56 protein-coding genes, 1 tRNA gene and 1 pseudogene (2 of these 58 cut by a window edge) are annotated in these 56,029 nt (G+C 57.6%); 30 read left to right on the top strand and 28 right to left on the bottom strand.

The features are described 5' to 3' along the window. The 5 genes in view from D8B20_RS02075 to D8B20_RS02055 are tightly spaced (at most 16 nt apart) and all read left to right on the top strand, a layout consistent with a single transcriptional unit that may run on beyond the window. Positions 1-385, top strand: partial view of an isochorismate synthase gene (locus tag D8B20_RS02075; protein WP_145886686.1) — the 3' portion only. Its footprint begins 797 nt before the window's first position; 385 of the gene's 1,182 nt are visible here — the last part of the coding sequence; the start codon falls outside the window, past its left edge; the stop codon is at positions 383-385. A gap of 10 nt (positions 386-395) precedes the next feature. Beyond that, the gene (locus D8B20_RS02070; protein WP_145886684.1) at positions 396-2,012 is read left to right on the top strand and encodes a (2,3-dihydroxybenzoyl)adenylate synthase; all 1,617 of its coding nucleotides are present in this window, start codon (positions 396-398) and stop codon (positions 2,010-2,012) included. Between the two features lie 16 nt (positions 2,013-2,028). Continuing rightward, on the top strand, positions 2,029-2,883 hold the full coding sequence (locus D8B20_RS02065) for an isochorismatase family protein (RefSeq protein WP_145886682.1): 855 nt from the start codon (positions 2,029-2,031) through the stop codon (positions 2,881-2,883). Beyond that, complete coding sequence (dhbA, locus tag D8B20_RS02060) at positions 2,880-3,638, top strand: 2,3-dihydro-2,3-dihydroxybenzoate dehydrogenase (RefSeq protein WP_145886680.1); 759 nt, start codon at positions 2,880-2,882, stop codon at positions 3,636-3,638. Before D8B20_RS02065 ends, dhbA begins: the two co-directional genes overlap by 4 nt. Before the next feature lie 3 nt (positions 3,639-3,641). Next, positions 3,642-4,058 carry a hotdog fold thioesterase gene (locus tag D8B20_RS02055; protein ID WP_145886678.1) on the top strand — a complete coding sequence of 139 codons (417 nt, stop codon included), beginning with the start codon at positions 3,642-3,644 and terminating at the stop codon, positions 4,056-4,058. 155 nt (positions 4,059-4,213) lie between these two features. Here D8B20_RS02055 and cgtA read toward each other — a convergent pair whose 3' ends face one another. From cgtA to rplU, 3 genes are all read right to left on the bottom strand, one after another. After that, positions 4,214-5,389, bottom strand: coding sequence for an Obg family GTPase CgtA (gene cgtA / locus D8B20_RS02050; RefSeq protein WP_145886676.1), 1,176 nt, complete (start codon positions 5,387-5,389; stop codon positions 4,214-4,216). 249 nt (positions 5,390-5,638) lie between these two features. After that, positions 5,639-5,896, bottom strand: coding sequence for a 50S ribosomal protein L27 (rpmA, locus tag D8B20_RS02045; RefSeq protein ID WP_006121751.1), 258 nt, complete (start codon positions 5,894-5,896; stop codon positions 5,639-5,641). A 15-nt stretch (positions 5,897-5,911) separates the two neighbouring features. After that, positions 5,912-6,223: a 50S ribosomal protein L21 gene (gene rplU / locus D8B20_RS02040; protein ID WP_145886674.1), complete on the bottom strand. Its 312-nt coding sequence runs from the start codon at positions 6,221-6,223 to the stop codon at positions 5,912-5,914. Positions 6,224-6,477: 254 nt separating this feature from the next. On the opposite strand from rplU, the gene ispB reads away from it, so the two are divergent. Both ispB and D8B20_RS02030 read left to right on the top strand, forming a co-directional pair. After that, positions 6,478-7,449, top strand: a complete 972-nt coding sequence (gene ispB, locus D8B20_RS02035; RefSeq protein WP_145886672.1) for an octaprenyl diphosphate synthase — start codon at positions 6,478-6,480, stop codon at positions 7,447-7,449. A 245-nt stretch (positions 7,450-7,694) separates the two neighbouring features. Then, complete coding sequence (locus D8B20_RS02030) at positions 7,695-7,988, top strand: helix-turn-helix domain-containing protein (protein ID WP_145886670.1); 294 nt, start codon at positions 7,695-7,697, stop codon at positions 7,986-7,988. Between the two features lie 61 nt (positions 7,989-8,049). Here the strand turns inward: D8B20_RS02030 and murA are convergent, their stop codons facing one another. The 7 genes from murA to mlaF form a co-directional block, all read right to left on the bottom strand. Then, positions 8,050-9,309, bottom strand: coding sequence for a UDP-N-acetylglucosamine 1-carboxyvinyltransferase (gene murA, locus D8B20_RS02025; protein WP_145886668.1), 1,260 nt, complete (start codon positions 9,307-9,309; stop codon positions 8,050-8,052). Positions 9,310-9,355: 46 nt separating this feature from the next. Beyond that, on the bottom strand, positions 9,356-9,613 hold the full coding sequence (gene ibaG / locus D8B20_RS02020) for a BolA family iron metabolism protein IbaG (RefSeq protein WP_007886637.1): 258 nt from the start codon (positions 9,611-9,613) through the stop codon (positions 9,356-9,358). A 114-nt stretch (positions 9,614-9,727) separates the two neighbouring features. Further along, on the bottom strand, positions 9,728-10,033 hold the full coding sequence (gene mlaB, locus D8B20_RS02015) for a lipid asymmetry maintenance protein MlaB (protein WP_145886666.1): 306 nt from the start codon (positions 10,031-10,033) through the stop codon (positions 9,728-9,730). Then, positions 10,033-10,671, bottom strand: a complete 639-nt coding sequence (gene mlaC / locus D8B20_RS02010; protein WP_145886664.1) for a phospholipid-binding protein MlaC — start codon at positions 10,669-10,671, stop codon at positions 10,033-10,035. Before mlaC ends, mlaB begins: the two co-directional genes overlap by 1 nt. A gap of 19 nt (positions 10,672-10,690) precedes the next feature. Further along, complete coding sequence (mlaD, locus tag D8B20_RS02005) at positions 10,691-11,233, bottom strand: outer membrane lipid asymmetry maintenance protein MlaD (protein WP_145886662.1); 543 nt, start codon at positions 11,231-11,233, stop codon at positions 10,691-10,693. A gap of 4 nt (positions 11,234-11,237) precedes the next feature. Next, complete coding sequence (gene mlaE, locus D8B20_RS02000; protein ID WP_145886660.1) at positions 11,238-12,020, bottom strand: lipid asymmetry maintenance ABC transporter permease subunit MlaE; 783 nt, start codon at positions 12,018-12,020, stop codon at positions 11,238-11,240. A 4-nt stretch (positions 12,021-12,024) separates the two neighbouring features. After that, the gene (gene mlaF, locus D8B20_RS01995; RefSeq protein ID WP_145890342.1) at positions 12,025-12,840 is read right to left on the bottom strand and encodes a phospholipid ABC transporter ATP-binding protein MlaF; all 816 of its coding nucleotides are present in this window, start codon (positions 12,838-12,840) and stop codon (positions 12,025-12,027) included. A 227-nt stretch (positions 12,841-13,067) separates the two neighbouring features. On the opposite strand from mlaF, the gene D8B20_RS01990 reads away from it, so the two are divergent. The 11 genes from D8B20_RS01990 to npr all read left to right on the top strand — a co-directional run bounded on the left by D8B20_RS01990 (position 13,068) and on the right by npr (position 21,070). Beyond that, positions 13,068-14,051, top strand: coding sequence for a calcium/sodium antiporter (locus tag D8B20_RS01990; RefSeq protein WP_145886658.1), 984 nt, complete (start codon positions 13,068-13,070; stop codon positions 14,049-14,051). A gap of 13 nt (positions 14,052-14,064) precedes the next feature. Further along, complete coding sequence (gene kdsD, locus D8B20_RS01985; protein WP_145886656.1) at positions 14,065-15,045, top strand: arabinose-5-phosphate isomerase KdsD; 981 nt, start codon at positions 14,065-14,067, stop codon at positions 15,043-15,045. Between the two features lie 11 nt (positions 15,046-15,056). Beyond that, entirely contained in the window at positions 15,057-15,623 is a 567-nt protein-coding gene (kdsC, locus tag D8B20_RS01980) for a 3-deoxy-manno-octulosonate-8-phosphatase KdsC (protein ID WP_145886654.1), read from the top strand. Continuing rightward, entirely contained in the window at positions 15,620-16,198 is a 579-nt protein-coding gene (lptC, locus tag D8B20_RS01975) for an LPS export ABC transporter periplasmic protein LptC (protein ID WP_145886652.1), read from the top strand. Before kdsC ends, lptC begins: the two co-directional genes overlap by 4 nt. Beyond that, positions 16,167-16,721, top strand: a complete 555-nt coding sequence (gene lptA / locus D8B20_RS01970) for a lipopolysaccharide ABC transporter substrate-binding protein LptA (protein ID WP_145886650.1) — start codon at positions 16,167-16,169, stop codon at positions 16,719-16,721. The genes lptC and lptA overlap by 32 nt, the downstream gene beginning before the upstream one ends. Before the next feature lie 5 nt (positions 16,722-16,726). Beyond that, on the top strand, positions 16,727-17,452 hold the full coding sequence (gene lptB, locus D8B20_RS01965; RefSeq protein ID WP_145886648.1) for an LPS export ABC transporter ATP-binding protein: 726 nt from the start codon (positions 16,727-16,729) through the stop codon (positions 17,450-17,452). A 48-nt stretch (positions 17,453-17,500) separates the two neighbouring features. Then, complete coding sequence (gene rpoN / locus D8B20_RS01960; RefSeq protein ID WP_145886646.1) at positions 17,501-18,934, top strand: RNA polymerase factor sigma-54; 1,434 nt, start codon at positions 17,501-17,503, stop codon at positions 18,932-18,934. Between the two features lie 21 nt (positions 18,935-18,955). Further along, entirely contained in the window at positions 18,956-19,243 is a 288-nt protein-coding gene (gene hpf / locus D8B20_RS01955) for a ribosome hibernation promoting factor (RefSeq protein ID WP_145886644.1), read from the top strand. Positions 19,244-19,410: 167 nt separating this feature from the next. Then, entirely contained in the window at positions 19,411-19,893 is a 483-nt protein-coding gene (ptsN, locus tag D8B20_RS01950; protein WP_186454419.1) for a PTS IIA-like nitrogen regulatory protein PtsN, read from the top strand. A gap of 53 nt (positions 19,894-19,946) precedes the next feature. After that, the gene (gene rapZ, locus D8B20_RS01945) at positions 19,947-20,801 is read left to right on the top strand and encodes an RNase adapter RapZ (RefSeq protein ID WP_145886640.1); all 855 of its coding nucleotides are present in this window, start codon (positions 19,947-19,949) and stop codon (positions 20,799-20,801) included. Further along, positions 20,798-21,070 carry a PTS phosphocarrier protein NPr gene (gene npr, locus D8B20_RS01940; RefSeq protein ID WP_145886638.1) on the top strand — a complete coding sequence of 91 codons (273 nt, stop codon included), beginning with the start codon at positions 20,798-20,800 and terminating at the stop codon, positions 21,068-21,070. The genes rapZ and npr overlap by 4 nt, the downstream gene beginning before the upstream one ends. A gap of 6 nt (positions 21,071-21,076) precedes the next feature. On the opposite strand, the gene mtgA is transcribed toward npr, so the two are convergent. The 3 genes from mtgA to arcB all read right to left on the bottom strand — a co-directional run bounded on the left by mtgA (position 21,077) and on the right by arcB (position 25,032). Beyond that, positions 21,077-21,799 (bottom strand): monofunctional biosynthetic peptidoglycan transglycosylase, encoded by a 723-nt coding sequence (gene mtgA, locus D8B20_RS01935; protein WP_145886636.1) that lies wholly within the window; start codon positions 21,797-21,799, stop codon positions 21,077-21,079. A 510-nt stretch (positions 21,800-22,309) separates the two neighbouring features. Beyond that, positions 22,310-22,516 carry a hypothetical protein gene (locus D8B20_RS01930; protein WP_145886634.1) on the bottom strand — a complete coding sequence of 69 codons (207 nt, stop codon included), beginning with the start codon at positions 22,514-22,516 and terminating at the stop codon, positions 22,310-22,312. Positions 22,517-22,677: 161 nt separating this feature from the next. After that, a complete protein-coding gene (arcB, locus tag D8B20_RS01925) occupies positions 22,678-25,032 on the bottom strand; it encodes an aerobic respiration two-component sensor histidine kinase ArcB (RefSeq protein WP_145886632.1) in 2,355 nt (784 codons plus the stop codon). 885 nt (positions 25,033-25,917) lie between these two features. On the opposite strand from arcB, the gene D8B20_RS01915 reads away from it, so the two are divergent. Continuing rightward, positions 25,918-31,449, top strand: a complete 5,532-nt coding sequence (locus D8B20_RS01915; protein WP_145886630.1) for a glutamate synthase-related protein — start codon at positions 25,918-25,920, stop codon at positions 31,447-31,449. Positions 31,450-31,502: 53 nt separating this feature from the next. Continuing rightward, positions 31,503-33,257, top strand: coding sequence for a sulfite reductase subunit alpha (locus D8B20_RS01910; RefSeq protein ID WP_145886628.1), 1,755 nt, complete (start codon positions 31,503-31,505; stop codon positions 33,255-33,257). A gap of 129 nt (positions 33,258-33,386) precedes the next feature. Here D8B20_RS01910 and sspB read toward each other — a convergent pair whose 3' ends face one another. From sspB to zapE, 5 genes are all read right to left on the bottom strand, one after another. Then, the gene (sspB, locus tag D8B20_RS01905; RefSeq protein WP_145886626.1) at positions 33,387-33,872 is read right to left on the bottom strand and encodes a ClpXP protease specificity-enhancing factor; all 486 of its coding nucleotides are present in this window, start codon (positions 33,870-33,872) and stop codon (positions 33,387-33,389) included. Between the two features lie 3 nt (positions 33,873-33,875). After that, positions 33,876-34,517 carry a stringent starvation protein SspA gene (gene sspA / locus D8B20_RS01900; RefSeq protein ID WP_145886624.1) on the bottom strand — a complete coding sequence of 214 codons (642 nt, stop codon included), beginning with the start codon at positions 34,515-34,517 and terminating at the stop codon, positions 33,876-33,878. Between the two features lie 329 nt (positions 34,518-34,846). Continuing rightward, positions 34,847-35,239 carry a 30S ribosomal protein S9 gene (gene rpsI, locus D8B20_RS01895; protein ID WP_145886622.1) on the bottom strand — a complete coding sequence of 131 codons (393 nt, stop codon included), beginning with the start codon at positions 35,237-35,239 and terminating at the stop codon, positions 34,847-34,849. A 15-nt stretch (positions 35,240-35,254) separates the two neighbouring features. Then, on the bottom strand, positions 35,255-35,683 hold the full coding sequence (gene rplM / locus D8B20_RS01890; RefSeq protein ID WP_039327446.1) for a 50S ribosomal protein L13: 429 nt from the start codon (positions 35,681-35,683) through the stop codon (positions 35,255-35,257). Between the two features lie 225 nt (positions 35,684-35,908). Further along, a complete protein-coding gene (gene zapE / locus D8B20_RS01885; RefSeq protein WP_145886620.1) occupies positions 35,909-37,036 on the bottom strand; it encodes a cell division protein ZapE in 1,128 nt (375 codons plus the stop codon). A 184-nt stretch (positions 37,037-37,220) separates the two neighbouring features. Here zapE and zapG point away from each other — a divergent pair, with 184 nt between their 5' ends. The 3 genes from zapG (at position 37,221) to degS (ending at position 40,268) form a co-directional block, all read left to right on the top strand. Then, positions 37,221-37,625 carry a Z-ring associated protein ZapG gene (gene zapG / locus D8B20_RS01880; protein ID WP_145886618.1) on the top strand — a complete coding sequence of 135 codons (405 nt, stop codon included), beginning with the start codon at positions 37,221-37,223 and terminating at the stop codon, positions 37,623-37,625. A gap of 106 nt (positions 37,626-37,731) precedes the next feature. Beyond that, positions 37,732-39,102, top strand: a complete 1,371-nt coding sequence (gene degQ, locus D8B20_RS01875; protein WP_145886616.1) for a serine endoprotease DegQ — start codon at positions 37,732-37,734, stop codon at positions 39,100-39,102. A gap of 86 nt (positions 39,103-39,188) precedes the next feature. Then, on the top strand, positions 39,189-40,268 hold the full coding sequence (gene degS, locus D8B20_RS01870; protein ID WP_145886614.1) for an outer membrane-stress sensor serine endopeptidase DegS: 1,080 nt from the start codon (positions 39,189-39,191) through the stop codon (positions 40,266-40,268). A gap of 53 nt (positions 40,269-40,321) precedes the next feature. Here the strand turns inward: degS and epmA are convergent, their stop codons facing one another. From epmA to efp, 3 genes are all read right to left on the bottom strand, one after another. Beyond that, positions 40,322-41,299, bottom strand: coding sequence for an elongation factor P--(R)-beta-lysine ligase (gene epmA, locus D8B20_RS01865; RefSeq protein ID WP_145886612.1), 978 nt, complete (start codon positions 41,297-41,299; stop codon positions 40,322-40,324). Positions 41,300-41,458: 159 nt separating this feature from the next. Continuing rightward, positions 41,459-41,593, bottom strand: coding sequence for an entericidin A/B family lipoprotein (locus tag D8B20_RS01860; RefSeq protein WP_145886610.1), 135 nt, complete (start codon positions 41,591-41,593; stop codon positions 41,459-41,461). Between the two features lie 147 nt (positions 41,594-41,740). Further along, positions 41,741-42,307: an elongation factor P gene (gene efp, locus D8B20_RS01855; RefSeq protein WP_021507762.1), complete on the bottom strand. Its 567-nt coding sequence runs from the start codon at positions 42,305-42,307 to the stop codon at positions 41,741-41,743. 40 nt (positions 42,308-42,347) lie between these two features. Between efp and epmB the strand changes: the two genes are divergently transcribed. Continuing rightward, positions 42,348-43,376: an EF-P beta-lysylation protein EpmB gene (epmB, locus tag D8B20_RS01850; RefSeq protein WP_145886608.1), complete on the top strand. Its 1,029-nt coding sequence runs from the start codon at positions 42,348-42,350 to the stop codon at positions 43,374-43,376. Positions 43,377-43,529: 153 nt separating this feature from the next. Here the strand turns inward: epmB and D8B20_RS01845 are convergent, their stop codons facing one another. The 4 genes from D8B20_RS01845 to D8B20_RS01830 form a co-directional block, all read right to left on the bottom strand. Next, complete coding sequence (locus D8B20_RS01845; protein WP_145886606.1) at positions 43,530-43,877, bottom strand: DUF4156 domain-containing protein; 348 nt, start codon at positions 43,875-43,877, stop codon at positions 43,530-43,532. Between the two features lie 195 nt (positions 43,878-44,072). Continuing rightward, a complete protein-coding gene (gene groL / locus D8B20_RS01840) occupies positions 44,073-45,728 on the bottom strand; it encodes a chaperonin GroEL (protein WP_145886605.1) in 1,656 nt (551 codons plus the stop codon). Positions 45,729-45,774: 46 nt separating this feature from the next. Beyond that, complete coding sequence (locus D8B20_RS01835; protein ID WP_145886603.1) at positions 45,775-46,068, bottom strand: co-chaperone GroES; 294 nt, start codon at positions 46,066-46,068, stop codon at positions 45,775-45,777. A gap of 237 nt (positions 46,069-46,305) precedes the next feature. Further along, positions 46,306-46,758 carry an FxsA family protein gene (locus tag D8B20_RS01830; RefSeq protein ID WP_145886601.1) on the bottom strand — a complete coding sequence of 151 codons (453 nt, stop codon included), beginning with the start codon at positions 46,756-46,758 and terminating at the stop codon, positions 46,306-46,308. 378 nt (positions 46,759-47,136) lie between these two features. Between D8B20_RS01830 and aspA the strand changes: the two genes are divergently transcribed. The 6 genes and pseudogenes from aspA to D8B20_RS01800 form a co-directional block, all read left to right on the top strand. Further along, positions 47,137-48,573, top strand: a complete 1,437-nt coding sequence (gene aspA / locus D8B20_RS01825) for an aspartate ammonia-lyase (RefSeq protein ID WP_145886599.1) — start codon at positions 47,137-47,139, stop codon at positions 48,571-48,573. Positions 48,574-48,688: 115 nt separating this feature from the next. Beyond that, entirely contained in the window at positions 48,689-49,990 is a 1,302-nt protein-coding gene (locus D8B20_RS01820; protein ID WP_145886597.1) for an anaerobic C4-dicarboxylate transporter, read from the top strand. An 84-nt stretch (positions 49,991-50,074) separates the two neighbouring features. Beyond that, a complete protein-coding gene (locus D8B20_RS01815; RefSeq protein WP_145886595.1) occupies positions 50,075-51,775 on the top strand; it encodes a protein-disulfide reductase DsbD in 1,701 nt (566 codons plus the stop codon). Positions 51,776-51,841: 66 nt separating this feature from the next. After that, positions 51,842-52,420, top strand: a complete 579-nt coding sequence (gene dicD, locus D8B20_RS01810; RefSeq protein ID WP_145886593.1) for a division control transcriptional repressor DicD — start codon at positions 51,842-51,844, stop codon at positions 52,418-52,420. Between the two features lie 108 nt (positions 52,421-52,528). Next, positions 52,529-52,604, top strand: a tRNA-Phe gene (locus D8B20_RS01805). Between the two features lie 256 nt (positions 52,605-52,860). Then, positions 52,861-53,115 (top strand): annotated as a pseudogene (locus D8B20_RS01800) (LysR family transcriptional regulator); the annotation flags it as partial. Between the two features lie 35 nt (positions 53,116-53,150). On the opposite strand, the gene D8B20_RS01795 reads toward D8B20_RS01800, so the two are convergent. From D8B20_RS01795 to D8B20_RS01785, 3 genes are all read right to left on the bottom strand, one after another. Beyond that, a complete protein-coding gene (locus D8B20_RS01795; RefSeq protein ID WP_145886591.1) occupies positions 53,151-54,320 on the bottom strand; it encodes a Gfo/Idh/MocA family protein in 1,170 nt (389 codons plus the stop codon). Between the two features lie 10 nt (positions 54,321-54,330). After that, a complete protein-coding gene (locus D8B20_RS01790; protein WP_145886589.1) occupies positions 54,331-55,254 on the bottom strand; it encodes a TIM barrel protein in 924 nt (307 codons plus the stop codon). 177 nt (positions 55,255-55,431) lie between these two features. Next, positions 55,432-56,029: the 3' portion of a LacI family DNA-binding transcriptional regulator gene (locus D8B20_RS01785; RefSeq protein WP_145886587.1), read on the bottom strand. 431 nt of this gene lie beyond the right edge of the window; only the last 598 of its 1,029 coding nucleotides appear in the window; its start codon lies beyond the right edge, outside the window; it ends in the stop codon at positions 55,432-55,434.

Here is a 56,029-nt window from a genome sequence, read left to right as displayed (position 1 = left end):
GCCGTCGCTGCTCACCACCGCCACGCTGTGGCATCTGGCAACGCAGATTCAGGGAGACGTGCTGGATGCGCGGGAAAATGCCCTGTCGCTGGCCTGCCTGCTGCATCCGACCCCGGCGCTGAGCGGCTTCCCGCACGCCCGCGCCTGCCAGCTGATTCAGCAGCTGGAACCTTTCGATCGCCGGCTGTTTGGCGGCATCGTCGGCTGGTGCGACAGCGAAGGCAATGGTGAATGGGTCGTGACGATCCGCTGCGGCACCGTACAGGGCAACCGGGTACGGCTGTTTGCCGGCGCGGGTATCGTTGCCGATTCCCACCCCGAATCAGAATGGCGCGAAACCGGCGTAAAGCTGGACACCATGTTGCGCGCTTTTGGACTGCAATAAAGGAACAGGCATGAGCATTCCCTATACCCGCTGGCCGGACGCGCTGGCCACACGCTACCGGGCAAAAGGCTACTGGACTGATGTCCCGATGACCGTGATTATTGACCGGCAGCGTAATAATGACGCTATTGCCGTCATTGAAGGCGATCTGCAGCTAAGCTACCGCCAGCTGGCGCAGCGCAGCGACAACCTGGCTGCGGCCCTGCAACGCCGCGGCCTGCGCAACGGCGATACCGCGCTGGTGCAGCTGGGCAACGTGGCCGATTTTTATATCACGCTGTTTGCGCTGTTTAAGCTGGGCGTGGTGCCGGTCAACGCCCTTTTCAGCCATCAGCGCAGCGAATTACAGGCGTATGCGCAGCAGATTGCACCGGCGCTGCTGATTGCCGATCGCCGCCATGGGCTGTTTGCCAGCGATACGTTTATCGATGAACTGCGCACCGCGCAGCCCGCGCTGCGACAGGTTGTGTTGCGCCATGGCAAGGCACCGGACACGACGCTGGAGGCGCTGCAGGCGGAAGACGCCGGCGCGTTTCAGGCGACGCCCACGGCGGCCGATGAAGTGGCTTTTTTCCAGCTCTCCGGCGGCAGTACCGGCACGCCAAAACTGATCCCCCGCACGCACAATGATTACTACTACAGCGTGCGCGCCAGTGACGACATCTGCCACATCAGCGCCGCGACACGTTATCTGATCGCCCTGCCCGCACCGCACAACTTCGCCATGAGCTCACCCGGTGCGCTTGGCGTGTTTCATGCCGGCGGTCAGGTGATTCTGGCAGATGACCCCAGCGCCACGCGGTGTTTTCCGCTCATTGAAAAGCACCAGGTAACGGATACCGGCCTGGTGCCGCCGGCGGTCAGTCTCTGGCTGCAGGCGCTTGACGCAGAAGGCAATCATCAGCAACTGGCCTCGCTGCAGCGTATGCAGGTTGGTGGTGCAAAGCTGGGCGAAACCCTTGCCGCACGCCTTCAGCAGACCCTCGGCTGCCGCTTGCAGCAGGTCTTCGGCATGGCAGAAGGCCTGGTGAACTACACCCGTTTTGATGATGACGCGCGCACCATTCTTACCACACAGGGTCGGCCAATCTCTGACGATGATGAGGTGTGGGTCGCTGACGCCCAGGGTAATCCGCTGCCCGCCGGCGCGGTCGGCCGTCTGATGACGCGCGGCCCTTATACCTTTCGCGGTTACTACAACAGCCCGGCGCATAACGCCGCCAGTTTTGATGCTGCCGGCTTTTACTGCTCCGGCGATCTGGTGTCGATTGACGCGCGTGGCTATATCACCGTGCAGGGCCGCGAGAAAGATCAGATCAACCGCGGCGGGGAGAAGATCGCCGCGGAAGAGATCGAAAACCTGCTGCTGCGCCACCCGGATGTGATTCATGCCGCGCTGGTGTCGATGGATGATCCCTTACTGGGCGAGAAAAGCTGCGCCTTTATTGTTGCCCGCCAGCCGGTGAAGCCTGCGCTGCTGCGCCGTCACCTGCGTGAGCTGGGCATTGCTGAATTTAAATTACCTGATCGTATTACCTGCGCCGACGCACTGCCGCTCACCCCGGTGGGTAAGGTGGATAAAAAACGTTTGCGCCAGCAGCTTGCCGGTTCCCCCGCGCAGGCCTGATTTACCGGAGATAAGAATGGCTATTCCCAGACTGAATGCTTATACGCTGCCTGCTGCCAGCGACCTGCCCGTCAGCAAAGTGCAATGGCGCGTAGTACCGCAGCGTGCCGCGCTGCTGATTCATGATATGCAAACCTACTTCCTGAATTTCTGGGGCGAAAACAGCCCGCTGATCAATCAGGTAGTGGAGAACATCGCGCGCCTGCGCGCGTACTGCAAAACGCAGGGCATACCGGTGTTCTATACCGCCCAGCCTGCTCAGCAGAGCGAGGCCGATCGGGCACTGCTGAATGACATGTGGGGTCCGGGACTGAATAAACACCCGGAACAGCAAAAGATTATCGCGGCGCTGGCACCGGATGAGGCCGATCAGGTACTGACCAAATGGCGCTACAGTGCCTTTGTGCGTTCGCCGCTGGAGGCCATCCTGCAGGAGATGGGCCGCGATCAGCTGATCATTACCGGGGTCTATGCGCATATTGGTTGCCTGACCACCGCCACGGATGCCTTTATGCGTGACATTCAGCCGTTTATGGTGGCCGATGCGCTGGCTGATTTTACCCGTGAAGAGCACATGATGGCCCTGACCTATACCGCCGGTCGCAGCGGCAAAGTGGTGATGACCGATGACATCATGCCGCTGCCGCTCAGCAAAGACGCGCTGCGGGCGCTGATTTTGCCGCTGCTGGAAGATGACGACGTGCCGGAAGATGATGAGAACCTGATCGACTACGGCCTTGATTCTGTGCGCGTCATGGCGCTGGCGGCGCGCTGGCGTCAGGTACACGGCGATATTGATTTTGTCAGCCTGGCGAAAAATCCCAGCATCAATGGCTGGTGGTCACTGCTGTCACGGACGCCAGCCCGATGAGTGCCGTGTTTGATTTTCAGGGTAAAACGGTGTGGGTGACAGGCGCAGGCAAAGGAATTGGTTACCACACGGCCTGCGCATTCCAGCAGGCGGGCGCGCAGGTGATTGGGTTCGATCGCTGTTTTGATCAGGCAGCCTACCCGTTTGTGACGGAAACGCTCGACGTGGCTGACCCCGACGCGGTACAGCGCGTGTGTCAGCGCCTGCTGGCTGCACAGCCACGTCTTGATGTGCTGGTGAATGCCGCCGGTATTCTGCGAACCGGCAGCACCGAGACGCTGTCGTTTGCTGACTGGCAGGCCTGCCTGGCGGTCAATGCGGGCGGCGCGTTTAACCTGTTCCAGCAGACGCTGCCGCGCTTTCGTCAGCAGCGCGCCGGGGCAATCGTGACCGTCGCCTCCAACGCGGCCCATGCGCCGCGTCTGGGAATGTCAGCCTACGGCGCGTCCAAAGCGGCTCTGCGCAGCCTGTGCCAGACGGTAGGGCTGGAAATGGCACCCTGTGGCGTGCGCTGTAATCTGGTCTCGCCGGGTTCAACGGACACGGATATGCAGCGCAGCCTGTGGCACACCGCGGACGCCGAGCAGGCGACGATCAATGGCTTTCCGGATCAATATAAGCTGGGCATTCCGCTGCGCAAGATCGCGCAGCCGCAGGAGATCGTGAACACGATCCTGTTTCTCGCCTCGGATCTCGCCAGCCACGTGGTATTGCAGGATATTGTGGTAGACGGTGGCGCAACGCTGGGAGCCTGACGCATGACAATCTGGAAACGCACGCTCGATCCTGACGCGCTGAATGCGCTGAGCGAACATTCGCTGGTCTCCCATCTTGGGATCCGGTTTACGCATGTTGGCGATGAGTCGCTTGAAGCCACTATGCCGGTGGATGCACGCACGCAGCAACCCTTTGGCCTGCTGCACGGCGGGGCTTCCGTGGTGCTGGCGGAATCCATGGGCTCGGTTGCCGGCTATCTGTGTGTTGAAGAGGGCCAGAGCGTGGTGGGCATCGAGGTCAGCGCCAGTCATCATCGCGCAGTCAGCAGTGGTGAGGTACGCGGCCTCTGTCGTCCGCTGCATCTGGGCGCGCGCACGCAGAGCTGGCAGATAGAGATCCGTAACAGTCGCGATCAGCTGTGCTGCAGCTGCCGGCTGACGGTGGCCGTGCTGGGATAACACCCGGTTGCCAGCCTGGCCGCTGTGACGCCTGCCGAAGCGCACGGCTGCACGGGCCTGCACGGTTACCCTGCTGCGCCCGTAAGCGTCAGCAGGCAACCCCGGATTTTACAGGCAAAAAAAAGCGGCCCGCAGGCCGCTGTTTTCTGTCTGTATTAACGCTGATAAATGATCTCGACACCTTCGTCGTCTTCATCGTCCCAGTCGTCATCCCAGTCATCGTCTTCTTCCACTTCCTGGGCATTTTCCATGGCTTCACGGTGATAGTCATCCCACATGAAGGCCACTTTTTCCGGCTGCTTCTCTTCCTGCTCGGCTTCTTTCGGATTGGCAATGATAAAGCTCATCACATCCCAGCACAGTGCGTTGACACCTTCGCGGCTGGCGGCCGAGATCAGATAGTATTTGTCTTCCCAGCCCAGCGCTTCGGCAATTGCCTTCGCGCGGCTTTCCGCTTCTTCCGGACTCAGCAGGTCAGTTTTATTGAAGACCAGCCAGCGTGGCTTCTGGAACAGCTTGTCGCTGTATTTTTCCAGCTCGCCCAGAATGATGCGGGCGTTTTCGACCGGATCGGACTCATCAATCGGCGCAATATCGATCAGGTGCAGCAGCACGCGGCAGCGCTCCAGATGTTTCAGGAAGCGAATGCCCAGACCCGCACCTTCCGCGGCACCTTCTATCAGGCCCGGAATGTCGGCAACCACAAAGCTCTTTTCGCTGTCCATACGGACAACGCCCAGGCTGGGTACCAGCGTGGTAAACGGATAGTCTGCCACCTTCGGTTTGGCCGCCGAGACTGCGCGGATAAAGGTCGATTTACCGGCGTTTGGCAGCCCCAGCATGCCTACGTCAGCCAGCAGCATCAGTTCCAGCTGCAGGTCACGCTTCTCGCCCGGCGTGCCCATGGTTTTCTGGCGCGGCGTACGGTTTACCGATGACTTAAAGCGGGTATTACCCAGACCGTGCCAGCCACCTTTCGCCACCATCAGCTTCTGCTCATGGCGCGTCATATCGCCCAGCGTTTCGCCGGTGCCCTGATCGATGACGCGGGTACCGACCGGCACTTTAATAATCACGTCTTTGCCACGCTTACCGGTACAGTCACGGCTCTGGCCGTTCTGCCCGCGCTCTGCGCGAAACGCTTTTTCGAAGCGGTAATCGATCAGGGTGTTAAGGTTCTCATCCGCCAGCAGGTATACGTCGCCGCCATCGCCGCCGTCACCGCCGTCAGGTCCCCCTTTCGGGATGTACTTTTCACGGCGGAAGCTGACGCAACCGTTGCCGCCATCACCCGCAACCACCAGGATCGTTGCTTCATCAACAAACTTCATTTTCTATCTCCGTCACGCTGTCGTTTGCGCCAGCCTGCAGGCAGCAAACGGGTCCGCCAGGGTCTTCTGCGCTGACCGGCGGCGGATAATACAGGATTGGCAAGGCCAGATGTACATAAATTGTACAGCAAACTGCGCCACAGGGTCAGAAGGAATGCCGTCACCTGCAGCAGAATGTAAAAAGCCCCGCAAAGCTGCGGGGCCTTTCATTCGTGTGTTCAGACGGTTACCGTCCGGGGCACGACAACCTTACTCAGCAACGATGCTGATGTATTTACGGTTGTTCGGGCCTTTAACTTCGAATTTTACTTTGCCGTCTGCGGTAGCAAACAGAGTGTGGTCACGACCACAACCTACGTTGTTACCTGCGTGGAATTTGGTGCCACGCTGACGAACGATGATGCTACCTGCCAGAACAGATTCACCACCGAAGCGCTTTACGCCCAGACGTTTTGCGTTGGAGTCGCGACCGTTACGAGTCGAACCACCAGCCTTTTTGTGTGCCATTTGTCAGATCTCCTCTTACGCGCTGATCACAGTGATTTTCACATCAGTGAACCACTGACGGTGACCAGCTTGCTTACGGTAGTGTTTACGACGACGAAACTTAACGATTTTAACTTTCTCGCCACGACCGTGAGCAACAACTTCTGCTTTGATCACACCGCCTGAAACCAGTGGCGCGCCGATTTTCACGTCTTCGCCATTTGCAATCATCAGAACCTGGTCGAACTCGATGGTTTCACCGGTTGCGATGTCCAGCTTTTCCAGGCGAACGGTCTGACCTTCGCTTACTCGGTGTTGTTTACCACCACTTTGGAAAACCGCGTACATATAAAACTCCGCTTCTGCGCATGCCTTTCTGTTCATCAGGCGGCGCGATAAATATTCACAATAGGGCGCGAATTCTACGCAAAACTCCAGCAGAAGACAAGTGCACTTTGCACTCTCTTGCAGAAAAAAAGCGCAGGACGAATGCAATCGTTTCTCAACCCGATTTTTCAAGTACAATCAGTAACAGATTACCTGAACTCACGCTGGGTAAAAGCGCTTACCATGCAAAAAACGAGTCAAAGCTGAACAGACGAATGAACTTAGAACAGATTAACGAATTAACCGCGCAGGACATGGCGGCCGTCAACCAGACCATCCTCGACCAGCTGAATTCAGATGTCTCACTGATCAACCAGTTGGGCTATTACATCATCAGCGGCGGCGGCAAACGCATCCGTCCGATGATCGCGGTGCTGTCGGCACGCGCGCTGAATTATCAGGGATCGCTGCATGTGACCAATGCGGCGCTGATCGAATTTATCCACACGGCGACGCTGCTGCATGACGACGTGGTGGATGAATCCGATATGCGCCGTGGCAAAGCCACTGCTAACGCCGCCTTCGGCAACGCCGCCAGCGTGCTGGTAGGAGATTTTATCTATACCCGCGCGTTTCAGATGATGACCAGCATGGGATCGCTGAAGATCCTGGCGCTGATGTCCGAAGCGGTGAATGTGATCGCGGAAGGAGAAGTGCTGCAGCTGATGAACTGCAACGATCCTGACATCACTGAAGAGAGCTACATGCGGGTGATCTACAGTAAAACCGCCCGTCTGTTTGAAGCGGCCTCGCAGGCGTCTGCAATCCTGGCAGAGGCCACGCCGGAGCAGGAAAAAGCGCTGCAGGATTACGGGCGTTACCTTGGCACCGCTTTCCAGTTAATTGATGATCTGCTGGATTACAGCGCCGACGGGCAGACGCTGGGTAAAAACACCGGCGACGACCTCAGCGAAGGCAAACCGACGCTGCCGCTGCTGCACGCGATGCACCACGGCACGCCCGAACAGGCGCAGATGATCCGCCAGGCCATCGAAGAGGGCAACGGACGCCATCTGCTGGAGCCGGTGCTGGCAGCGATGCAGCAGACCGGTTCGCTGGAGTGGACGCGCAAGCGCGCCGAGGAAGAGGCGGATAAAGCCATTACCGCTCTGCAGGTGCTGCCGGAAACACCGTGGCGCAGCGCGCTGGAAGCGCTGGCGCATATGTCGGTGCAGCGCGACTTCTGATACCGTATGCGGGGCCTGATGGCCCCGTTTTTCCCCGCTTCCCCTCTCCTTTCCCCCTTCTCATGGATTACATCCGTTTGCAGATTTTTGCGAAAGGCGACGCAGTTTCATGCGCTGCCAAAACAATTACTGGAAACTTATGGAAATTATTTGCTATAAAAATCCGGTTCTTTCCAGTTGTCTCTGTGCCAGAAAAACATGCGTTACAGAGATGCAGTAATAACACGGACATGGAGAAGAGAGTTATGCACGCAAGGAGAGAGGATTGGCACCCGGCAGATATTATCGCTGCCCTGCGCAAGCGGGGCACATCCATGGCAGCACTGTCGCGGCAGTGTGGCCTGAGTTCATCCACGCTGGCCAATGCGCTTACCCGCCCGTGGCCAAAGGGCGAGTGGCTGATCGCCAGCGCACTGGAGCTGCACCCTTCCGAGATCTGGCCCAGCCGCTATTTTGATCCGGTGACGCAGCGGCTGCTGGATCGTAAAAAGCGCATGCGATCCCCGCAGGATCTGAAAAAGATCAAACCCCGTCGCTGAGACGAAAAAAAACCAGCCACGGTAACGTGACTGGTTTTTCTGTCTGCTTCAGTGCCGCAGGTTATTCGCCGGTGACGCGCTCGATGTTCGCGCCCAGCGCTTTCAGCTTATCTTCGATGTGCTCATAGCCACGATCGATGTGATAGATGCGGTCTACCAGCGTAGTGCCTTCGGCAATACAGCCTGCCAGCACCAGACTGGCAGAGGCACGCAGATCGGTTGCCATCACCTGCGCGCCGGAGAGCGTATCCACGCCGTGACAGATCGCCGTGTTGCTTTCGATTTCCGCATGCCCGCCCATACGAATCAGTTCCGGGATGTGCATAAAGCGGTTTTCGAAAATGGTCTCGGTGATCACGCCCGTGCCTTCTGCAACCAGATTCAGCAGCGTGAACTGTGCCTGCATATCGGTCGGGAAGCCCGGATGCGGTGCGGTGCGGACATTGACCGCTTTCGGCCGTTTACCGTGCATATCCAGGCTGACCCAGTCTTCGCCGACTTCAATTTCTGCTCCGGCGTCGCGCAGCTTCGCCAGCACAGCGTCCAGCGTATCCGGCTGGGCATTGCGGCACACCACTTTGCCACGCGAAATCGCGCCGGCCACCAGGAAGGTCCCGGTTTCGATACGATCCGGCAGGACGCGGTAAACGCCGCCCCCCAAACGCTCAACGCCTTCAATGGTGATTTTGTCCGTACCGGCACCGCTGATCTTCGCGCCCAGCGTGTTGAGGAAATTCGCGGTATCGACAATTTCCGGCTCACGCGCGGCGTTCTCAATGATGGTGGTGCCGGTCGCCAGCGTCGCCGCGCTCATAATGGTCACAGTGGCACCAACGCTCACCTTGTCCATGACAATGTGCGCGCCTTTCAGGCGGCCGTTGACAGAGGCTTTGACGTAACCTTCTTCCAGTTTGATCTCTGCACCCAGCTGCTCAAGGCCGGTGATATGCAGGTCAACGGGACGTGCACCGATAGCACAACCGCCTGGCAGGGAAACCTGACCCTGGCCAAAACGCGCCACCAGCGGACCCAGCGCCCAGATAGACGCGCGCATGGTTTTCACCAGTTCGTAAGGTGCACTGAAGACATTAACTTCGCGGGCATCAACGTGAACCGAACCATTGCGCTCGATGCGCGCGCCCAGCAGGCTCAGCAGCTTCATGGTGGTATCGATATCACGCAGCTTCGGCACGTTCTGAATCTCGACCGGCTCTTCAGCCAGCAGGGCAGCAAACAGAATCGGCAGCGCAGCATTTTTCGCCCCGGAAATGGTCACTTCACCACTTAAACGGGTGGGGCCTTGCACACGAAATTTGTCCATTAACACGGCTCTCAATTATCTATCAATAAAACCGCCAGAGCGGCACTTAAAAACCGTTGAGTTTACGGTCGCGTGCCCACTCAGCCGGGGTATAAGTCTTGATGGACACCGCATGAATACGGTTATCCGCAATGTATTCCATCAGCGGCGCGTAGACAGCCTGCTGCTTCTTCACACGGCTCAGCTCGCCAAACATCTCACCTACGGCAATCACCTGAAAGTGGCTACCGTCGTTGCTGAGTACGTGTACTTCTTCCAGGGGCAGCGCCTGCATCAGCACGGCCTGAACTTCACTATTTTCCATCGCTCATTGCTTCACTTGATAATAATAAGGCGGATATCTTAGAGGAAAGCGCCTGACTCTTAAATACGCAAAAGCCCCTGGAAAAATCAGGGGCTTCGCAGTACCTGCAGGGAATCAGGCGCTTTTTTCTGCAGAAACAATAATCTGCTGCAGGTTGTAGAGCGTAATCAGCGACTGGAGTTTATCAGTGATGCCCGTGAACAGCGGCGTAGTGCCCTGCGCACGCGCAATTTCACGCAGGTGCACCAGCAGCGCCAGCCCGGCTGAGTCCACCCGGTCCAGCGCGGCAACATCAATGGTGGTTATCCCGGCCATTGCCGTGTCGCGCGCTTCCCACAGCGACAGCAGCGTGTCGCGATCCAGTTTGCCGCTTAACGCCAGCGTGCTGGCAGTGCGCTGCCAGCGTAACGGTTCGCTCATTATTGCTGCTTATCCAGTGTAATAGGCTGGGCCGCATAGGTTTTCAGCTGAGCCGTCAGGCCATCAATGCCTTTGGTGCGCAGCAGGTCACTCCACTCATTCTGTTTAGTGGTGATCATGCTGATGCCTTCTGCCACCATATCGTAGGCCTGCCAGTTGCCGCTCTGGCTGTTTTTACGCCACTGGAAATCCAGGCGCACCGGCGGACGGCCGTTCGGGTCGATGATGGTGACGCGAATCGCCACAATATTGGCATCGCCCAGCGGCTTTTCCGGCTGAATCTGATAGGTCTGACCGTGATACAGCGCCAGTGCCTGACCGTAAGCCTGCGCCAGATAGTCACCAAACGCCGCAAAGTAAGCATCGCGCTGGGCCGGCGTGGCTTCACGATAGTAACGCCCCAGCACCAGCGCGCCCGCATATTTGATTTGTACGTACGGCAGCAGCTCCTCACGCACAATCTGACGCAGGTAGTCTGGATTCTGCTTGATCTTCGGCTGTTCGTTTTTCAGACGCGTGAAGGTTTTCTCCGCCGCTTCGTTCATCAACTTGTAAGGATTGCTTTGGTCTGCGCCGGCCGCGTTTGCCGCCAGGGGCGCAATGGCCAGCAGCGCAATCATCAGAAAACGTTTAAACATCGTGTTTTACCTCTCTGGGTTATTCCGTAGTAGCTGAAGCTGCAGGGGCAGGCGCGCGCTCCGCGCCGGCTGATTTATCCTCATCCTTCTTATCACCGCTCTTGTAAAGGAACTGGCCGATCAGATCTTCCAGCACCAGCGCGGATTTGGTGTCGCGCAGCGTGCCGCCATCTTTCAGCATGGCAGAACCGAGATCGGGATCGTCAAACCCCAGATTCAGCGCCAGAAACTGCTCGCCCAGCAGGCCCTGCGTGCGGATGGCCAGTGAACTGGTATCCGGAATTTTGTCGGCGTACTGATCGCTGATGGCCATGGTGACGCGCGGCGAGAGGGTTTTCTCATCCAGGGCGATATCCGTTACGCGTCCAATCACCACGCCACCAATCTTGACCGGCGAACTGACTTTCAGGCCGCCGATATTATCGAAAGTGGCATACAGCTTCCACGTCGGTTCCGTGCCCAGTGATTTCAGGTCGGCGACGCGCAGGCTGAGGAACAGCAGCGCCACCAGCGCGGCCAGCATAAACACGCCAACCCAGATTTCGTTTTTCTTGCTTTGCATTGCATCAATTCCCAAACATCAGTGCTGTCAGCACAAAATCCAAACCGAGTACTGCCAGCGAAGCATGTACTACGGTACGCGTCGTTGCCCGGCTGATCCCTTCTGAGGTCGGGATAGCGTCATAGCCATTGAACAGCGCAATCCACGTCACCGTGACGGCAAAGACCGCGCTTTTAATTAAGCAGTTGAGTACATCGGTACGGAAATCCACCGCGCTCTGCATGGCGGACCAGAAGAAACCGGGATCGATGCCCTTCCAGCCGACCCCGACCAGCGCACCGCCGGCAATGCCGACCGCGGTAAAGATCAGCGCCAGCAGCGGCATGCTGATGAAGCCGGCCCAGAAGCGTGGTGAAACTACGCGGCGCAACGGATCGACCGCCATCATCTCCATGCTGGAGAGCTGTTCCGTGGCTTTCATCAGGCCAATCTCTGCCGTCAGCGCAGAACCGGCGCGGCCGGCAAACAGCAGCGCGGTCACCACCGGCCCCAGCTCACGCAGCAGCGACAGCGCCACCAGCATGCCCAGGCTGGTTTCAGCACTGTACGTGGTGAGAACCAGATAGCCCTGCAGGCCCAGCACCATGCCAATAAACAGACCCGAGACGACGATAATCAGCAGCGAAAGCACGCCCACGCTGTACAGCTGCTTCACCAGCAGCGGCGCGTGCCGGCGGAAGGCCGGTTTGCCCACCAGCGCATGAAACAGCATCAGCCCTGCGCGGCCAAAAGCGGCACAGGTGTTTATTCCCTGACGTCCCAGTGACGCCAGCGCCTGTAACAACATCAGTTTAGGTTCTCCCTGCGCGGGTCAAATCGCTGAGGTAATCCCCGGCGGCGAAACGGAACGGAACCGGACCATCCGCATGACCCTCAATAAACTGGCGCACGCGCGGATCGGGATTTTCCCGCAGCTGCGGCGCGCTGCCCTGAGCAATAATTTTTTGTCCGGCAACGATATAGGCATGATCGGCAATGCTCAAGACCTCCGGCACATCGTGTGAAACCACGATACAGGTTACGCCCAGCGAATGGTTTAGCTCGTCAATCAGCTTCACCAGCACGCCCATGGTGATGGGGTCCTGCCCCACAAAGGGCTCGTCGAACATGATCAGCTCCGGCTCAAGCGCAATGGCGCGCGCCAGCGCCGCCCGGCGTGCCATCCCGCCAGACAGTTCTGCAGGCATCAGCTTTGCTGCCCCGCGCAGCCCTACCGCTTCCAGCTTCATCATCACCGTGCTGTGCAGCAGTTCCGGCGGCAGGCGGGTGTGTTCCCGCAGCGGCCAGGCCACATTCTCATACACGTTCAGATCGGTGAACAGCGCGCCGGACTGAAACAGCATGCTCATTTTTTTACGGACGTCATAGAGTTTGCGGCGCGACAGCGTCGGGATGTTCTGGTCACGAAACCAGATCTCGCCTTTGTCCGGCTGCAGCTGGCCGCCAATCAGGCGCAACAGCGTGGTTTTGCCGATGCCGGACGGCCCCATAATCGCCGTGACTTTGCCTGCCGGCACCGTCAGCGAAATATCGTCGAAAATGGTGCGATCGCCGCGTGTGAAACTGACGCCACGAACCTCAACCAGATTCGTTTGCTGCTGCATCATCATTACCTCTTTCTGCGGAAAGCGCGTTAGTAAAGCCGTGGATGGTAGCCTGGTAGACCGCAATGCACGATAGTTTTACAGAAACTTACCGCTCCGGTGTGGCGAAAACGGCCTTAAAATTTACTTTTGCCTCTCAGACAGTCAAAATCAGCGCCTGTTTCCGCGCGCACGCTGTTTTTACCTGTCGGACAAGGTTCGCCGACACCGTTATCCATCAAGGATTTTTCATGTTCGTAGCCACTGCTCTGCTATTTATCGGATTGATTTTACTGGTCTATGGTGCCGACCGTCTGGTATTCAGCGCAGCGATCCTGTGTCGATCTTTCGGTATTCCGCCGCTGATCATCGGCATGACGGTGGTGAGCATTGGCACATCGTTACCGGAACTGATTGTTTCTTTCTCGGCAGCCCAGCATGGCCAGATGGATTTAGCCGTCGGTACGGCGCTGGGATCGAACATTACCAATATTCTGTTAATTCTGGGCGGCGCAGCGTTGCTGCACCCCTTAACCGTACACTCCAATTTGATTCGGCGCGAACTCCCGCTGATGCTGCTGGTCTCACTGCTCAGCGGAATCATGCTGGCGGATAACCATCTGAGCCGGCTGGATGGGGTCGCGCTGCTGCTGCTGGCCGTCGGTTATTTGCTGGTGGCGATCCGCATTGCCCGCCGCGCGGAGCGCGAAAACAACGATACGCTGACGCGCGAACAGCTGGCCGAACTGCCACGCGACGAAACCGGCAATACCGTGGCGTTTCTCTGGCTGGCGGTCGCACTGATTATTCTGCCCATGTCGACGCGCATGGTGATCGACAACGCGACCGTGTTCGCCGACTACTTTGGCGTCAGTGAACTGGTGATGGGCCTGACGCTGATTGCCGTTGGCACCAGCCTGCCGGAGCTGGCCACCGTGCTGGCGGGCGCACTGAAAGGCGAAGATGATATCGCTATCGGGAATCTGATTGGGGCCAATATCTTTAACCTGGCCATTGTGCTGGGCCTGCCGGCGCTGTTTCATCCGGGCGATGTGGACACCCAGGCTTTTGCCCGTGATTACTGGGTGATGCTGGGCGTCAGCGTACTGTTCGCCCTGCTCTGCCTGCTGCGCAAGCGCCGTATCGGCCGCGTTGCCGGTACGCTTCTGTTAGGTGGTTTTATGGCGTGGGTGCTGTGGCTCTGGCTCAGCCCGGCGCTTCTCGCAAGCTATTAAGGACGGACTGACCATGTCACATCAGCAACCGGATTTTGATTTTCAGCAGGCAGGTAAAGCGGTACTGCGCATTGAACGCGAAGGGCTGGAGCAGCTCGATCAGTATATTAACGCCGACTTCACCCGCGCCTGCGAGATGATTTTTGCCTGTCGTGGCAAAGTGGTCGTGATGGGCATGGGCAAATCCGGGCACATTGGTAAAAAGATTGCGGCGACGTTTGCCAGCACCGGTACCCCGGCATTTTTTGTCCATCCGGGAGAAGCCAGCCATGGCGATCTCGGCATGGTGAGCGCCAGCGATGTGGTGCTGGCTATCTCCAACAGCGGTGAATCCAGCGAAATTCTTGCGCTGATTCCGGTGCTGAAGCGTCAGAAAGTCCGGCTGATCTGCCTGACCAGCCGCCCGGAGAGTGCGATGGGCCGCGCAGCGGACGTGCATTTATGCGTGAAAGTGCCGCAGGAGGCCTGCCCGCTTGGCCTCGCGCCCACCTCCAGTACCACCGCCACCCTCGTGATGGGTGACGCCCTGGCTGTGGCGCTGCTGGAAGCGCGGGGCTTCACGCCGGAAGATTTTGCCCTGTCGCATCCGGGCGGCGCGCTGGGGCGGAAACTGCTGCTGCACGTCAGCGACATCATGCACAGCGGCGATGAAATTCCGCATGTGACGCGCGACGCTTCGCTGCGCGATGCCCTGCTGGAGATTACGCGTAAAAACCTCGGTCTGACGGTGATCGTCGACGACCTGATGAAAATCGAAGGGATCTTCACCGACGGCGATTTACGCCGCGTATTTGATATGGGCATCAATTTTCAGTCAGCCAGTATTCAGGATGTGATGACGCGTGGCGGTATCCGCGTGCGCCCGAATATGCTGGCTGTGGATGCACTGAATCTGATGCAAAACAAAAACATTACCGCCCTGCTGGTGGCCGATGACGATCGGCTGCTCGGTGTGGTACATATGCATGACATGCTGCGCGCTGGCGTGGTCTGACGGGAAAAAGAATGCTTACTGAAACCGCGATGGTTGAAACCTGCTACGGCCCGGTCAGTGCCGATGTGATGGCGCGCGCCGCGCAGATTCGTCTGTTAATCTGCGATGTTGATGGCGTGATGTCGGACGGTCTGATTTACATGGGTAACAGCGGCGAAGAGCTGAAGGCCTTTAACGTCCGCGACGGTTACGGCGTGCGTTGTCTGCTGACCTCTGGCATCGAAGTGGCTATCATTACCGGCCGGCGCGCCACCCTGCTGGAAGATCGCTGTAAAACGCTCGGCATTACGCATCTTTACCAGGGACAGTCGGATAAGCTTTTGGCCTGGCGTGAACTCCTGGATAAACTGTCACTGTCTGCCGACCAGGTGGCCTATATTGGTGATGACCTGATCGACTGGCCGGTGATGGCGCAGTCCGGCCTGAGCGTCGCGGTAGCGGACGCCCATCCGGTGCTCTTGCCGCGCGCTCACTACGTGACGCGCATTGCCGGTGGCCGCGGCGCCGTGCGCGAGCTGTGCGACCTGATTTTAATGGCGCAGAACAAATTTGAGGATGCCAAAGGGCAATCGGTATGAGTAAAAGCAGGCGTTGGATAACGCTGATTCTGGGTCTGATCGCGCTGGTGCTGATCGGCTGGAATCTGACCAATCAGGACGACAGTAAAACGCCCGTGGCGTCCAGCGATCAGGAACCTACGTACACCAGCGCCAAATCGAGCTCGGTGGCCTATAACCCTGCCGGGGCGCTGGCCTATAAGCTGATCTCCGATAAAGTGACCTATTTCGCGGCTGACGAAGTGAGCTGGTTCGATAATCCGGTCATGACGACGTTTGATGAAAATAAAGTGCCGACCTGGTCGGTACGCGCCGATAAAGCAAAGCTGACGAAAGATCGTATGCTCTACCTTTACGGCCACGTTGAAGTGCATACGCTGACGCAGGATTCTCAGCTTGAGCGCATCATCACGGATAATGCTCAGGTTAATCTGGTTACCCAGGACGTGACATCAGACGATCAGGTCACGCTCTTTGGCCGCAGTTTTAATTCCACCGGCATGAAGATGCGCGGCAACTTACGGACAAAAAATGCCGAGCTGCTTGAAAAGGTCAAAACATCTTATGAAATCCAAAATGAACAAAAACAGCCTTAAGTTGCTGCTGGTCAGCGCCCTGCTGGCGACCAGCCTGCCCGCGCTGGCGGTGACCGGTGATTCTGACAAGCCGGTAAATATTGACTCCGTCAATCAGGCGCTGGATTTGCAGGGCAACGTTGCCACCTTTACCGGCAACGTCATCGTCACCCAGGGCACCATCAAAATTACGGCGGATAAAGTCGTGGTGACTCGCCCGGGCGGCGACAGCAATAAAACCATTGTGGATGCCTATGGCAATCCCGCCACCTTCTATCAGATGCAGGATAACGGCAAGCCGGTGAAAGGCCACGCTGCGAAGCTGCACTATGAACTGGCTAACGATTTTGTCGAGCTGACCGGTAACGCGTTTATTGAGCAGCAGGACAGCAATATCAAAGGCGACCGCATCACGTATCTGGTGAAAGAGCAGAAAATGCAGGCCTACAGCCAGGGTGAGAGCAAGCGCGTGACCACCGTACTGGTGCCATCGCAGCTGCAGGACAAGAACGGTTCGTCTGCGAGCCCCAAAAAGAGTAACTGAGAGCCATGGCCACATTAATCGCTGAAAACCTGGCGAAAGCCTATAAAGGCCGCCGCGTGGTGGAAGATGTCAGCCTGCAGGTGAAGTCCGGCGAAATTGTCGGCCTGCTGGGTCCGAACGGCGCCGGTAAAACCACGACCTTTTACATGGTGGTGGGCATCGTGCCGCGTGATGCCGGCCGGATTGTTATCGATGAAGAAGATATCAGCATCCTGCCGCTGCATGCCCGCGCGCGTCGCGGCATTGGCTATCTGCCGCAGGAAGCCTCTATTTTCCGCCGCCTGAGCGTGTTCGATAATCTGATGGCCGTGCTGCAGGTGCGCGACGATCTGACCGAAGAACAGCGTCAGGATCGCGCCAATGAGCTGATGGAAGAGTTTCACATTGAGCACCTGCGCAACAGCATGGGCCAGGCGCTCTCCGGCGGTGAACGCCGCCGCGTTGAAATTGCCCGTGCGCTGGCGGCGAACCCGAAATTCATCCTGCTGGATGAGCCGTTTGCCGGCGTTGATCCCATCTCCGTTATTGATATTAAGAAGATCATTGAGCATCTGCGTGACAGCGGCCTTGGGGTACTGATTACCGACCACAACGTGCGTGAAACGCTGGCGGTGTGTGAACGCGCCTATATCGTGAGCCAGGGCCGCCTGATTGCGCACGGTACGCCAGATGAAATTCTTGCAGATGAGCAGGTTAAGCGGGTTTATTTGGGCGAAGAGTTCAGACTCTGATAAGGTGTGGTTACACCCGACATTTGCTTAGGACATTCCAGCCGGATTATGAAGCAAGGTTTGCAACTCAGGCTCAGCCAACAGCTGGCGATGACTCCCCAGTTGCAGCAGGCAATCCGCTTGCTGCAACTCTCTACGCTTGAACTCCAGCAGGAATTACAGCTGGCGCTGGAAAGCAATCCGCTGCTTGAACAAACCGATCTGCATGAAGAAGTTGATGCCCGTGAATTCCAGGAGAGCGAAGCGTTAGATACGCGCGAGGCACTTGAACAAAAAGAGATGCCCGACGAACTGCCGCTGGATGCCACCTGGGATGAAATTTACACCGCCGGCACCCCTTCCGGCACCGGCACCGATTACCAGGATGATGAGCTGCCGGTCTATCAGGGCGAAACCACTCAGAGCCTGCAGGATTACCTGATGTGGCAGGTAGAACTCACGCCCTTTACCGACACCGACCGCGCCATTGCCACCTCCATTGTTGATGCCATAGACACAACCGGCTACCTGACCGTCAGTGTGCAGGACATTTGTGACAGTATTGGTGATGAAACCTTAACGCTGGAAGAAGTGGAAGCGGTGCTGAAGCGCGTGCAGCGTTTCGACCCGGTCGGCGTAGGCGCGCGCGACCTGCGTGACTGCCTGCTGGTGCAGCTGTCACAATATGCCGCGGATACCCCAATGCTGGCAGAAGCGCGCCTGATTGTCAGTGAGCACCTGGATTTGCTGGCGAACCACGATTTCCGTAGCCTGATGCGCGTGACGCGTCTGAAAGAAGATGTGCTGAAAGAGGCGATGCTGCTGATTCAGTCGCTGGATCCGCGTCCCGGGCAATCCGTTAACACCGGTGAGCCGGAGTATGTGATCCCCGATGTCCTGGTGCGCAAAGTGGGTGCCAGCTGGACAGTAGAGCTGAATGCAGACAGCCTGCCGCGTCTGAAAATCAATCAGCACTATGCGGCGATGGGCGGCTCGGCGCGCAATGACAGCGACAGCCAGTTTATCCGCAGCAATTTACAGGAAGCCAGATGGCTGATTAAGAGCCTGGAGAGCCGTAACGACACGCTGCTGAAAGTGACACGCTGTATTGTCGAACAGCAGCAGGCGTTTTTTGAACAGGGCGAGGAGTACATGCGGCCGATGGTGCTGGCCGATATCGCCCAGGCCGTCGATATGCATGAATCCACCATTTCCCGTGTTACTACGCAAAAATATCTGCACAGCCCGCGCGGTATTTTTGAACTGAAATATTTTTTCTCCAGTCACGTCAGCACCGAAGGCGGTGGCGAAGCCTCGTCTACGGCGATCCGTGCGCTGGTGAAAAAATTGATCTCTGCGGAAAATCCCGCAAAACCCTTGAGCGACAGCAAACTCACCTCCATGTTATCTGAACAGGGCATCATGGTGGCGCGACGTACGGTTGCTAAGTACCGCGAGTCTTTATCTATACCGCCATCAAACCAGCGTAAGCAATTGGTTTGACCGAACGAAGAAGGAAGACCTATGCAGCTAAACCTTACCGGACTTAATGTTGAAATTACCGAACCGCTGCGCGAATTTGTAAATAGCAAATTTGCCAAACTGGAACACTATTTTGATCGTATCAATCAGGTTTATATTGTTCTGAAAGTGGAGAAGGTGACGCAGATTGCCGAGGCAACATTGCACGTCAACGGCGGGGAGCTGCACGCCACAGGGGAAGCGGAAGACATGTACGCGGCCATCGACGGGCTGATCGACAAACTGGCCCGTCAGCTGACCAAACACAAAGACAAACTGAAAAAACACTAACCTTCACGCTTGCAGAGGGCTGACCCATTCGGTCCTCAGAGAGAAAATGGGGCGGGTTACCGCCCCGTTTTGTCATCTGCGCAAGCGCCAGCAGGCACGTTGCCCTGCCCGTCCGACGGTGCAGCGGCGCACGCCTGGGGCTATGTGAACACGCAAGTGAAACGATGATGAACAACGATCTGACACTGGAATTGAGCGCGGTCCTTTCGCTGGACTGTACCCGCAGCGGCGTACACTGCCAGAGTAAAAAACGTGCGCTGGAGATCATCAGCGAACTGGCCGCGAAGCAGCTCAATCTGCCGCACCAGACGCTTTTTGAAGCCATCCTGACCCGCGAACGCATGGGCAGTACCGGCATTGGCAACGGCATTGCCATTCCCCATGGCAAGCTGGAAGAGGACACGCTGCGCGCCGTTGGCGTGTTTATCAGCCTTGATCAGCCAATCGCCTTTGACGCCGTGGATAACCAGCCGGTGGATCTGCTGTTTGCGCTGCTGGTGCCGGCTGACCAGTGTAAAACCCATTTGCATACGTTGTCGCTGGTCGCCAAACGTCTGGCAGATAAAACTGTCTGCCGCCGTCTGCGCGCGGCCCAGAGCAACGAAGAGCTCTACGCCATCATTACAGAAGCTCAGGAAGAACACTCGTAAGCGACAGACACTTTTTACCGGCGGCTGTGCCGGTGTGAAACGGGAGAAAGGTAATGGTGCTGATGATCGTTAGCGGTCGGTCAGGCTCAGGAAAGTCAGTGGCGCTGCGCGCCCTTGAAGACATGGGATTTTACTGTGTCGATAACCTGCCAGTGGTGCTGCTGCCAGAGCTGGCCAACACCTTAGCCGAACGTGATATCTCGGCAGCAGTCAGTATTGATGTGCGTAACATGCCGGAATCACCTGAGATTTTCGAGCACGCGCTGAGTACGCTGCCGGCCTCGTTCTCACCGCAGCTGCTGTTCCTGGATGCCGATCGCAACACCCTGATTCGGCGCTACAGCGATACGCGCCGCCTGCATCCGCTCTCCAGCAAAAATCTCTCCCTGGAGAGCGCCATTGATGAGGAGCACGATCTGCTGGAGCCGCTGCGCTCCCGCGCCGATCTGATCATCGATACCTCTGAAATGTCAGTACACGAGCTGGCCGAGATGCTGCGTACGCGCCTGCTGGGCAAACGGGAACGCGAGCTGACAATGGTGTTTGAGTCGTTTGGCTTTAAACACGGTATTCCAATCGATGCGGATTACGTGTTCGACGTGCGCTTTCTGCCTAACCCGCACTGGGATCCAAAACTGCGCCCGATGACCGGCCTCGATCGCCCGGTCGCCGCCTTCCTCGACCGCCACACTGAAGTACACAATTTCATTTACCAGACGCGCAGCTACCTGGAACTGTGGTTGCCGATGCTGGAAACCAACAACCGCAGCTATCTGACCGTCGCCATTGGCTGTACCGGCGGTAAACACCGCTCGGTGTACATTGCGGAACAGCTGGCAGATTACTTCCGCTCGCGCGGTAAAAATGTCCAGTCACGCCATCGCACTCTGGAAAAACGTAAATCATGACCGTGAAGCAAACCGTAGAGATCCGCAACAAGCTGGGAATGCATGCGCGCCCGGCCATGAAGCTGTTTGAACTGGTGCAAAGTTTCGATGCTGAAGTGCTGCTGCGCAATGAGGCTGGCACCGAGGCGGAAGCCAGCAGCGTGATTGCACTGCTGATGCTTGATTCAGCCAAAGGCGGCCATATTGAGATTGAAGCCAGCGGCCCGCAGGAAGTGCAGGCGCTGGCGGCGGTGATAGAACTGTTCGAAGCCGGTTTTGACGAAGAGTAAACGGCTTCAGTGCAGTTTATAGCGATTCAGGAACCCTTCCCCGCCCAGCTGCCGCATCTGGCGCAGAATCCACTGCTGCCGCTGGCGAATATAGCCAGAGGGGGCATCCGCATGGAAGCGGATCGGATTCGGTAACACGGCGGCCAGCAGTGCGGCCTCTGACATGGTCAAACGGCTGGCAGGCTTATGAAAATAGCGCTGTGCCGCCTCTTCCACCCCAAAGACACCCTCTCCGAACTCTGCAATGTTGAGATAAACCGTCAGAATACGACGTTTGGTCCAGACCGTTTCCAGCCCCACCGTTAAGCCGGCTTCCAGCCCTTTGCGCACCCAGCTGCGCCCGTCCCACAAAAACAGGTTTTTGGCCGTCTGCTGCGAAAGGGTAGAAGCACCACGCAGACGCTCACCTTCATCATTGCCGATGACCTGCTGAATCGCCTGCACATCAAAGCCCCAGTGTTCAGGGAACTTCTGATCTTCAGAAGCAATCACCGCCAGCGCCATCCAGGGAGAAATGTCATCCATTCCCACCCAGTCAGAATGCGCCACATAATCAAAACGTCCGCTGAACCATGCGCCCAGCTGGCGCTCCACCATGACGGCAGAAAACGGCACCGGCAGAAAAGAGAACAGCAAAATCCCCGCCAGCCAGAGACCCAGCCAGCCCAGCACCACTCTGACAAGCACGCTTTTGATACGCGTTGCCCGATTTCCTTTACGCTTACTCATCGAATTATCTCTTACCTGTTCCCTGTATTTATCAATCACTCTGGTCACGATTGCGCACAGGTGCAATTCAGTACGAAATTTTACCCGAAAAACGCAACGGCAGCCTGCCTGTCGCATTTCACCATCGGCGAGTGTTCCTTTAACAGAGCCAGTCACATCAATTACTTCCATGAAAAAGGAATCGGTTCCATGATGAAAAACTGTGCAGCAGGCTATGGCATCAATACTTTATCAATCGTGATAAGCCTCGCAATGAAAGTTTCACCACGCTTAACAATCATTTTGTCAGGCTGTTGATGAATTTCATCCTTTACCCGATCTTCTTCTGCAAACCCGGATGAATTCACAACAATCCGGTGTTTACACCGCCGCCCGTCTGGCCGGCGCATTCCGTCAGCCTGCGTTTACAATGCGCGGCGGGAAGCTAAACCGGAACTTTTCAATGCTGGTTTCCAAAACGTTTTGGATAAAAAGGACCATTACCCGGTTCAGACCAGTTATTTCAACGGTTTAAATAACTTTTTCACCCCTGATGCGCAGCAATACCTTTTCGCGCTGTACGGCAGCAGTGATTGCCGCTTCGCCTGCGTTAAAACCAGGCAAAAAGGCAATCTTTTGGTCAAAAAAAGTGCAATACGGCAAAGAAATTGATTCCTTGCTTGACTGTGTCAGCAAATTAATGTTTTCTGTATTTAAACGCTGCTCAACATCACACAATTTAATGAATCTTGTCACAAGCTGTGATGAATTTGCTAAGGTGTTTTCGAAGCGTTAACCAATACCACGCTGTTGCTTTTGTATACGACCTCAAATGATAGCAACAGCGCCCATTTCCCTGGTGTTGGCGCAGTATTCGCGCACCCCGGTTTCGACTGGGGTCATTTTTTTTCTGGCTTCCGTGATTTTTCCCGTTCAGCGACCCACGCACGTAACACATTCACATCCTGCTGCCACTCCTGCTTCAGTTCGTCGATCCACTCCTGCACGTTGTCCCACCATGCCGGCAGTTCCGGTGACTGAATCTGCTTCGCCAGTTTCTGCAGATGCAGCAAACCCACAGACCCCGCCGCGCCTTTAATTTTGTGGCCCTCTTCCGCAATGCCTTTCTGATCGCGCGCCATCATGTTTGAATCCAGTACCTCGAGGTAGCCCGGCATCATCTGTTCAAACATCGTCAGACTTTGTGTGATTAATCCCGGCCCCACCAGCTCGATATACTGCTCAAGCATGTCCACATCCAGCAGCGCGCGTGACGCATCGTCCGTGACGGCTGCGACAGGGGTTTCCGGCTCGTTCTGATAGTCCCAGAACTTTTTGATGGTCGCGGTCAGCGCCGGCACGGCCAGCGGTTTACTCAGTACATCGTCCATGCCGGCGTCGAGGTACTCTTTTTTGTCCTTCAGCACGTTGGCGGTCAGCGCCACCAGCGGCGGCAGCGTCACCCCCGCATGCTGCTGATGAATGGCGCGCGAGACATCCAGACCGGTCATGTCCGGCAGCTGAATATCCAGCAGCACCAGATCGAACTCCTGCGGGTCAAACATCGCCAGCGCGTCGTGGCCGGTCATCGCCACCTCTACGCTGCAGCCCAGCTTCTCCAGCACAGAGCGTGCCACAATGACGTTCAGCTCAATGTCTTCCACCAGCAGCACGTGCAGCGCCGGTAACGGCATGCTGTCATCCGGGCCTTCATCTTCCACTTCATCTGCCACGCGCGGCGCGTGAATCTCGACGGTAAAGCAGGAGCCCTGCCCCGGCGCGCTGCGCACGCTAATATCGCCGCCCATCGCCTGCGCCAGCCGGCGCGAAACGGCCAGCCCGATGCCGGTACCGGTGGCCGGCTTACCGCCGTGCTGATCTTTCACCTGATAGTACATAGCAAAGATCTTGTCCTGCTCCTCCTGCGGGATGCCCATGCCGGAATCCTGCACCTCGAAACGCAGGGTTTCATCCTCACGATAGGCGACGCGCACGGTAATCTCGCCCTCACGGGTAAATTTCACTGCGTTACCAATCAGGTTCCACAGAATCTGCCGCAGGCGCGTGCCGTCTGCGGTGATTTTATGCGGCAGCGGCAGCGCCGGTGCCATGACAAATTTCAGCCCTTTGGGTTGCGCCAGCAGGCCAGAGAGGTTTTCCAGATCGGCCAGGAAGCCGGTGAAATCCAGCGGCTGATTGTCCAGCTGCACTTTGCGGCGTTCGATCTTGTCCACTTCAATCACGTCATTAAAGATATTGCCCAGCGTGATGGCGGAGACGTGAATGGTTTTCAGGTATTTCAGCTGCTCCTGATTGAGGTCGGTATCCAGCAGAATGCGGCTCAGCCCCACGATGCCGTTAAGCGGCGTACGCAGCTCGTGGCTGATAGTCGAGATAAACGTGGTTTTCTCGCGGCTGGCGTTCTCCAGCGCGTCCTGATAGCGCTTGCGTTCGGTAATATCGCGGCCAAAGCCCATCAGGCCACTGCGCTTACCCACCCGGTCGTAATAGGGCACTTTACGGATTTCAAAACAGGCTTTGCGGCCATCCGGATACTGCAGCCACTGTTCATAGGTCAGCGAGACGTTGTGGCGGAACACCTTCTCGTCCGTTTCCAGCACCTTAGTCGCGGCCTCTTCGTCATAGATATCGCGCGGCGTCAGCCCAATCAGCTGCTTTTCGCTCATGCCGGTGAGCAGCTCCATGGCGCGGTTACAGCCTGAGAACTGCTTATCAATGTTGCGGTAGAAAACCAGATCGGGTGAGGCATCAAGGAAAGAGCGCAGAAAAGAGGATTGCTGCTCCAGCTCAATCTGCGCCTGCTCGCGGCGGGTCATCTCTTCGCGCAGCTTATCCATCACCTGTTCGCGCGCCTGCTCGGCTTTAATACGATCGCTGATCTCCTGATTAAGCTGCGTGATGGTCTCTTTCATCTGCTGATTCAGCTCCAGATCGCGCGTGCGCATCTCCTCCAGCTTATCTACCAGTCGTGAGAGACGCTGGCGCGACTCCTCCAGCTGATCGACCACCACCGACAGGAAATAGACCGCCCAGGGCGTAATCAGCAGGCCGAAGAAAACCGATCGGACGACATCAATACTCTCAACGTGGCCGCGCAGCACCATGGTGACGGCCATCTGCACAATCATGGCCAGCACTACCAGCGCCGAGGCCAGCAGCAGTGAAAAGCGCACCAGCCCCAGCTTGACCATCAGGTCAACGTAGTACTGCGCTAAAAGACGAATTTGTTTCATTACGGGCTCCCTGGACGAATCTGGCTCATGATAGCGTAATTATCCCGGCACTGCGCCGCCTCACCGCGCAAAGACGCGGGTTACGCCCCAGAATGGTGCAACACAGCGCGATATCGCCGACGTTCACTTCTTTATGCGCAAAGCGCTTGACTAATTCTGCCAGCTGAATAATCTGAAAGGCCGCACTTTTGCGGTACCTGCCGGTGCCTGCACTGTCCGTCCGCCCTTCTGCAGCCATCGCCTGTCGCTGGTTGCGCCAGCTTATTGCATATCCATTCATAACTATTGACTTTCTAATCAACGCTAAGCCGATTAATTTTACTAATGATGAGGCCGTTTTAATTCAAATCGGGCGCCATAAGAAAAACAGATACATGCTGCGTACGATCTGCCCTCCGCAGAGTTTTATGCTGTCACCCCCTGCTTATACAGCATTGTTCTGGCCTCAATTGCCATCAGCACAGTGAGACGGCTCACACTTCACCGCGCCATCGACACGGCCAGATTGACAAAAATTTACGTAATAAGTTTATAAATATCATAGTCTTGCTTGCAAAAAGGCATCATTAACCCTGATAAAGATGGCTATTTGACCTGAGTTCGCTTTCCCGATAAGTTGGAATTCCGCTGGATGCTTTCCGGTCGGGACTGTGTCTCGGCATATCTATGCAGCAAGAAGACTCCCTCTGGATGCAAGTTATCTCCCGTCAGAGACCGGATTTTATGCGCAGCTCACCAGGAACGTGAAAACCGTACCCCGGGTGCATGCGCAGGGTTACGCCGTCCGCGATAAAACGCGTGAAAACAAACCGATACCGCACGCAGCAATTGCTCTGTGCCTGAAATAATGCAGGTAATGTCAAAAGCAGTTTAAGGAGACCCTCAATGTCCACTCAACAACCTAATCCCTGGGGTTTGTACGATCCATCAGCAGGAAGCGACAGCTGTGGTGTGGGTTTTATTACCCGTAAGGACGGCGAGCAGACCCATGAGATCCTGCAGATGGCGCATAGCGCACTGTGCACCGTTCCGCATCGCGGCGGGATGTCCGCAGAAGGCGTCGGCGACGGCGCGGGCGTAAACGTTGACCTTTCTCTGCGCTTTTTCCGTAAACTGACCGGCCAGCCGCTGGAAGCCGGCCGCTTTGGCGTGGGCAACTTCTTTGTGCCAAAAGACGCTGCGCTGCGTGCCAATGCTGAACGTCTGGTCGAAGAGACGCTGGCGGCGTATAACTTCCCGGTTCTGCTGAAGCGTGATATGCCGCTGGACAGCAGCGTGACCCGCCCGGCGGCGCAGCAGTTCCAGCTGCCAATTGTGCAGTGGATATTTGCCGCCCCGCAGGCAATCAGCGAGCAGAATGAGTTTGAGCGCCATATCTATCGCGCTCTGCTGGATATCGAAGCGCGCGCCTTCACGGAAAGTGAATTTGGCGGCCTCTATCCGCTGTCGCTGTCGTCGCGCACCCAGGTGTTTAAAGCGCGTCTGAACTCCAATGAAGTGATCCCCTATTTCAAAGACCTGACCGATGCCGATCATCAGGTCCGCGGGCTGTTCTTCCATACCCGCTTCTCCACCAATACCGATCCGCATACCACCATGGCCCAGCCGTTCCGCCTGATGGCGCATAACGGCGAGCTGAATACCGATCGTAAAAACCGCATCGCAGAAGCGGCGCTGATGCTGGCGCGCGGCAAAAAAATTGTGCGTCCGAAAGGCCAGTCTGACAGCTCCCGTCTCGATCAGAGTATCCACAGCCGCCTGATGGAGGATAACCTCGATCTGATCAACGCCGTGGTCTCAATGATGCCGCCGGCCTGGGAAAATGATACCTCGCTCTCTGAACCGGTACGCGCCATGCTGGAGTACTTCTCACTGTATGAAGAGAAAAACGACGGCCCGGCTGCGTTGATCTTTGGTAACGGTGAAGTGATTGGTGCCCGTCTCGACCGCCTGGGTCTGCGTCCGTTGCGCTCTGTGGAGACCGCAGAGTATATCGGGGCGATGTCGGAAGCCGGCCAGATCGCCTTCCCGCCAGAGAGCGTTCTGCGTCGCGGCCGTATCGAAGCGGGCGGCATGCTCTATTACGATCACCGTGAAAAACGCGCTTACACCACGGTGGAAGCGCTGGAAAAACTGGCCGCGGAAAAAGATTACCGGTCGTTGCTGAAAGCGGCGCGCGTTGAGCTGCATGAACTGCCGGAAATCCCGGCCGAGCAGCTGGGTTCACCGCTGCGTTATCGTGGCGATCTCAAAACCTACCAGCGCTTTGTGGCTTACTACTACAACCAGGAAAGCTTCAAATTCATGATGGACCCGATGCTGCAAACCGGCGCAGAGAAAATCTCCGCGATGGGTTACGGCAACGCCATCAACGGGCTGTCCGACCACGAAGGCGGTATGGCGCACTACTTCTCACAGCGCTTTGCCCAGGTCACTAACCCGCCGCTGGATTCAATCCGCGAAGCGGATGGCATGACGCTGCGCGTGGCGCTGGGGGCAAAACCGCACCTGGGCCGCAGCAAAGGCCAGCAGATTATCGTGCCCAGCCCGATCCTGACGCACCTCGACATGCTGCGCCTGCGTGAGCAAAACGTCGCGCCCTACGCGCGTTTCGATATGCTGTATGAGCCGGTAACCGGCAAAGACATCATCAGCCGCGCGGCTAACGCTGCCGCGCTGGAGAACGCGATCGACGCGCTGGCACAGCAGGTGGTGGATTTCGCCCGTCAGCAGGGCGGCATTGCGGTGATTACCGATCGCCACATCTCCTCGACGCACGCCGCGATTCCGATGCTGCTGGTGGTCTCTGCCATCAACCAGCGTCTGGTTCAGGAAGGCCTGCGCCTCGACGTCTCGCTGGTGGTGGAGAGCGGCCAGAGTATCTCTTCACACCACATTGCGGCCACGCTGGGCTTCGGCGCTTCAGCGGTTTATCCGCTTGGCGTACAGATGCGTGCGGAAGAGAAATATGGCGAAGGTGAAGAGGGTAACAAAGCCTTTAAACGCTATGCCAAAGCGGCAGAAAAAGCGCTGATGAAAACCATGGGCAAAGTTGGCCTGTGTACGGTTGAAAGCTACAGCTGCGGGGAGTTCTTCGAGCCTAACTTCCTGGATACCGAAGATCCGGTGCTGAAGAAATATTTCCCTAACATCAGAACGCCGGTCGGGGGTGCAGGCTTCCCGGCGATTGCGCAGATGGCCGTCGACTGGCATCAGAGCGCCCTGAAAATCCAGGGTGAAGCGGAAGTGCCGCTGCTTGGCCTGTTCAAAGAGCGTGCCGAAGGCGCCGGCCACTCCTATGGCACCATCGCGGTGCGTACCTTTATTGATATGACGGAACAGCCGATCCGCTTTGCCGACAAAGCGCGCGAAGAGGACAACTTCATCCGTCTGATGACGCTGGCGCGGCTGGATAACGCGTTCAGCATCAAAGCGGACGCGTTTAAAGACAGCAGCTTCGAGCGCATTCCGAATGACGTCATCGACAATTTTGCCATTACGCCGGATTACCGTCAGTTCTCCAGCCTGATGCACGCGGAGCGTAAGCGTCGTCCGGCCGCGCTGCGCGATATCCTCGCCCTGCCCTGCGACCTGACGCACGTGGACAGTGAAGCGGAGTTTGGCCGCAAGCTTGGCCGTTATTCGCTGATCAACAACGGGTTTGCCATCCGCGGCCTGGCCTGCGAAGCGGTTAACGGCAGTCAGAATCAATTCGCGCTGCGGCTGGTTGACGCCATTGAGGGGCTGAAGCCAGAGAGCGAGCGCCTGGCGGCGCTGGCGCGCGCGCTGAAAACCCGCTTCAGCGACGAAATTGAAAGCAGCAACGTGGCCGATGGCGCGCTGCAGATTACCGCTTACGGCAGTGCGGCAGAGTATCTGTCGAAGATCTTCACCGCCCTGCCTTCGCTGCCGCTGGACGCGATCCAGCCGGCGCACGAAATCACCCGCACCTTTGCTTCAGGCGCGATGAGCCATGGCGCGCTGGTCGCCCCGGCGCATGAGGCGGTGGCGCACGGCACCAATATGGTCGGCGGCATGAGCAACTGTGGTGAAGGTGGCGAGCACTATTCGCGTCACGGCACCCTGCGCGCATCGCGCATCAAGCAGCTGGCTTCCGGTCGTTTCGGCGTGTGGGCCGCTTACCTGGCGGACCCGATGCTGGAAGAGCTGGAGATCAAAATTGGCCAGGGCGCGAAGCCGGGCGAAGGCGGACAGCTGCCGGCTGCGAAAGTCACGGTCGAGATCGCTGCCGCCCGTGGCGGTACGCCGGGTGTGGAGCTGGTATCACCGCCGCCTCATCACGATACCTACTCCATCGAAGACCTTGCGCAGCTGATTCACGACTGTAAAGCCGCGCGCGTGCGCGTGATTGTGAAGCTGGTCTCCTCGGAAGGCATCGGCACCATCGCCGTCGGCGTGGCAAAAGCCGGCGCAGACGTGATCAACGTGGCCGGCAACACCGGCGGCACCGGTGCCGCCTCAGTCACCAGCCTGAAGTACACCGGCCGCGTGGCAGAGATTGGTATCGCTGAAGTTCATCAGGCGCTGTGTGCTAACGGCCTGCGTGACAAAGTGCAGTTGCGCTGCTCCGGCGCGCAGCAGACCGGCAGCGACGTGATCAAATCTGCCCTGCTCGGTGGTGACAGCTTCGAATTCGGCACCACTGCCCTGATGATGCTGAAGTGCGTCATGGCAAAGAACTGTAACGTGAAATGCCCGGCCGGGCTGACCACCAACGCCGAAGCCTTTGATGGCGATCCCCGTCAGCTGGCGCAGTATTTCATTAACGTGGCGCAGGAAGTGCGTGAGTTCCTCGCGCGCCTTGGTCTGCGTTCACTGCGTGAAGCGCGCGGTCGTTCTGACCTGCTGCACCTGATGGATCACCCGCTGGAAGTGGGCAAACTGGATCTGCGCGCCATGCTCACGGTTGTGCCGGAGCAGAAAATTGCGCACCCGGTTTATCTGGAGAAAGACTTCGGGCTGGATGACAGCTGGGTAGCGACGCTGAAAACCGCGCTGGTGGATCAGGCGGCTGACGCTGTGGTGCTGGGCAACGGTATCACGCTGAATAACCGCAACAAGAGCGTGGGCGGCCAGCTGGCTATCGATATTGAGCGCATGCTTAATCATGAACTCTCTCCGGCGCAGCGCGCGGCGATGCCTGCGGTGCTGAAAGACGATCGCGGCCGTCACTATCTGGCACCGCGCAGCGTACAGATTGAGACCTGCGGATCAGCCGGCCAGTCGTTTGGCGCATTCTGTAACGATGGTATGCAGATGAAACACCAGGGCACCTGCAACGACGGCGTGGGTAAAGGCCAGTGCGGCGGTGAGCTGGTGGTGATGTCGCCAGGCGGCGGCGCGCAGGACAGCGACGGTAACGTGCTGATCGGTAACTTTGCGCTGTTTGGTGCCACCGGTGGCCGTCTGTTTGTACAGGGCCAGGCGGGCGACCGTTTTGCGGTACGTAACTCCGGCGCTACCGCGGTAGTGGAAGGCGTGGGTGATTTCTGCTGCGAATACATGACGAACGGTGCCATTCTCAACTTAGGCACCTTCGGTAAGGGCTTCGGCAACGGCATGAGCGGCGGCTTCGCCTACCAGTACGACCCGTACCGTACGCTGGCCGCGCACGCCGCAGGCGATTCGGTGCTGTTTGGTTCGATTGCTGACAACGACGAAATGGCGCAGGTGCATAAGCAGGCCGTACTGACCATGCTGAACTGGCATCTGGAAGCCACAGGCTCGCCGCGTGCGGCCTGGCTGCTGGAAAACTGGGAAACAGAGTGCCAGCACTTCGTTTATGTGATGCCGCGCTCGCTGCTGCTCTATCAGGACAGCAGCGAAATTCTCAAGGCAAAATCGCGGAAAGACCTGCTGGAAGAGCTGTCAACTTCCCTGGCTGCGCATCAGGTCGCGAAGTTCAAAGCTGCCTGGCGTGCAGGCAAAACCATCGCCGACGGTGCGGTGCCAGCTTACGGCGCGACCGACACTCAGGAGATGTTTGTTCTGCTGAATAACTACACCGTGCTCAGCTTTGCGCAGCAGCTGGCGCTGGGCAAACTGCCGAAAGGCACGGCGGTAGAGGATGCGGCGGTGGAAAAAGCCGTACGCAACCTGCTGATGACCGAGGATTTCGCCCTGATCAGCAAGCTGCAGCGTCATGCGCGTGCTGCGATTGAGAGCTACAGCGACGATGAACTGGCCAGCCTGATCGCGGCGAAACGCATGTCCGATTACAAAGCGGCGCTGACGCAGCGCAATATCCGCTCCATGGATAGCCTGGCAACCTATGGCTGGATCATCTATCAGGATGCCTGTAACCGTGAGGTGCTGGGTCATCTGCCTGATTTTGAAGAGCTGTTTGCGCGTGCCGCACTGCCAGAGATCGCGGCTGCGGTCGGGAAACTCTCCTGACCGCTGTACCACTGAAGACAATGACGACGAAACGGGTTTGAGCACTGATAGCCATGAAGATTCCTTACATTCCTGAAGATGCGCCGTTTAACGGCGAACAGAAATACTGGCTGGCGGGTTTTCTCGCCGGTCTCCACTCGCGTCTGTTGGTATTAGAAGATAAGCAGACGGCACCTGCCGCCGGTGCCGGCGCGAATACGCAACTGCATATTCTGTTCGGTTCGCAGACCGGCAATGCCGAAGCGCTGGCGCAGAGCGCCGCCAAAGCAGCCCGGGCCAAAGGTCTGGTTCCGGTGGTGCAGGCGCTCGGCGAAGTGGACATTGACGTTTTTGCCACCATGCGTCACGTGCTGATTGTGACCTCCACCTATGGCGAAGGCGAAATGCCGGACAACGCACAGCTGTTCTGGCAGGCGCTGTCAGCCAGTACGGCGCCGCGTCTGGAGCAGATGCATTTTGCGGTGCTGGCGATTGGTGACACCGGCTATGATGGCTTCTGCCAGGCCGGAAAATTCTTTGATATGCGCCTTGAGCAGCTGGGTGCGAAACGCGTGTTTGATCGTATTGACTGCGATATCGATTACGAAGAGCCGTCCGGCGAGTGGATTGGCAATGCCATGCCGCAGTTTGCCGCCAGTGCAGGCAGCAGCGGCACCGCGCTGGAAAGCGCGCCGGAAGCGCCGGTGATCCCGGGCAGCAATAAGCAGAACCCGTACGCGGCAGCGCTGGTGACCAACCGTCGTCTCTCTGGCGAGCAGTCAGCCAAGGATATCCGTCACTTTGAATTTGACCTGAGCGACAGCGGCCTGAAATACGAAGCCGGCGATGCGCTGGGGGTGATTCCGATCAACGACGCGGAGCTGGTGAGCCTGCTGTTGAGCGAGCTGAAGGCCGATTACGAAACGCCGGTGCCGGGTTTCGATCGCAATCTCGGCGACCTGCTGACCTATCAGTTTGAAATCTCAGAGCCGTCACGCAAGCTGATTGAATGGGTGGGTCAGAACACCACTAATCAGGAGCTGCTGCACGTATTGCAGCACGATGACAAAGACACGCTGGCAAACTGGCTGTGGGGCAAGGATACGCTGGATCTGCTGCAGCTCGACCTGAAACGCACCCTGTCGGTGCCGGAACTGGTCGCCATGCTGCGTCCGCTGCAGCATCGTGCCTATTCCATCTCGTCCAGCTCCAAAGCGCATCCGAATCAGGTGCATCTGACCATTGCCTCCGTACGCTATCACAGCGGGGGACGTGAACGTAAAGGCGTGTGTTCAAGCTATCTGGCCGAGCGCGTACGCCGCGGTGAAAAGCCGGCGATTTTCATTTCGCCCAACAAAGCGTTCCGCGTGCCGCAGAATAACAGCGCACCGTTGATCATGGTTGGCCCGGGCACCGGCATCGCCCCGTTCCGTGCTTTCCTGCAGGAGCGTCAGGCCATCGGTGCCGACGGCAAAAACTGGCTGTTCTTCGGCGATCAGCATCAGGAGCACGACTATATTTATGCCGATGAGCTGGCTGGCTGGCAACAGAGCGGGCTGCTGACACACCTTGATCTGGCTTTCTCACGCGATCAGGAAGAGAAGATTTACGTGCAGAACCGCATGCTGGAAAAAGGCGCAGAGCTGTATGCCTGGCTGCAGGAAGGGGCTTACTTCTATGTCTGTGGTGATGCTTCACGTATGGCGAAGGATGTGGATGCGGCGCTGTATGAAGTGGTGCGCCAGTTCGGCGGCCTCTCCAGCGAGCGTGCTGCTGCCTATATCGACCAGCTGAAGAAAGATAAGCGTTACCTGCGCGACGTCTATTAAGACCGGTAAAAAAAGGAAGCGCAAAGCTTCCTTTTTACCCGCTGGCCGGGCAGCAGAGAATGTTTGCTGCCGGCGACAGCCGATACACATAAAAAAACGGGCCATTACGGCCCGTTTTTGTTGCACGGATTACTTCACCACGCGCAGCGACGGACGCCCGCCGCGCGGTGGCGGTTCATCGTCCGGCGAATGATCGTCATCCGTGGCATCGTCCGGGCGGTCACCGTCAATCACTGACATCACCGTCTCTTCCTGGCCATTTTCCTGCTCTTCCATTGCCTGCTCATAAGCAGGCTCCGGTTCGAACATGGTACCGGCACCGTTTTCGCGGGCGTAAATAGCCAGCACAGCGGCCATCGGCACCGTAACCTGGCGCGGTACGCCGCCAAAGCGCGCGTTGAAGCGCACCTGGTCGTTGGCCAGGTCAAGATTACCCACCGCACGCGGCGCAATATTCAGGACAATCTGTCCGTCGCGCGCGTATTCCAGCGGCACCTGTACGCCCGGCAGGTTGATATCAACCACCAGATGCGGCGTCAGCTGGTTATCAAGCAGCCAGTCATAGAACGCGCGCAGCAGATACGGACGACGTGCCGTGAGTTGCGACATTTCCATAGATTAGCCTCGGGCTTGCAGGCGCATTTCACGTTCTGCTTCGGTCAGGGAAGCCAGGAATGAGTCGCGCTCAAACACGCGCGTCATATAGCCTTTCAGCTCTTTGGAACCGGCACCCGCCAGATCCACGCCCAGCTGCGGCAGACGCCACAGCAGCGGAGCCAGGTAGCAATCCACCAGGCTAAACTCTTCGCTCATAAAGAACGGCGTACGCGAGAACAGCGGTGCGATGGCCAGCAGCTCTTCACGCAGCTGTTTGCGCGCCGCATCGGCTTCTGCACCGCTGCTGGTTTCAATGGTACGCATCAGGCTGTACCAGTCCTGCTCAATACGGTGCATCATCAGGCGGCTTTCACCGCGCGCAACCGGATAGACCGGCATCAGCGGCGGGTGCGGGAAGCGTTCATCAAGGTATTCCATGATGATACGGGATTCATACAGCGTCAGTTCACGGTCGACCAGCGTGGGCACAGTGCGATACGGGTTGAGGTCAATCAGATCCTGCGGCAGATTATCCATTTCAACCTGCTCGATCTCCACGCTGACGCCCTTCTCCGCCAGCACGATACGTACCTGATGGCTGAAAATGTCAGTCGGACCAGAAAACAGCGTCATTACCGAACGTTTGTTGGCAGCGACAGCCATGAAAACCTCCAAGTTTGTTCACAAAAAAATACTGCGAATAGCCAACCACACGGCGACTCACCTGCTCATCGGACTCGCACACTGCCGGGCATCGCTCGCTGCGTCCGGTCTTCCCGACCAAAACAGCAGGCACAACGCGACGGCTCGCGGGCGCAAAGTGTCAGTGAGTTTACCAGATTTTAAGCAGCTTGTGGGGCAGGGATGCGTATTTGCAGGCAAAATGCGGGGGAAAGCGCGCGTTTTGCGGACAGCGCAGCGCGCTGCAGACAATAAAAAACCCGCCGGAGCGGGTTTTTTGAGCCAATTGTGCCTGCCGAAGCAGTGAACAATTAACGCTTGGAGAACTGTGGACGACGACGTGCTTTACGCAGACCGACTTTCTTACGTTCAACCTGACGCGCATCACGGGTAACGAAGCCCGCTTTACGCAGTTCAGAACGCAGAGACTCGTCGTATTCCATCAGAGCGCGGGTGATACCGTGACGGATCGCACCAGCCTGACCAGAAATACCACCACCTTTAACGGTGATGTACAGGTCCAGTTTACCAACCAGATCAACCAGTTCCAGCGGCTGACGCACGACCATGCGTGCAGTCTCGCGACCGAAGTACTGCTCCAGAGAGCGCTGGTTAATTACGATGTTACCGCTACCCGGCTTGATGAAGACGCGAGCGGCAGAGCTTTTGCGGCGACCAGTGCCGTAGTTTTGAGTTTCAGCCATTGCCTATAATCCCGATTAAATGTCAAGAACTTGCGGTTGCTGCGCCGCGTGGTTGTGCTCGTTACCTGCGTAAACTTTCAGTTTACGGTACATAGCACGACCCAGTGGGCCTTTTGGCAGCATGCCTTTCACCGCGATTTCAATCACACGCTCAGGACGGCGTTCGATCATCTCTGCAAAGGTCGCTTGCTTGATACCACCGATGTGGCCAGTGTGGTGATAGTAAATCTTGTCGGTACGCTTGTTGCCGGTTACAGCAACTTTGTCAGCGTTCAGAACGATGATGTAATCACCGGTATCAACGTGCGGAGTGTATTCCGCTTTGTGCTTACCACGCAGACGGCGTGCCAGTTCAGTCGCCAGGCGACCCAGGGTTTTGCCAGTTGCGTCAACAACATACCAGTCACGCTGTACGGTTTCTGGTTTAGCTGTAAAAGTTTTCATTGAAAAGCTTACCCAAATAAAAGTTACACGTTGGTGAAATCCCAAACGCTAAGTTAACGATTGAGGCTCACACGACCATTTCGCCCAGCAAGCCCACCCCCTCAGGTAGAATTACCGGATCACACAGGTTTCCGGGAAAAGAAAATCCTGTGCCGTAACGTGGGGTCGCAAGATTATAGAGAAGTCGAACCTAAAGATCGAACCTTTTTACAGCAAATTTGCCGCTTACGGCAGATGCGGCAGGCGCAGATACTCTTCGCTCTGCATTTCCTGTAAACGCGACAGACAGCGCTGATATTCAAACTTCAGGCGCGTGCCCTGATAGATTTCAAACAGCGAGGTTTCCGCTGCCACTACCAGCTTGACGTGGCGCTCGTAAAATTCATCCACCAGCGCCAGAAAACGGCGCGCCTGGTCTTCCGTTTTGTAAATCATCACCGGGACGTCATACAGCAGCACGCTGTGAAAACGGCGCGACAGCGCAATGTAGTCATGCTGGCTGCGCCCTTCGCCACACAGCGTCAGGAAGTCAATGGCCAGCACGCCCTCATGTACGCCCAGCGTCGGCATCTGCCGATGGTTAATCTCCAGCACCGGAGCGGCGTCACGCGCCTTGCCGGAGAGCGCACGGAACATGCGCTCCATCTCTGCATGGGTCGCATCGCTGAGGGGATAGTTCCACAGATGCGCGGAAGTCAGCGTACGCAGACGGTAATCAATCCCGGCATCGACATTCATCACCTCACAGTGACGTTTAATCTGTTCAATAGCCGGCAGGAAACGGGCGCGCTGCAGGCCGTTGCGATACAGTTCATCTGGCGGAATGTTCGACGTCGCCACCAGCGTGATGCCGCGGGCAAACAGCGCCTCCATCAGCGTGCCCAGCAGCATGGCGTCGGTAATGTCAGACACAAAAAATTCGTCAAAACACAGAATATCGGTTTCGGCTTTAAAGCGGTCTGCGACAATCTGCAACGGGTCACTCTGCCCCTGCAGCTGCGTCAGCTCTTCGTGCACGCGCAGCATGAAGCGGTGAAAATGCAGACGCAGTTTGCGCTCGCCAGGAATAGACTGAAAAAACAGATCCATCACCCAGGTTTTTCCACGCCCGACGCCGCCCCACATGTAGAGTCCGCGCACCGGCGCTTCATGGCTGCTTTTCTCTTTATTCATCAGCTTCGACAGGCGACCGAACAGCCCTTTTGCGGCTGGTTCCGGGGCAGACTGCCGGGCGATTAATCCTTGCTGGATGCGATCTAAACGGGTTATCGCTTCACGTTGTACATCGTCCGGACGAAACTCGCCCTGCGACAGCGCCTGCTCATAGCGCGCAAGCGGAGATGAGGTTTGCATGGTTCTTCCAGAATCCCTGAATAAGTCCGATTCACATGTCGGTTGTCGAAAATTAGGCCGCTCTACACTAAGCGATACCGCCTGACAGTTCCACTTCCAATAGATTAACGGGTATAGTGGCTACTATTGAAGTTGAAACAGAAGCAATGCCCTACGAAGCAACGGAAATTACACGGGAGTTATTATGACCTGGGAATACGGGCTGATTGGTTTAGTGATTGGCATTATTGTCGGCGCAGTCGCCATGCGTTTTGGCAACAAAAAACTGCGTGAACAGCGCAGCATGCAGTACGAGCTGGAAAAATCGAAAGCTGAGCTGGCAGATTACCGCGAAGAGCTCACCAACCACTTTGCACGCAGTGCAGAACTGCTGGATAACATGGCGCATGATTACCGCCAGCTGTACCAGCACATGGCTAAAGGCTCTAACGACCTGCTGCCAAATCTGCCTGGCGAGAAAAACCCGTTTGCGTATCAGCTGACGGAAGCCGAAGCCGATAACGATCAGGCGCCGGTGCAAATCCCCCGCGACTACTCCGAAGGCGCATCCGGCCTGCTGCGCGGTGGTGAACGCCCGACCCGCAACTAATCCTTTTGGGGCACAGCATCGCTGTGCCCTTTTTGTTTCCGAACACTTATTACAAATTACTGTCACACTTCTTTTATTCCCTATTCGCAGCGAGAGCGTTTTGACCATGAAAAAACCAGTACACCTGTTTAGCGCATTAGCCTTGAGCATCGGGATGAGCCTGGCGGCCGCCCCTGCTGCGATGGCCACCCTGCCGGCACAAATCCAGGGCCAGCCGCTGCCGAGCCTGGCGCCGATGCTGGAAAAGGTGCTGCCGGCAGTGGTCAGCGTCCATGTGGAAGGCACCGACAGCGGCCAGCAGGCGCAGGATATTCCGGAGCCGCTGAAGCGCTTTTTCGGCCAGGCACCGGGCCAGTCACAGCCGCAGCCCTTTGAAGGTCTGGGTTCCGGCGTCATCATTGACGCCGCCAAAGGCTATATCCTGACCAACAACCATGTGGTGAACGGCGCCGACAAAATCAGCGTCCAGCTGAGCGATGGCAACGAATATGATGCGAAGCTGATCGGCCACGACGAGCAGACCGATATCGCGCTGATTCAGGTAGAAGGGGCGAAGAACCTCACGCAGGTCAAAATTGCCGATTCCGATGCCCTGAAAGTGGGTGACTTCGCGGTGGCGATCGGCAACCCGTTTGGCCTCGGCCAGACGGCGACCTCCGGTATCATCTCGGCGCTGGGACGCAGCGGGCTTAATCTGGAAGGGCTGGAAAACTTTATCCAGACCGACGCCGCCATTAACCGCGGCAACTCCGGCGGTGCGCTGGTGAACCTCAACGGCGAGCTGATCGGCATTAACACGGCGATTCTCGCCTCCAGCGGCGGCAACATCGGCATCGGCTTTGCCATTCCGAGCAATATGGCAATGAACCTGGCGCAACAGCTGATTCAGTCGGGTGAAGTGAAGCGCGGCCAGCTTGGCATCAAAGGCACCGAAATGACCGCCGACATCGCCAAAGCGTTTAACGTCGATGCTCAGCGCGGTGCGTTTGTCTCAGAGGTGCTGCCGAAATCCGCTGCGGAGAAAGCGGGCATCAAAGCCGGCGACATCATCACCGCCATTAACGACAAACCGATTACCAGTTTTGCCGAGCTGCGGGTAAAAGTCGGCACCACGCCGCCAGGCGAGCAGGTGAAGATTGGTCTGCTGCGTGAAGGCAAGCCGGTGACGGTCACAGTGACGCTGGAACAGAGCGCCCAGTCCACCGCCAGCGCACAGCTGATGTCACCGGCGCTACAGGGTGCAACGCTGAGCGACGGCGCGACGAAGAGCGGCGACAAAGGCGTGAAAGTCGATAGCATCGAAAAAGGCACGCCTGCTGAGCAGGTTGGCCTGCAGAAAGAGGATGTGATTGTTGGCGTTAACCGCACCCGCATCCAGAGCCTGGCCGAAATGCGCAAGGTGCTGGAAGGCAAACCGCCGGTACTGGCACTGAACGTGGTACGCGGCGACGAAAGCATTTATCTGCTTCTGCGATAATCCTCGCAACCGGCGGACAAGCAGGTGTTTGTCCGCCTTTCTCGTGCTATTCTGCCCTGCGATCTCACCTGGCTTGAAATAACACCATGTTTCTTAAACTTTTGCGTGCAGTGGTGATGGGCCTGATCGTGGCAGGTTTACTGCTTGTCGCGATCCCTGCGCTGCGTATGGGCAGCAACGTCACCTTCGATCATGACAGCAGCGCTGATGAAGCCCCGTTCAGTTTTAATCAGGGGGTGCGCCGTGCCGTGCCGGCGGTGGTCAATGTGTACAACCGCAGCGCACATGGCAACAACAACCGCGGCATCACTACGCTGGGCTCCGGCGTGATCATGAACGTAAAAGGCTACATTCTGACCAACAAGCACGTGATCAATAATGCCGATCAGATCATTGTTGCGCTGCAGGATGGACGCTTTTTTGAAGCCACGCTGGTGGGTTCCGATGCCATGACCGACTTAGCCGTGCTGAAAATCAATGCGGCCAATCTGCCGGTCATTCCCATCAATCCAAAGCGCGTGGCGCATATTGGCGATGTGGTGATGGCAATTGGCAATCCGTATAACCTTGGCCAGACCGTCACGCAGGGCATCATCAGCGCCACCGGCCGCATCGGCCTCAGCTCTTCCGGCCGGCAGAACTTCCTGCAAACCGATGCCTCTATCAATCAGGGCAACTCCGGCGGTGCGCTGATTAACTCGCTGGGCGAACTGATGGGCATCAACACCCTGACCTTCGATAAAAGCAATGACGGTGAAACACCGGAGGGCATCGGCTTCGCGATTCCTACAGCGCTGGCGAGTAAAATCATGGATAAGCTGATCCGCGATGGCCGGGTGATTCGCGGCTATATCGGTATTACCGGACGTGAGCTGCCGCCGCTGCATGGTCAGGGCAGTAATCTTGATCGCGTGCAGGGCATTATTGTCAGCGACGTGGCGCCCGGTGGCCCGGCCGATCGCGCCGGGATTCAGGCCAATGACGTGCTGCTGCAGGTCAACGGGAAGCCAGCGCTGTCGGCGCAGGAAACCATGGATCAGGTCGCAGAGATTCGTCCGGGATCGGTGATTGATGTGCAGGTTTTGCGCAATGAGCAGAAACTCACCCTGCCGGTAACCATTCAGGAATTCCCCGAAGCCGCCAGCGCCTCATCGCCGCAGGGCTAATCAGCCACCACCCGCCTGAACACCTCGCTGGCGTTCAGGCAGGTGGTCTGCTGTCAGCTGCGATCCACCGGGAAGGCGATCACCTCACTCAGCGCGTCCGCTTTAAGCGCCAGCATAATCAGGCGATCCACGCCCAGCGCGACCCCGGAACAGGCCGGCATGCCGTGCGCCAGCGCGTCCAGCAGATAGGTATCGATGGGATGCTGCGGCAGCCCGCGTGCTGCGCGGCGGCGGTTATCCTGCTCGAAACGCTGACGCTGCTCGCGGCTGTCGGTCAGCTCGCGGAAACCGTTCGCCAGTTCCACCCCTTTGTAGTAAACCTCGAAGCGCTCCGCCACGCGGTGATCTTCGGTACTGATCTCCGCCAGTGCCGCCTGGCTGGCCGGGAAGTGATAGACGAAGCATGGTTTATCGATGCCAATTTTCGGTTCCACGCCCAGCATAAACAGCAGCTGCAGCAGCGTATCCCGATCCTCTTCACGATTGGCCAGTTCGCCTTCGCCCAGCTTAACCGCCGCGTCGCGCAGCTGCGCTTTATCCGCTGACAGCGGGTCCAGCTCCAGATGGCGGATAAACGCCTGCTGGTAAGAGAGGGATTCCGCGCTGTCGCACTCCAGCACCTGCTGCAGCAGATCATCCACTTCATTCATCAGACGGTACATATCGTAGTGCGGACGATACCACTCAAGCATGGTGAATTCGGGATTGTGATGGCGTCCGGCTTCTTCATTACGGAAGCAGCGGCCCATCTGGTAAATCGGGCCACTGCCCGCCGCCAGCAGGCGCTTCATATGGTATTCCGGACTGGTCATCAGCCAGAGATCGCGCCCTTCTGACGCCCCCGGCCCGACAAACCGGGTCTGAAACGGCACCAGATGGATATCAGTAATCGTGGCCTGGCTCATCGCCGGGGTATCCACTTCAAGAACGCCGCGATCGGCAAAGAAACGACGAATCTCCGCAAGGATCGCGGCACGTTTCAACAAATTGGCAATGGGTGCGCTCGGCTGCCAGCTTGCCGTTTCGCTCATGGTGATGACTCCTTATACAGATAAGGGGTGGAAGTCTACCCGTATTGGCGACGGCAAACAACGGCACGGCACGCGCGGCAGCGGTGACAGCAGCAGGCGGGAAAGCAGAATGACGAAAGGAAAAAGCCGGTACGAAAGCGCGTTTCGTACCGGTTTGAGTTACTGCGCGCTGCGCTGAATTGCCTTGCCGCCCGCCTGCACATCTTCGCCTACACCACGCGTGGTGTTACAGGCAGAAAGCAGCGAGGAAAGCACCAGTACCGAGAAGATTGCGACAATACTTTTCTTTAACATAGCCATATCCTTGTTGGTTGCAGTAAAAGTACAACCTTTAAAGCATAGTCTTAATCCATCATGCTGCGGAGGCGGGTGCTAAAAAAGAGACGGCGGGCAAAAAGCAGAGAGAAAAAAGGCGCATCACTGATGCGCCTGATGTGGCAATTATTTTACGCGGGAAACGTATTCGCCAGAGCGGGTATCTACTTTAACCACTTCACCAATCTGGACGAAAAGTGGCACTTTGATGACCGCGCCGGTAGACAGCGTAGCTGGCTTACCGCCGGTACCGGCAGTATCACCTTTCAGGCCAGGATCGGTTTCGGTGATTTCTGCTTCGATGAAGTTCGGTGGCTGTACAGCGATAGGTTTATCGTTCCACAGGGTTACGATACACTCCGCGTTGTCCTGCAGCCACTTGGTCACGTCATCCAGCACCTTCGCTTCAACCTGATACTGTTCGAAAGTCTCAGGGTGCATGAAGTAGAAGAAGTCGCCGTCGTTGTAAGAGTACTGCAGCGTCATATCACGGACGTCTGCGCCTTCGGCAGAGTCAGTGGATTTGAAGGTTTTTTCAACGCGTGAGCCGGTCAGCAGACGACGCATTTTGACACGTGCAAACGCCTGGCCTTTACCCGGTTTAACGAATTCACTGGATTCGATGGCGTACGGTTCGCCTTCGAACATGATTTTAAGACCGGCACGAAAATCGTTGCTAAGATAAGTCGCCATAAAGGCCCTCTGTAGATATTAACTGGTAATAGCCAAAAAAATGGCACACATTGTAACCCTAAATTCCCCCGTCAGAGAAGATTGGTTGCAGCAACTTGCTGATGTTGTCACCGATCCCACTGAATTACTGCAACTTTTAGCCCTCGAAAATCATGCCGGATTAGCGGCAGGCCATGACGCACGCCGCCTTTTCGCGCTGCGCGTACCGCGCGCCTTTATCCAGCGCATGCAGCCAGGGAACGCGCAGGATCCGCTGCTGCTACAAGTATTAACCAGCCAGCAGGAGTTTGTGGACGCGCCGGGTTACAGCACCGATCCGCTGGATGAGCAGAGCAGCGTGGTGCCGGGCTTACTGCACAAGTACCGGAATCGCGCGCTGCTGCTGGTTAAAGGCGGCTGCGCGGTCAACTGCCGCTACTGCTTCCGCCGCCACTTTCCCTATCAGGATAACCCCGGCAACAAGCGAAGCTGGCAGGTAGCGCTGGATTACATCGCCGCCCATCCGGAGCTGGATGAGATCATCCTCTCCGGCGGCGATCCGCTGATGGCGAAAGATCACGAGCTGGCATGGCTGGTGGACGCGCTGGCAACGATTCCGCATCTGAAGCGCCTGCGGATCCACAGCCGCCTGCCGGTGGTGATTCCGGCCCGTATCACCAATGAACTGTGCCGGCTGCTGGCAGAGACGCGCCTGCAGGTGCTGCTGGTCACGCATATTAACCACGCGCAGGAAATTGATGACGCGCTGCGGTTACGCATGCAGCAGCTGAAGCACGCTGGCGTCACGCTGCTGAACCAGAGTGTGCTGCTGCGTGGCGTGAACGACAACGCGCAGACGCTGGCCGAACTCAGCAATGCGCTGTTTGACGCCGGTATCCTGCCCTACTATCTGCATGTGCTGGATAAGGTGCAGGGTGCGGCGCATTTCTATGTAGCAGATGACGAAGCGCGCGCGCTGGTGCGCCAGCTGCTGACCCAGGTGTCAGGCTATATGGTGCCTAAGCTGGCGCGTGAGATTGGTGGTGAGCCTAGCAAGACGCCGCTGGATTTGCAGCTTCGCCAGGCATAAGCCCGCCTCCTGCGCTGCGGTTGCTGCCGGCCGCACGGTATGTTCTATCCGTTTCCGGGCGGCCTGCCGCGGGCGTGTGCTTTACAGCGCTGAGCCTGTGGCGCGCCCGTAAAAAAAGCCGCATCGGCGGCTTTTTTTATTGCTGCTGTGCCGTTACGGACACTTATAAACCTGACCTGACATTTTGCTGTCCAGCGGGGCAAAGGCAGAGAGCAGATTTTGTGTTGGACTGGTGGCGCCGTAAATTACATTACCGCCCATTTCCGCCGCGCGGTTGCGCAGGTCGTTGGCTGCGCCGCGCAGTGAACTGCCTTCACCGCCAGAACCGCTCAGCCAGTTGCTCTGCGAACCGGTCACGTTACCCAGCAGCTGGCACTGACTGCCTGGCTGTTGATCAACAAAGGTGACACGTTCGCCAGCCGCACTGAGCTGGTTGGAAGAGCTACAGCCCGCCAGCAGCAAAACGCCAACCGCCAGTCCGGGCAAGAGGTTAATCCGCATTATAATCCCCATTTATTATCATCAGTATCGGGCAGCAGCGTAGCAGCAAAACGCACATTTTTTCTGAACATTCATTGCCCTGAGCCCGCAAAGCCGAAGTATTGCGCCCTTACTTATACCCTGTTCGCCGCCAAAAGAAAAACCCCCGACCGTTTCCGATCGGGGGTTTATCAGCGAACGTTGCGTTCAGGGCAATTACATCATGCCGCCCATACCGCCCATGCCGCCCATGCCGCCTGCGCCAGCACCTAAATCAGGCGCGTCGCCTTTTGGCAGGTCAGTCACCATCGCTTCGGTGGTGATCATCAGGCCCGCAACAGAAGAGGCGTACTGCAGCGCAGAACGGGTCACTTTGGTTGGGTCCAGGATACCGAAGTCGATCATGTTGCCATACTCTTCAGTCTGCGCGTTGTAACCGTAGTTACCGTCGCCGCCTTTCACGTTGTTAGCCACAACGGATGGCTCTTCACCGGCGTTAGAGACGATCTGACGCAGTGGTGCTTCCATTGCGCGCAGCGCAACTTTGATACCGACGTTCTGGTCTTCGTTCTGACCTTGCAGGCCGGATGCAGCAATTTTCGCTGCCACGCGCACCAGCGCCACGCCACCACCTGCAACCACGCCTTCTTCTACCGCCGCACGGGTCGCGTGCAGGGCATCTTCAACGCGGGCTTTCTTCTCTTTCATTTCAACTTCAGTTGCTGCGCCAACTTTCAGTACGGCTACGCCGCCTGCCAGTTTCGCGACACGCTCCTGCAGTTTTTCTTTGTCGTAATCAGAAGTCGCTTCTTCGATCTGCTGACGAATCTGCGTCACGCGGCCAGAGATAGCGCCTTCGTCGCCCACGCCATCGATGATGGTGGTGGTGTCTTTGTTGATAACCACGCGTTTTGCCTGGCCCAGGTCTTCCAGCGTCGCTTTTTCCAGCTCCATACCGATCTCTTCAGAGATAACGGTACCGCCGGTCAGGATGGCGATATCCTGCAGCATCGCTTTACGACGGTCGCCGAAGCCTGGCGCTTTCACAGCAGCCACTTTCACGATGCCACGCATGGTGTTCACCACCAGCGTTGCCAGCGCTTCACCTTCCACGTCTTCTGCGATGATCAGCAGTGGTTTGCCGGCTTTCGCCACGGCTTCCAGCACTGGCAGCATTTCGCGGATGTTAGAGATCTTTTTGTCAGCCAGCAGAATGAACGGGCTTTCCAGCTCAACAGCACCGGTTTCCGGCTTGTTGATGAAGTACGGAGACAGGTAGCCACGGTCGAACTGCATACCTTCAACCACGTCCAGCTCGTCCTGCAGACCGGTGCCTTCTTCAACGGTGATCACGCCTTCTTTGCCCACTTTGTCCATTGCCTGGGCAATCAGGGTACCGACGCTCTCATCGGAGTTAGCAGAAATAGTACCGACCTGAGCAATCGCACGGGAATCCTGGCAAGGTACAGACAGGGTTTTCAGCTCTTCAACAGCGGCCGCAACGGCTTTGTCGATACCGCGCTTCAGATCCATCGGGTTCATGCCCGCCGCAACGGCTTTCAGGCCTTCGTTCACGATAGCCTGCGCCAGAACGGTTGCGGTGGTGGTGCCGTCGCCTGCTGCGTCGTTCGCTTTAGAGGCCACTTCTTTCACCATCTGCGCACCCATGTTTTCGAACTTGTCTTCCAGCTCGATTTCACGTGCCACAGACACACCATCTTTAGTGATGGTCGGTGCACCAAAAGATTTATCCAGAACCACGTTACGGCCTTTCGGGCCCAGGGTAACTTTTACTGCATCTGCCAGTACGTTCACGCCACGCAGCATTTTTACGCGTGCGTCATTACCGAATTTTACGTCTTTAGCTGCCATTTCAAATATCCCTTAAATTCGTTTCGTTCAGTGAATTACGCGTAAATTACGCTTCAACAATCGCCAGAATGTCGCTTTCAGAGATGATCAGAACTTCTTCGTTGTCGATTTTCTCCGTCTTGGCACCGTAGCCTTCGTTGAAAATCACCAGATCACCCACTTTCACGTCCAGCGGTTTCACGTCGCCGTTTTCCAGGATGCGGCCATGGCCCACAGCCAGCACTTCACCGCGGGTTGATTTGCCTGCTGCCGAGCCGGTCAGAACGATACCGCCAGCAGATTTGGCTTCAACTTCTTTACGCTTGACGATAACGCGATCGTGCAACGGACGAATTTTCATTTGATAGCTCTCCTTTGAGAAGTCCAATCATTCAGTTTTTGGGTTGAACGCCGGGCTGCAGGGCTTCCGGCCTCGTGGTGGAAGAGATAGGGGCAGAAAAAAGGCTTTCAAGGGTAAAAAAATAAAAAATTTTCATTTCTGCAACGACTGGCGAAAAAGTCAGCGCAGCACCCGCCGGGAAAAAGAGGAGAAAAAGAAAAAGCCAGAGGCGCGCTGCGCAGCTCTGGCTGGTGGGGATTAGCGATCTTTATCGTGACCAATGCGGTCCTGATCTTTACGTTCAAACTCGCCATCCATGGTATAGCCGCTGTCCGGCCCCTGGCCCGGGCCGCGCCAGACGCGCAGGTGCGGCATCAGCTTTAGCGTCAGGTGCTTCTGCACCGGCGGCAGCAGCAGCAGCAGGCCAAGGAAGTCAGTAAAGAAGCCGGGCAGCAGCAGCAGAAAGCCGGCGATGATCAGCGACACGCTTTTGATCATCTCTGCCGCCGGGCTTTCGTTACGCGCCAGCTTCTCCTGCATCAGCATAAAGTTTTTCATTCCCTGGTTTTTCACCAGCGATACGCCAATGCAGGAGGTGAAAATCACCAGCAGCATGGTCAGCAGCACGCCCAGCGCATGCGCCACCTGAATGAAAATTGAGATCTCAATCCAGGCGAGAATAAAAAAAATCACAAACGGTAACCAGCGCACCGATATCTCCTGTGTGTTGGGCCGCCCCGCAGCCTGCGCAGCGGCAAAAATCGTCAGGTCAACAGGGACCGTAATGAATGAGATGGTCATCAGGCGAGGTAAATTCAACCTGCAACGCTAAATTTTTCCGGCTGACTTAAAAATGCGAAGCACATCACATATCGTTATTAGCGCAGGGTCAGCAAATGCCCGTAAAGTGATCTGTGCACAAACAATTTTGTAACAACAGAATATGATCGTGCCCGCCAGCCCGAAGATGGATAAAATGTCGGCACTGGTATTCCACGACAATATAATTGCTTCACCTGCAGGTTATTCGCCGTCCGTCCATCCCGGCCGGCCCGGCGGTCACCTGACAGAAATAATAAGAAGGTAATCATGGCGAACAACATTCGTATCGAAGAAGACCTGTTAGGCATGCGCGAAGTTCCGGCTGATGCTTACTACGGTGTTCATACTCTGCGTGCGATTGAAAACTTCTATATCAGTAACAACAAAATCAGTGACATTCCTGAATTTGTCCGCGGCATGGTGATGGTGAAAAAAGCCGCCGCGCTCGCCAACAAAGAGCTGCAGACTATTCCGCGTAACATCGCGAACACCATTATTCAGGCCTGTGACGAAGTGCTGAATAACGGTAAATGCATGGATCAGTTCCCGGTTGACGTCTATCAGGGCGGCGCGGGGACCTCGGTCAACATGAACACCAACGAAGTGCTGGCGAACATCGGTCTGGAGCTGATGGGCCACCAGAAAGGTGAATACCAGTATCTCAATCCGAACGATCACGTGAATAAGTGTCAGTCAACCAACGACGCTTATCCTACCGGCTTCCGTATCGCCGTTTACGCCTCGATCCTGAAACTGCTGGATGCGATTGCGCAGCTGAGTGAAGGTTTCCAGCGCAAAGCGGTGGAGTTTGAAAACATCCTCAAGATGGGCCGTACCCAGCTGCAGGATGCCGTGCCTATGTCGCTGGGCCAGGAGTTCCACGCATTTAACGTGCTGCTGAACGAAGAGACCCGCAACATTCTGCGCACCGCAGAGCTGCTGCTGGAAGTGAACCTTGGCGCAACGGCCATCGGGACACGTCTCAATACGCCGGACGGCTATCAGCAGCTGGCGGTGCAGCGCCTGGCAGAAGTCAGTAATCTGCCGGTGGTGCCTGCAGAAGATCTGATCGAAGCCACTTCAGACTGCGGGGCCTACGTCATGGTGCACTCTGCGCTCAAGCGTCTGGCGGTGAAGCTGTCGAAAATCTGTAACGACCTGCGCCTGCTCTCTTCCGGTCCGCGCGCCGGCCTGAACGAAATCAACCTGCCGGAACTGCAGGCAGGCTCTTCAATCATGCCAGCCAAAGTCAACCCGGTGGTGCCGGAAGTGGTGAACCAGGTGTGCTTTAAAGTCATCGGTAACGATACCACCGTGACCATGGCCTCTGAAGCGGGCCAGCTGCAGCTGAACGTGATGGAGCCGGTCATTGGCCAGGCGCTGTTTGAATCCATCAGCATCCTCACCAACGCCTGCTACAACCTGCTGGAAAAATGCGTTAATGGCATCACCGCTAACAAAGCCGTCTGTGAAGCCTACGTCTTCAATTCCATCGGTATCGTCACCTATCTCAACCCGTACATCGGCCACCACAATGGCGATATCGTCGGGAAGATCTGTGCGGAGACCGGCAAAAGCGTGCGCGAAGTGGTGCTGGAACGTGGCCTGCTAACGGAAACGGAACTGGACGATATCTTCTCGATTCAGAACCTGATGCATCCGGAATACAAAGCGAAACGTTATACCGACGAAAACGAACAGTAATACGCTTCGGATCAAGTCGTCTCAGGCACGCCTGTATACTCTGTACGGCGTGCTTTTTTTTGGACGCGACGACAACATTCAGGGCCGCATCATGCCGGGCCGGAGGCGACAACACATGGTAATCACAGAATTAAGCGTAGTACTGCTGGCGATCTGGCTGGGTGCGCGGCTGGGCGGTATCGGCATCGGCTTTGCCGGAGGCCTGGGCGTGCTGGTGCTGGCACTGGTGTGCGGCATGAAGCCGGGGGCAATCCCGTTCGATGTCATTGAAATCATTATGGCGGTGATTGCCGCGATTGCCGCCATGCAGGTAGCGGGCGGCATGGACTATCTGGTCAGCCTGGCGGAACGACTGCTGCGCCGACATCCCCGCTATGTAACCTTTCTTGCGCCGCTGGTGACCTACGTGATGACGCTGCTGGCAGGCACCGGCCACACCGCGTTTTCCACCCTGCCGGTGATCGCGGAAGTGGCGAAAGAGCAGGGCGTTCGCCCTTCCCGCCCTCTGTCGATTGCCGTGGTGGCCTCACAAATTGCCATTACCGCCTCCCCGCTTTCCGCAGCCGTGGTATTTTTTGCCTCGATTCTTGAACCGCGCGGCGTCAGCTACCTGGCGCTGCTGGCCGTGGCGCTGCCTTCCACCATGGCCGCCCTGTTCTGCGCGGCCCTCATCACCAATTTCCTTGGTAAAGAGCTGAGTGAGGATGAGGTTTATCAGGCGCGGCTGGCGAAAGGTGAAGTGGCGCTGCGCGGCGAGCGGGTATATCACGTGAAACCGGGGGCCAGACGCGCCGTGCTGCTGTTCCTGATCGGCATTATCGCCGTGGTGTTTTACGCCACGGCCATCAGCGAAAGCGTGGGATTAATTCCGCATCCGCTGCTGCCGCGCAACGAGGCGATAGTGGTATTTATGCTGACGGTGGCCACGCTCATCTGTCTGACCTGCAACATTGATACCGGTGAGATCCTCAGCGCCAGCACCTTTAAATCCGGCATGAGTGCCTGCATCTGCGTGATGGGCGTCGCCTGGCTGGGGGATACCTTTGTCAAAGCGCACCTGAGTGAGATTCAGGCGCTGGCAGGCGACATGCTGCAGCACTCACCGTGGCTGCTGGCGCTGATCCTGTTTTTTGCCGCTACCCTGCTCTACTCGCAGGCCGCGACCACCAAAGCCCTGATGCCGGCGGCGCTGATGCTGGGCGTTTCGCCGCTGGCGGCAGTCGCCTCTTTTGCTGCGGTCTCCGCCCTGTTTGTGCTGCCCACTTACCCTACGCTGTTGGCCGCCGTAGAGATGGATGACACCGGATCGACGCGCATTGGTAAATATGTCTTCAACCACTCCTTTATCATTCCCGGCGTACTGTCCATTGTCTTTTCCGTGGCGTTCGGCTTCCTGTTTGGCAGCCTGATACTGTAACGCCGTTACATCCTGAAAACCCTCGTGGCGCAGCGGCCGTGCTATCATCGCGGCTTCTTCGCCACCGGAGCTGATTAATTTGTCATGGCTGCACGATTTACTTGTCTGATGAGCCTGTGCCTGGCGCTGCTGTTTTGCGGCTCCGCGCAGGCCAGCCTCTTTTCACCGCAAACCACCAGCCGCTTCGTCCCGGTCGATCAGGCGTTTGCGTTTGATTTCAGTCAGCAGGGCAATCAGCTCACGCTGACGTGGAAAGTCAAACAGGGGTATTACCTTTATCGCCAGCAATTTCACTTCACGCCGCAAAACGCGCAGATTGACCCGCCCGCGCTGCCGCCGGGTCAGCCGCATAACGATGAGTTTTACGGCAAAAGTGAAGTCTATCCGCAGAATGTGACGCTGCCCGTCACCCTGCGGCAGGCGAGCCAGGGTGCCACGCTCACCGTCACCTATCAGGGCTGTGCGGCGGCAGGTTTCTGCTATCCCCCTGAGACGCGTTCCGTGCCGCTCAGTGCGGTGGCCGCCCGGCACAGCGCCCCTGCCGCTCCTGCACCGGCCACGGTGAAAACACCGCTGCCCTTCTCGCCACTGTGGGCGCTGCTGCTCGGCATCGGCGTGGCGTTTACCCCCTGCGTCCTGCCGATGTATCCGCTGATCTCCAGCCTGATCCTGGGCGGCTCGCGCCGCTATTCAGCCGGTCGCCTGTTCATGCTGGCGCTGGTGTATGTGCAGGGCATGGCGCTGACCTATACGCTGCTGGGTGTGGTGGTGGCCGCCGCCGGCTTGCGTTTCCAGGCGGCTCTGCAGCATCCGTACGTGCTTATCGGGCTCTCCGCGCTGTTTGTGGTGCTGGCGCTGTCGATGTTCGGGCTGTTTCAGCTGCAGCTGCCTGCCAGCGTGCAAACCCGGCTGACGCTGTGGAGTAACCGCCAGCAGGGCGGTTCGCTGCCCGGCGTGTTTTTGATGGGGGCGCTGGCCGGGTTGATCTGCTCACCCTGCACCACCGCGCCGCTCAGCGCCATTCTGCTGTATATCGCGCAAAGCGGGAACCCGTGGGCCGGCGCCGGCACGCTGTGGCTGTATGCCGTGGGTATGGGGCTGCCGCTGATTGCCGTGACGCTGTCGGGTAACCGGTTGCTGCCTAAAAGCGGGCCGTGGATGCAGAGCGTGAAAGAGGGCTTTGGCTTTGTCATCCTGGCGCTGCCGGTGTTTCTGCTGGAGCGGGTGCTCGGCGAAACCTGGGGGCTGCGTCTGTGGAGCCTGCTTGGCGTGGCATTCTTTGCCTGGGCGTTCAGCCTCAGCCTGCGCGCCAGCGGCAGATGGCGTCTGCTGCAGATTGTCATGCTGGCGGCGGCGCTGGTGGTGGCGCGTCCGCTGCAGGACTGGGCGTTTGCCCAGGCGACCCCGCAGGCCACCGCCACCGCCCCGCTGCCGTTCAGCCCTGTCGCCAGCCGGGCACAGCTTGAAACCGCGCTGCAGCAGGCGCAGGGCCGTATCACCATGGTTGATCTCTATGCGGACTGGTGCGTCGCCTGTAAAGAGTTTGAAAAGTACACCTTCAGCGACAGCGGCGTGCGCCGTGCACTAAGCAACGTGCAGCTGCTGCAGGCGAACGTGACAGACAACAGTGCGCAGGACAACGCCCTGCTGCAGCATTTACAGGTACTGGGCCTGCCGACCATCCTGTTTTTCGATGCGCAGGGGCGTGAAATCCCCGACTCACGCGTCACCGGTTTCCTTAACGCGGCGGCTTTTCAGGCGCATTTGCACAAACTGACGCGTTAAACGACACTGGTGGCAGGACACCGCCCGCTCGCCTGCGAACGGGCCCGCACTCCAGAGGAGAGTCACTTGCAACGTGAACAGATTCTTGAGCATGCGCTGAACGTGCTCGAACAGCGTGGCCTTGCCGCCACCACATCCCTGCCGCAGCTGGCGGGTGAAACCGGCCTCAGCACTGAACAGCTGGTGCGATTCTGGCCGGACCGCGACGCCCTGCTCTACGATGCGCTGCGCTATCACGGGCAGCAGATCGACAGCTGGCGGCGTCAGGTGCAGCTTGATACACAACGCAGCGCCGCACAGAAGCTGCTGGCGCGTTATGACGTGCTGACTGAATATGTCAGCAAAGGCCGTTTTCCCGGCTGCCTGTTTATTGCCGCCTGCAGTTACTATCCGCAACCCGATCAGCCCGTACACCAGCTGGCGGAACAGCAGAAACGCAACTCATGGCGGTTCACGCATGACATTCTGGTAGCGCTGGCGCTGGATAACCCGACCATGGTGGCGGATCAGCTGGAGCTGATCCTCGAAGGCTGCCTGAGCAAGCTGCTGGTGAAGCGGAATGTGCAGGATGTCGCCACCGCGCGCCGGCTGGCGGAAGATGTGCTGGCGATTGCACTGTGCCGGCAAAATGGCGCTCTGGCCTGAACCTGCGTGCTGCCCTGCCTGGAAAGCAGGCAGTCAGTCACGAATGCTACGCTTTTTTTACGAAACCCGTTGACGGCGGGAAGCCATTAAGGTTTAATGCGCCCCGTTGCCCGGATAGCTCAGTCGGTAGAGCAGGGGATTGAAAATCCCCGTGTCCGTGGTTCGATTCCGCGTCCGGGCACCAACATTCTGAAAACCCAGCCTTATGGCTGGGTTTTTGCTTTTCTGTTTCCGCCCTGCCCTCCTCCTTTTCCTGCTGTGCCCGCCGCACCCGGCTGCGCGACCTTTCGCACACTTTTGCCTGTTGCCTGCCCGCGATAGCGCAAAATGCGCCTGCGGTCACGCCCCCGGAAGCGGGCGGATGGTAAATACGGGTGACTCAGGGGGCCAGCGAGACCAGCTTTCGCACCCCCGCTGGCGTGTCATCTGAGGGAATGAATGTGAATCTTCGTCGTCTTAAATATTTCGTCAAGATCGTGGATATGGGCAGCCTGACCCAGGCGGCGGATTGCCTGCACATTGCCCAGCCGGCGCTAAGCCAGCAGCTGGCCACGCTGGAAGGGGAAGTGAATCAGCAACTGCTGATCCGCAGCAAACGCGGCGTTACGCCCACCGCCGCAGGCAAAACGCTGTATCAGCATGCGCTGATGATTCTGCAGCAGTGTGAGCAGGCGCAGAAAGCGGTGCAGCAGGCCAGCGCGTAACACACTGCTGCAGCGCGCCGTGTATCTTAGCAGGTGACCCATACCGCGCCGGCATCGGCCGATCGCACACACTGTTCTACCCAGCGCACGCCCTGCAGGCCGGCATGCACATCCGGATACCAGAAATCCCGCAGAAAAGCGTGGTCGCCGCGATCGGTCGCGTCCATGGCCAGCGCAAAGCGACGATACAGATTCGCCCAGGCTTCAAACAGCCCCTCCGCATGGCCGCCGCCGATGCGGTCATCTTCACGCGCGCTGGCGTGCAGATACCCCATGCCACGTTCAAGGATCTGCACCGGTTCACCCTGCACTTCATAGCGCAGCTGATTCGGTTGCTCATCCCACCATTCCAGACTGGCTCTCTCCCCCACAACACGGATTTTCTGCCCGTGCATGGAACCGCAGTTCACCGCCGAGGCCCACAGCGTACCGACCGCGCCGTTATCGTACTCCATCATCACAAACGCATTGTCCTCCAGCGGCGCGCGCGATTGCACAAAGCTCTGGCGGCTGCACAGCAGGCGCTTTAATTTATGCTGCGGCAGCAGCGTCTCGGCGATGAACAGCGGATGAGTCGCGAGATCGCCCAGTACATAGCCAGGCCCGACAAAGCGTGGATCGACGCGCCAGCGCGTACTTTCACTCTGCAACTCCACCGCCTGATGGTGAAAGCCGTGTGCGAACTGCATATTAACGATGCGGATCTCCCCCAGCAGCCCGGCGGCAATCATCTCGCGCGCCTGCTGAATCAGCTGATGTCCGGCGTAGCCGTAAGTGACGCCGATAATTTTCTGCGTTTCCGCACACAGCTGCTCCAGCTCGTCGGCCTCTTCCGTGGTGAAACACAGCGGTTTTTCGCACACCACGTGCAGGCCAGCCTGCAGCGCGGCACGGCAGATGGCAAAATGCGTATTGTTCGGCGTGGCCACCGAGACCGCCTCAATGCCATCAGGACGCGCGGCTTCGGCGGCAAACATCGTCGCGTAATCGGCGTAGCAACGCGCCGGGTCCAGCCCCAGCGCCTCCCCAAACGCGCGGCCGCGTTCGGCGTCGATATCGAACGCGCCGGCCAGTAAGGTAAAATTGCCGTCACGCTGCGCTGCCGAGCGGTGGATGTAGCCAATCTGACTGGTGCCGCCGCCGCCGACCATGCCCCAGCGCAGCGAGCGGTTTACTGCTTTTATGCCGTTAATCATCAGACTCTCCTCAGAAGCCGGCCGCGCGCAGATAGCGCAGGCTGGCGGTAACATCACGCAGGCTGGTCTCCGCGTCGCGCGGGTCGCGCTCCTGTTCAACGGTGATCCAGCCCTGATAGTCGCTTTCTGCCAGCAGAGCACGCACCGCCGGATAATCAATCATCCCCGTGCCCAGCGGGCACATGACGCCACTGGCACAGGCGGAGAAGAAGTCAATGCCGCCCGTCACCGCCGCCCGCCATTTCGCCTCATTAACATCTTTGAAATGCAGATAATCGAGACGTGACCGATAGCGGCGCAGAGTGCTGACCGGATCCATCCCGGCGTAGCACAGGTGGCCGGTATCAAGGCACAGACCCGCCACGTCATAGGGGATGTCCTGCACCAGCTGCTCCAGCTCATCGGCAAATTCAATGCACCCACCGGCATGCGGATGGATCACGGCCCGCACGCCATACTCGTCGCGTGCGATCTGGCTGAGCTGCGTAATATGCTGCATCATGCGCTGCCAGTCGGCGGGTGCCAGGCGCGGTGCCTTTTCGGACTGACCGGCGTATCGCGCGCGCTGCGCATCGCCGAAATCAATGATCACCAGATAGGGGGCCGGATGCGGGTGCGCAGGCGTGGTGTGGGCGGTGGGCACCTGCGTCAGGGTGCGGCAAATCTGATGGGTCAGCGTGATCATGGCAGGGAAATTCGCCGCGCTGACCAGATCGTCAAACAGGGTGCCAGCCACCAGCGCCAGGCGATGCGCTTCAAGCTGGCCGCGCAGTTCTGCAGTATCCACCGGCAGATAGCCCCACGGGCCCAGTTCAATTGCCGGATAACCGGCCTGCGCGGCTTCCTGCAGCACGCGCTGCCAGGGCGGCAGAAAGGGATGAGTCAGATCGTCAACGCCCCAGCTGCAGGGCGCATTAGCAACAGGCAGTGTCATATGCGTTCCTCACGGTATCAGAGGACGCCAGTATCAAATGAATTTTTCATTTCCAGCAATGATGAAAATATCATTTTTTGATAGCGATCAAGGTATTTATCTCGCCAAAAATGATAGCTTTTCTATCAAACACAATCAGAGCAAGGGTTCGCAGCCAGCCCGGCTGCTGCGGTGCGGCTACAGGTTTTCCCGCGTCACTATCTCAAAAGGCAAAATCACCTGCGAGAAGCGATCGTCCGCGTCGTCATGACGCTGCAGCAGCGTCTGCGCCAGCCGCTGTGCCATATCAGTAATCTGATGGCGCAGCATCACCGTCAGGGTGCCATCGATTAACGCCAGTTCGCCATCCTTTACCGGCCCATGGCAAATCAGCGCGACCTGACGCTGCGGCTGCTGACGCAGCGCCTGAATCACCCCTTCGATACCGCCGCACGGCGCGTAGATCAGCGCCAGATCGTCATGCTGCGCCAGCAGCTGCCGCGTGGCATGGTAACCGCCGTCAATGGTTTCATGGGTTTTCAGCGGCTCCAGCACGCGACGGGCGCTGTCCTGTTCACGCAGATAGGAACGGAAGCTGATTTCACAACTCTCCTGGCAGGTAAAGCGGTGGTCGCCTACCAGCACGCCTACTGTGCCAGGCTGATGCAGCAGATGCGTCGCGATCCATCCCGCGCTGCGTCCGGCTTTGTGGTTATCCAGCCCGAAATACCCGGCATGGCCGCACGGTGAAAAGTCGGAGAACAGCGCATACACGCGGACGCCGCGCTGCGACACC

The sequence above is a fragment of the Candidatus Pantoea soli genome (assembly GCF_007833795.1).
GTDB classification, from domain to species: Bacteria; Pseudomonadota; Gammaproteobacteria; order Enterobacterales; family Enterobacteriaceae; genus Pantoea; species Pantoea soli.
This window is presented reverse-complemented; position numbering and strand designations above follow the sequence as displayed.

Excerpts from the sequence above, each read along its gene's own strand:
- D8B20_RS02070 (WP_145886684.1), top strand. The coding sequence starts at position 396 with ATGAGCATTCCCTATACCCGCTGGCCGGACGCGCTGGCCACACGCTAC.
- D8B20_RS02065 (WP_145886682.1), top strand. The coding sequence starts at position 2,029 with ATGGCTATTCCCAGACTGAATGCTTATACGCTGCCTGCTGCCAGCGAC.
- dhbA (WP_145886680.1), top strand. The coding sequence starts at position 2,880 with ATGAGTGCCGTGTTTGATTTTCAGGGTAAAACGGTGTGGGTGACAGGC.
- D8B20_RS02055 (WP_145886678.1), top strand. The coding sequence starts at position 3,642 with ATGACAATCTGGAAACGCACGCTCGATCCTGACGCGCTGAATGCGCTG.
- cgtA (WP_145886676.1), bottom strand. The coding sequence starts at position 5,389 with ATGAAGTTTGTTGATGAAGCAACGATCCTGGTGGTTGCGGGTGATGGC.
- rpmA (WP_006121751.1), bottom strand. The coding sequence starts at position 5,896 with ATGGCACACAAAAAGGCTGGTGGTTCGACTCGTAACGGTCGCGACTCC.
- rplU (WP_145886674.1), bottom strand. The coding sequence starts at position 6,223 with ATGTACGCGGTTTTCCAAAGTGGTGGTAAACAACACCGAGTAAGCGAA.
- ispB (WP_145886672.1), top strand. The coding sequence starts at position 6,478 with ATGAACTTAGAACAGATTAACGAATTAACCGCGCAGGACATGGCGGCC.
- D8B20_RS02030 (WP_145886670.1), top strand. The coding sequence starts at position 7,695 with ATGCACGCAAGGAGAGAGGATTGGCACCCGGCAGATATTATCGCTGCC.
- murA (WP_145886668.1), bottom strand. The coding sequence starts at position 9,309 with ATGGACAAATTTCGTGTGCAAGGCCCCACCCGTTTAAGTGGTGAAGTG.
- ibaG (WP_007886637.1), bottom strand. The coding sequence starts at position 9,613 with ATGGAAAATAGTGAAGTTCAGGCCGTGCTGATGCAGGCGCTGCCCCTG.
- mlaB (WP_145886666.1), bottom strand. The coding sequence starts at position 10,033 with ATGAGCGAACCGTTACGCTGGCAGCGCACTGCCAGCACGCTGGCGTTA.
- mlaC (WP_145886664.1), bottom strand. The coding sequence starts at position 10,671 with ATGTTTAAACGTTTTCTGATGATTGCGCTGCTGGCCATTGCGCCCCTG.
- mlaD (WP_145886662.1), bottom strand. The coding sequence starts at position 11,233 with ATGCAAAGCAAGAAAAACGAAATCTGGGTTGGCGTGTTTATGCTGGCC.
- mlaE (WP_145886660.1), bottom strand. The coding sequence starts at position 12,020 with ATGTTGTTACAGGCGCTGGCGTCACTGGGACGTCAGGGAATAAACACC.
- mlaF (WP_145890342.1), bottom strand. The coding sequence starts at position 12,840 with ATGATGCAGCAGCAAACGAATCTGGTTGAGGTTCGTGGCGTCAGTTTC.
- D8B20_RS01990 (WP_145886658.1), top strand. The coding sequence starts at position 13,068 with ATGTTCGTAGCCACTGCTCTGCTATTTATCGGATTGATTTTACTGGTC.
- kdsD (WP_145886656.1), top strand. The coding sequence starts at position 14,065 with ATGTCACATCAGCAACCGGATTTTGATTTTCAGCAGGCAGGTAAAGCG.
- kdsC (WP_145886654.1), top strand. The coding sequence starts at position 15,057 with ATGCTTACTGAAACCGCGATGGTTGAAACCTGCTACGGCCCGGTCAGT.
- lptC (WP_145886652.1), top strand. The coding sequence starts at position 15,620 with ATGAGTAAAAGCAGGCGTTGGATAACGCTGATTCTGGGTCTGATCGCG.
- lptA (WP_145886650.1), top strand. The coding sequence starts at position 16,167 with ATGAAATCCAAAATGAACAAAAACAGCCTTAAGTTGCTGCTGGTCAGC.
- lptB (WP_145886648.1), top strand. The coding sequence starts at position 16,727 with ATGGCCACATTAATCGCTGAAAACCTGGCGAAAGCCTATAAAGGCCGC.
- rpoN (WP_145886646.1), top strand. The coding sequence starts at position 17,501 with ATGAAGCAAGGTTTGCAACTCAGGCTCAGCCAACAGCTGGCGATGACT.
- hpf (WP_145886644.1), top strand. The coding sequence starts at position 18,956 with ATGCAGCTAAACCTTACCGGACTTAATGTTGAAATTACCGAACCGCTG.
- ptsN (WP_186454419.1), top strand. The coding sequence starts at position 19,411 with ATGAACAACGATCTGACACTGGAATTGAGCGCGGTCCTTTCGCTGGAC.
- rapZ (WP_145886640.1), top strand. The coding sequence starts at position 19,947 with ATGGTGCTGATGATCGTTAGCGGTCGGTCAGGCTCAGGAAAGTCAGTG.
- npr (WP_145886638.1), top strand. The coding sequence starts at position 20,798 with ATGACCGTGAAGCAAACCGTAGAGATCCGCAACAAGCTGGGAATGCAT.
- mtgA (WP_145886636.1), bottom strand. The coding sequence starts at position 21,799 with ATGAGTAAGCGTAAAGGAAATCGGGCAACGCGTATCAAAAGCGTGCTT.
- arcB (WP_145886632.1), bottom strand. The coding sequence starts at position 25,032 with ATGAAACAAATTCGTCTTTTAGCGCAGTACTACGTTGACCTGATGGTC.
- D8B20_RS01915 (WP_145886630.1), top strand. The coding sequence starts at position 25,918 with ATGTCCACTCAACAACCTAATCCCTGGGGTTTGTACGATCCATCAGCA.
- D8B20_RS01910 (WP_145886628.1), top strand. The coding sequence starts at position 31,503 with ATGAAGATTCCTTACATTCCTGAAGATGCGCCGTTTAACGGCGAACAG.
- sspB (WP_145886626.1), bottom strand. The coding sequence starts at position 33,872 with ATGGAAATGTCGCAACTCACGGCACGTCGTCCGTATCTGCTGCGCGCG.
- sspA (WP_145886624.1), bottom strand. The coding sequence starts at position 34,517 with ATGGCTGTCGCTGCCAACAAACGTTCGGTAATGACGCTGTTTTCTGGT.
- rpsI (WP_145886622.1), bottom strand. The coding sequence starts at position 35,239 with ATGGCTGAAACTCAAAACTACGGCACTGGTCGCCGCAAAAGCTCTGCC.
- rplM (WP_039327446.1), bottom strand. The coding sequence starts at position 35,683 with ATGAAAACTTTTACAGCTAAACCAGAAACCGTACAGCGTGACTGGTAT.
- zapE (WP_145886620.1), bottom strand. The coding sequence starts at position 37,036 with ATGCAAACCTCATCTCCGCTTGCGCGCTATGAGCAGGCGCTGTCGCAG.
- zapG (WP_145886618.1), top strand. The coding sequence starts at position 37,221 with ATGACCTGGGAATACGGGCTGATTGGTTTAGTGATTGGCATTATTGTC.
- degQ (WP_145886616.1), top strand. The coding sequence starts at position 37,732 with ATGAAAAAACCAGTACACCTGTTTAGCGCATTAGCCTTGAGCATCGGG.
- degS (WP_145886614.1), top strand. The coding sequence starts at position 39,189 with ATGTTTCTTAAACTTTTGCGTGCAGTGGTGATGGGCCTGATCGTGGCA.
- epmA (WP_145886612.1), bottom strand. The coding sequence starts at position 41,299 with ATGAGCGAAACGGCAAGCTGGCAGCCGAGCGCACCCATTGCCAATTTG.
- D8B20_RS01860 (WP_145886610.1), bottom strand. The coding sequence starts at position 41,593 with ATGTTAAAGAAAAGTATTGTCGCAATCTTCTCGGTACTGGTGCTTTCC.
- efp (WP_021507762.1), bottom strand. The coding sequence starts at position 42,307 with ATGGCGACTTATCTTAGCAACGATTTTCGTGCCGGTCTTAAAATCATG.
- epmB (WP_145886608.1), top strand. The coding sequence starts at position 42,348 with ATGGCACACATTGTAACCCTAAATTCCCCCGTCAGAGAAGATTGGTTG.
- D8B20_RS01845 (WP_145886606.1), bottom strand. The coding sequence starts at position 43,877 with ATGCGGATTAACCTCTTGCCCGGACTGGCGGTTGGCGTTTTGCTGCTG.
- groL (WP_145886605.1), bottom strand. The coding sequence starts at position 45,728 with ATGGCAGCTAAAGACGTAAAATTCGGTAATGACGCACGCGTAAAAATG.
- D8B20_RS01835 (WP_145886603.1), bottom strand. The coding sequence starts at position 46,068 with ATGAAAATTCGTCCGTTGCACGATCGCGTTATCGTCAAGCGTAAAGAA.
- aspA (WP_145886599.1), top strand. The coding sequence starts at position 47,137 with ATGGCGAACAACATTCGTATCGAAGAAGACCTGTTAGGCATGCGCGAA.
- D8B20_RS01820 (WP_145886597.1), top strand. The coding sequence starts at position 48,689 with ATGGTAATCACAGAATTAAGCGTAGTACTGCTGGCGATCTGGCTGGGT.
- D8B20_RS01815 (WP_145886595.1), top strand. The coding sequence starts at position 50,075 with ATGGCTGCACGATTTACTTGTCTGATGAGCCTGTGCCTGGCGCTGCTG.
- D8B20_RS01795 (WP_145886591.1), bottom strand. The coding sequence starts at position 54,320 with ATGATTAACGGCATAAAAGCAGTAAACCGCTCGCTGCGCTGGGGCATG.
- D8B20_RS01790 (WP_145886589.1), bottom strand. The coding sequence starts at position 55,254 with ATGACACTGCCTGTTGCTAATGCGCCCTGCAGCTGGGGCGTTGACGAT.